Origin of the sequence: Flavobacterium procerum (assembly GCF_042431625.1) — a bacterium.
GTDB classification, from domain to species: domain Bacteria; phylum Bacteroidota; class Bacteroidia; order Flavobacteriales; family Flavobacteriaceae; genus Flavobacterium; species Flavobacterium procerum.
The window spans coordinates 1-57,671 of sequence record NZ_JBHLYW010000009.1; the positions used below are offsets into that span (position 1 = coordinate 1).

The window sequence follows — 57,671 nt, forward strand, 5'->3', positions numbered from 1 at the left end:
TGTAAAAGCTTCTTTCGAATCCCGCAAGCTTTTCGCAATCTTTTTTTCAGATTTTTTTTTCTGTCTCGATTGTCGTGCTTGCCAGTATTTCAGTGAACGCCTTTCGTTGTTGCGGGTGCAAAAGTACACAACAATTCCAGTTACGCAAGACTTTTGCACCTCTTTTTTTGCTTTTTTTTTAATTATTCCTTAACTCGCTGATAACGGATTCTTTACAACATGTCTTTTTTTTCATGTCTGTCGCTTTTTTCTGAATTATGATGCAGTTTTCATGATTTCAAGAGGTTTTCATATCCAACTTTTATCGGGTTTTCAATCTTTCCACCGCTTTTTCGAAGGGAAAACAAGATTTAAGGCTTCTTCAGAATGCCGTTTTTAATCTCGCAGAGCCGCTAAGGCGCAGAGTTTTTCCTTTTTTTGTCCTGATTTCATTATGGAATCATCTTCTCGCCCAATAGGCTTCTCCCGAAAACGCCCCTCCCTGGCCCCGATAGGAGCGGAAATCCTTTTGTGCCGGGGTTCGGCACAAAAGATTGAAGCAAATAGCGGGATTAAGCTACTCAAAAAAATAAAGATAATCATGTTCAAGCGCCAGATGCTCTTTGAAAACAGTCCCTGCCCCATTCAGCATGACAAACTTTATTCTTATAATAGTATTCATATTATTTAATACTCATATATAGTAGAATCCTACCTATAATATATAGGTGTGTAACTAAAAATAAAAAAAGAGCTTTGCAGCTCTTTTGATAATGTATTTATGTATCGTTAAAATGATTTCACATTAATAATAAACTGAAAGCATAATTTTAGAATTGGAACTGTCAATGATTTTTTCAAGTCTTTTAAAAAACACTTCATTGACCATTGGACAACCATGGCTGTTAATGATATAATAACCTTGTTCGTCATAAGGCACTTCTTTATAATGGTGCAATACAATCGCTCTCTTCATGGCGTTATTGTTACTCTCGTCTAAACCGGCAAGCCTAAAAGCTTTTCCGAATACACCTTTATATGATTTTTCGACTGAATATTTCCCTAACGAGGTGCAATTAGATTCTGGAACATTACTGAACTGCAATATATCTCCTTTTATTTTTGTTTCTGATCCAGAACCATGAGCTACTAATCCTTGATCAATAATTTGGTCGTTTTCAAGGTCATAAACAAAAAAACGGTTTCTTCCTGATTTAATCTTCATGTCAACCAAAAAAGCAATTTTGGTGTTGTACTTATGATTCGAAGCAATAAATGATTTTACTTCACTTACATGTTCATTAAGTCTGAACAATTCTACTTCATTTAGTAAATCTTTCTTATCTGTCGCTTTGTAAGTTGTAAAGGAACACAAAGAAAAAAACAGCGCCATAAAAAATACTCTCATAAAAAGGTAGTGTATTAAGTTAAAATGCAGATTTGGGGTTAGCATCAAATGTTTTGTTGCTGCAAAATTATATTTAGATTTTATAAAATTTCCATATCGGCGTGTTAAAAATAACATAAATAATTGATATTAAAAAACTTAAATAAAATATTTTATCAAAAACTCTATAAAAATCGTTAAGTATATCAACTGCTACGAAACGAATAATTATAAAAAAACTCTCCTTTTTGCATGAAAGTCTTCAAGTTGCTTTATTTTTTTAGTGGAAAATAAAACACCTAAAGCTATAATTGATAAAAAAGTTTTACCTGAAGTTGTAAATATTAAATAAAATCAAGCTCATCCCTATTGGACTCGTATGAAACAAAAAAAAAGCTGTATTTATTAAAAATACAGCTTTTTCTCAAATCTTCTAAATTAAATATAATAAACTTGACTTTATTAATCAACAGCATTGAAGAAATCTTATCATATATGCTTTAAATATCATATACGGCATTAACGATTATCAAACTCCCTGCGATTGTAAAAAGTGTCATCATTGCTATCAGAACCAAAACGCGAATCTTCATCGGGATAATACGATTTTAGTACGCTTCTTTCGTAATTTCTGTCAAAATTATGTAGTTGATTATATCGGCTTGTTTTTTGAAAAGTGTCATAACCGATACTGTTAGCCATAACGATTTTAGTATCTTTATTGATGCTGACAGATCCGATTGGTATTATAATGTGGGTGTCTCCATCTCGATACACAAACTCTTTTTCATTCTGGTTCTCAATAGCATTGTGCACCTCTTTACGACTCTCTTCTATTAATGCCTTGTCTACACTCACATCAAGATAAACAACGCGTTGCATATCCTTATTAACCCAAAGATTATCAATTTTGCCTATAGTTCGGTTGGCAGCATCTACTATTTTCCATCCTCTAACATCAGAATAGTTGGACGCAACTTTATAATCTGCAAGTTCGTCCAGTCTGTATAAATTTCTATCTTTATTTTCCATATTGTTTTTATTATTGTAATTTTCGATTGCGCTAGTTGTACGCTTAATTCACGAAATTGTAATCGTAAATCTTTCCCAATTATATGGACCGTAAAAGTATTTTAGTCCTACCTTTTACTGCTGTTAAGGTTGATTGGCTGTACTATCTACACTTATAGTTTCAATTCCTGTTTTGTCAGCACTCTGTACTTGATCATCTCTCAAAAAAACATAATAGACAAGAGCCGTGATTAACAGTACAGCAACAATCCATGGCCAAATAGGCTTCTTTTTCTCAATTTTAATTTCTGCCATAACTTTCTTTTTTAATGAATATTTTTTACTAGATATTAAAGGTACAAATGAGCATTGTCTCTTAAAGTATTTAATTTTAGGCAGAAGTTATACAATTCCCAGTAATCTAAAAATCTGATATAAAATATTTTATGGGAATTATTTATCGAAACAACAAAAAAAGGAGGTTGGCTTTTATTATAAATAAAAAAGGATCAGAAAAGCTCCGATCCTTAATTGACATTAGTTGTAAAATTAATCTTTAAACAAAACTACTTTATAATATTTTTTGTTGTCTGTTTCAACCAACCAAACTCCTTCATCTGAATAAAGTGTTTCAAAATACAATCTATCTCCTTTTTCAGGAATTTTTTTGAGATAATCCATCACTTTTGGATTTATGCTAACTGCAGCAAAACAAATTGGTGAGAAAGTTTTGTTTCTCAACTCCTTAAAATCATATGTATTGCTGATAAAATACGACATTTTACCATGACTTAGATTATTATTGTACTCAATAAAACTGCTTTTTAGTATTGAGCCTGAAGTTTTATCAATGATAGCAGCATTCGTAAATTCTGTAAAAGAATTAACAGATGAAGAAAAAATAAGATTTTTACCGTAATCCAGTAAATTTACCTGAAATGCTGAACTTACACGAATTTTCTCGAAATAGTCTTTCCCATCTATATAATTGACAGATTCCCAAAGTTTGTTTCCACCTTTATCGAATTTAAAAACATAAAATCCCTTTGGAAGCGCTTTAGCATCTATCTTTTTGGGTGCCTCATCACTAAAAATTCCATAGATATACATATCACCGTTTTGAGGGTCTTCGTAGTAATTATTGATTGATAAAACGTCTAGAGCATAAGATTCGTCTACGAAACGAGGACTCTGCATGCTTTGCGTTGATGTATTATATCTTGGTCCGCCACCATTTGTAGAAGTTATAAAATATTTATTGTCTAATTTAAGCGTAAAAGGTTGCGTTTTAATTTTTTTCCCTTCAAAATTATAGCTCGATTTATACAAAACTACAGTTTGTGAATCTGCTGAAAGTGATTTTGTAATCAGATCAAAATTCTCATTATTATTTAACTTACAGCTAAAGGTGAGATCATAATCACTCTTTGAAAACTGATTTCCTTTTAGCAAAGCAAAATCAGGTTTCTCTAATTTTACTCTTTTGTTGGTGTTATTCTTAATTTCAATGATTTCTAAAAAAACATCTTCTTTCTCAATATCTTTTATACGCCAGCTGTTTTTCGAATTTGTAAAACCCAAAACATATAGATCATTAAAAGAACCTGAGAATTTATCTGGTCTGCCTGAAGCGTCAAAAACATTGTTTTTATCATAACTTCCAAAATAACTAAAATTAGGATTTTTAAGTTTTTCTTTCGTGACCGATTGTTCCTGTCCGTTTAAGACAAACTTATAAGTTCCTTGGTCTTTTAGGTCTACAGTTTTATAAGAGTTTTCTGTTCTAGAAAAATCAGCATACATCTTATTGACGTTTTGATATAGAAAAGTTTTTTTTCCGTTAATATCTACTGTAAAAGCAGAATTACCATTCGATTTTGAACTAGTACAAAAAACGATTTTTTTAGATTTTGGCAAATATTGAAAATAAGCTGGAGAATTTTCATTATCAATTTTTTCTTCGATTATAACAGTTTGTGCTGTAAGCTTTGTAGCCAACAAGAGTAGTCCTAAAAGTATTTTTTTCATATGTTTTGGATTGTTAATTTTCTTTTCAAATATAATTATTTTAACAATAAAAAACCTCTGAAAAACTTTATCCTGTTTAACTAATATTTTTTTTCAAATTTTAAATTGGTGCCGACTATTTTTTTCATTTGAAATAACAATTAACGAAAAAACACTTTTTTAAATTACTCAATCTTCTTCTGTCATAAAATTTAATAAAGCTTATCTGAAAATTATATAATCTATTATTACTCAAATTGTAATCATTTGTAAACCAGTTTTTTGTAACTTCATATTAAATTTTTTGATTATGGAGTCTGTAGATATACCTGTTCCTCACAATGAATCCCAGCGTCTTGATGCTCTAAAACGCTATAATATACTGGACACGCTTCCTGATAATGCTTTTGATGATGCGACAGCACTTGTCTCCTACATCTGTGGAGTTCCTATTGCTTATATTTCTTTTATTGATGAAAGCAGACAGTGGTTTAAATCTGAAATCGGTATCGGAGTCTCTGAGGTGCCTCGCGAAATCACTTTTTGCCGTTACACTATTATGGATTCTAAACTCGTTGAAATTCCAGACACATTGCTCAATGACAGATTTAAAGACGATGCAAATGTTACGGGTGGCTTCAAAATAAGATTTTATGCCGGAGTTCCACTCACCACTCCCGATGGATATCATATAGGAGTTTTATGCGCAGCCGACCATATGCCACGAAATCTTAATGACAATCAGCGAAATGCACTTAAAATCGTAGCGCGACACGTTATCAATACTTTGGAACTTGAGACAAAAAACAACGAACTTGCAGGTCAGAAAAAAATAGCCGAGCGCGCTGTGGCCGCAAAAGACAGTTTTTTAGCTAATATGAGCCATGAAATAAGAACGCCTCTAAATGCTGTAATAGGTTTTACCGAACTGTTGGCGGGTACCAAACTAGACCAACAACAGCGAGGTTATGTAAAAGATGTACAAACCGCTGGAGAAAATTTGCTACTTATAGTAAACGACATACTAGATCTTTCTAAAATTGAATCTGGCGGACTTTCACTTGAGCTACAACCCTTTCATTTAAAAAAAGCACTTAGACATGTCTACGACCTTCTTAAAATAAAGGCATCAAAAGGAGTAGAATTTAACCTCTATCTAGATGCTGAACTACCAGAAATCATTTCAGGTGATCAAGTGAGGCTAAATCAGATATTAATGAATCTTGCCGGAAATGCACTTAAGTTTACCAAGGAAGGAGAAGTCACTATATCTGTAAAAAAAACAGCAGAAACAGATGAGGATTATCTGATTCGTTTCTCTGTAAAAGATACCGGAATTGGTATACCGCAAGAGCATATTGATACCGTTTTTCAGCGTTTTACTCAAGCAGAAGAAAGTACAACTAGAAAGTTTGGTGGCACTGGACTGGGACTCAGTATTGTGAAACAACTCGTAGAACTTCATGATTCAACCATTCAAGTCAAAAGCCGAGAAGGCTTAGGATCTGAGTTTTTCTTTACTCTTACTTACGAGAAAACATTCCATGAAACAAACGAACGCGAGACACTTCCTGTCAATGATTTAGGCAAACTTAGAATACTGCTTTGCGAGGATAATCGTTTAAATCAGAAATTGGCGCAGAACGTAATAGAAGGATTTGGTTTTGAAATTGATATTGCCGAAAATGGCGACCAAGGTATCGAATCGCTATCTAAAAATCAGTACGACTTGGTATTAATGGATTTACAAATGCCTGTTCGCGACGGATATCAAACTACAAACTATATTCGTAAAGAGCTAAACAGTTCGATTCCCATTATAGCCATGACGGCGCATTCATTGGCAGGAGAACAAGATCGATGTTACGATGCCGGTATGGATGGCTATGTTCCGAAACCTTTTAAACAGTATGAGCTTTTGGAAGCCATTAAAACCGTACTAAAAAAAGAACCTCGATCTATGAAACGCCCTAAAGCAGATTTATCGCGCATAGAAGAAACAGACAGAAAAAAACCAGGCTGGAAAAAAGAAGTCACTACACAATTTATAGAAAAAGCACCTCTTGAACTTAAGGAACTAGAAAAAGCTTTAAAAAAATCTGATTTCAAAACAGTCCTCCATACAGCGGAGCAACTTCAAATTTGGCTTCATTTATTTGTGCTTGAAAATCTCAGCAAACATTTATCAAATATTGAGCATGAAGCGCATAGGAAAAAATTCACAGCTGAATCTGTAGACAGTATGGAAATACTATTCTGCAGTATTGAAGAGGTTTTGAAAGATCTTAAGAAAAATGTTTAAGTTTCCTAAAAATATAATGCTATTCGTCTCAATACATTGCATCTAACTGCTCTTTAGATAATTTTATATGTTTTAAAACAAACTGTTTCTTTGTCAAATTATAATAAGCAATTGCTAATAAATAAGCATCAAGCGGATTTTCTACATATTCATAAAAGAAACACTCGGTGTAGACCGTATCATTTTTTTCGTTAAAAATTTTGTTATAAACAGGAAAGGCTCTGTAATCATATTTTTCCTGATATTTTTTGATTTCTTTTTTCTGATATTTCGAAAAAGACTGCAAATCATTGTATTTATTGAAATATTTAATAAACGAAAATGCAAAAACACCATTTAAAACGATTAAAAAAACTATTAAAGCGGTTCTGTAGTTGTGTTTTTTCATTTTTAGATTTGGCTCTTATTATTCGATATAAAAATATTAAAAATAACAATTGAAAAATAATTGTTAACAATACACTTAATTAGTAAAAAGTAGATTGTGTTTCGTATTTTTAATCAAAAATAGCTAAAAAATATTCCCATTTGTATGAAAAAGAAAAACTTAAAAATAGTATTGCTAATCGGATTTTTAATTTTAAATATTGCCATAAACGCCCAATCTACTAAAAATGAACAAGATGAAATTGTAAAGGCTAAAGAATGGATCAGCTCTCTATCATTAAATGACAGCGCTAAAGAAAACAGATTGATACAAGTAGTTGCCACACATCTTACTGCGGTAAAAGACTGGCACAATAGCCATCCTGCTTCCACAGTGCCTGCAGGAATAAATCCGTTAGACGGAAAACCTCTTTCAGAGCTTCACAGACAAATAATTGCCGATTCGGCGATGCCTTCCAAAGTTCATGAAGATTTAATGAGCGGATTAAGAAAAGATTTAAATGAACAGCAAGTGGCTTTAGTTTTAGACAAATATACAATCGGAAAAGTAGCATTTACCATGAAAGGCTACCAAGCAATTGTTCCTGAAATGACTGAGGCTGAAACAGCCGAAATTCAAAAACTACTCGAGAAAGCCCGTGAACAAGCTGTAGATTATAAAAGCATGAAAGAGATTTCGGCTATTTTTGAAATTTACAAAACACAGGCTGAACACTATTTAAACAACAACGGTCGCAACTGGCGTCAGATGTACAGCGATTACACAAAAAAAATTAAAGCTGAAAAAGAAACTAAAAAAGGAAAAACTCCTTAATTTTTTAAAGATTTTTTCCTTTTCAACTGCCAACCGATTCAAAAGTTATCAGTCAATTTTAAATTAGAAACGATATTTTTCGAGTAGATCTTCTGTATTTACGTTTTGCTCGCTGATTTTTTCTCCGCAGAAATCATAAATAATAAGTTTTCCAATTTCTTCACCAAGCAAACAGATAACTTCATGAATTTCATCTTTGTCAATTACTAATCTATGAAACTTTCTAAAGTCATATACATCACCTTTTTCAGTCGATCTCATTACAGTTTTTACTAGAATCCGGCCATTTTCATCAACTGCCTTATCTATCCGTTTGACTTTTTTATGATTAGTTTTTCTAAAGAAAAAATAGCGATTTTTGGTTTTAAACTCCGTTTTTACAGTTACACCTTGTTCATTGCAAACATTCTTTTTAATTAGTTCTGAATCAGCTGAATAAATATTCTGAATCATTAAAAGAAAAACAATTACTAGCGATTTACCGTAAAAATTTGGGTTCATAAATCAAGATTGGTTTAGTGTTTTTTTTGAATGATAATCATTTTACTAATTTCATGCCATTAATTTGCATCAGATTATTATTATCAATTAACTTTATTATATTGCTGACAGTAAATTTATGAAGCATATTCTTTATTATTAAATGAAAAAAGCATTTTTTCTTTCCCTTCTTTTCTTTGTTTCCTGTGGAGTAAAAACTTATTTATTGAATAACGGGCATACAAAAGCCCCCGTGAAACCTCTTATTGATTTGAACATTGAAAACTTTGATTCAAATCTGAATAAGGCCATTGATACAAATTGTATCTATGAACAGTTTAACCAAAACTATAAAGTCTTGTTTAGATTGGACAACCATATTGAAACAAATATTTATGCTGTATTAAAATTTTATCCTAATGGGCATTTTAATAAGTTTTATTTACATAGAGAACGAAATCAATTATTAAAAAAAGAGAATTTTGACCCTTCTTATTCAGGTTACAGAGGATATTACAATAAGAAAGATGGCGAAATCCGTTTTAATCTCTACGCCCCTGTTACTCAAGAAAGAGAAATAGGTAAATTATCCGGCATTTTAAATATTCAAGGCGACACCATTTATGTGGTTACAGATTGTTATAAAGAAGCAGAAATCTTTATAAAGAGAAAAATTCCTAATGAACTTCTTGATTTTAAAGCAAAATGGTAAAAATTTGAACTGATTTCAATCAAAGAACGATTTATAAATTTTAACAAAATTATCGCTATTATTTTGACCGAAATCTTCAAAAAGATGCGAAATATTCGAAATATCATCAAATTGATTGATAAAAGTTTTAGATTTGCTGAAAAACTCAAGCAATCTTATTCCTTAAATGGAGAATACTTCAGAAGATATTTTTTTATGGCAACAGACTAAAAAAGGTGATATTACCGCCTTTGAAAAGCTGTATGATATCTATGCTGACGTTTTATTTACTTTTGCTTTACAATACACTAACGAAACTTCTGTCGCCAAAGATGCGATTCACGATGTTTTTCTCGACATTTACAAATACCGCAGCGGTCTTGCTGAAAGTGTGAATGTAAAAGCATATCTGTTTAAAATCACACAACGAAACGTTTTAAAAAAAGAGAAAGCTTCAAAAAAAACATTCTCTATTACTTCTGATTATGATACTGTTATACTAAAAGAACTCTCTTTTGAAGACAGTTTAATCGAAGAAGAAAACAACGCCGCTCTAAACTCCAGGCTGGCATTTGCGATGCAGGAACTTACCGATAAGCAACGCCAAGCATTGTTTTACAGATTTAATGAAGACAAACCGTACGAGGAAATTGCCTCGATTTTGGACATTTCTATTGAGTCTTGCAGAACACTGATTTACAGATGTTTGAAAGAATTGCGAAAAAAACTTTAAAAAAAGGTTATTTTTTTTGTCTATGTTTTAAAAGAGTTGTTCTCTTAGTAAATATAGACCCCATAAAAACATCGCCTTGCAAATTAATTTTAATAAAATATCGAACGATGAAAAAGATTCTTTAAAGAATCAAATTCGTCTTGGACTAATCGAACTAGAACAAAAAGAATCTAGGCGCAGGAAGAAAAAAAGACTCCTAGCCTATTCTGCTACTGCTAGCGTCGCCTTATTTGTTTCATTCTCTGTATACATAAATCGTACAGCTAATGAAAATAGTCAGCCTCAAACAGCATTAGAGCAGTTTGCTGCAGATAAAGAATCGACAGAATCAAATATTGATTTAGAAAACATTTCTCTTGTTTTACAAAATCGGCAAACTATTGCGGTACAGGACAGTACCGTTATCAGTTACGGAAAAGATGGAGAAAAAGTTACGGTTGGAGAAAAAGCTATCAAAACAAATTCAAATAATGCTGTGGCTTTTAACACTGTTCGTGTTCCTTACGGCAAAAGAACGCAAATTGTTTTGACTGATGGGACAACAGTTTGGCTGAATTCTGGTTCATCTTTAATTTATCCGACTCAGTTTGACGGGTCAATTCGTGAAGTTTATTTAACCGGTGAAGCCGCTTTTGATGTAGCGCACGATAAAAGCAAACCGTTTTTTGTAAAAACAAAAGAATGTAATGTACGCGTATTGGGAACTGTTTTCAATGTGAGTTCCTATGCCGAAGACGAAACGGTGCAAACCGCATTATTACAAGGAAAAGTAAGAATTACATACAACAAAAAAGGACTCTTGAAGAATCAGGAAATTCAGGAAGATCTAACACCTGGAATGATTGCTACCATCAATAAAGATAAAAAACAGCTGAAGGTAGAACAAAAAGATGTTGCTTCAATATTATCTTGGAGAGAAGGCTATTTTACTTTTAAAAGCCAGTCTCTAAATACTATTTTAAGCAAGCTTTCAAAATATTATAAAATTGAATTTATCAAAGGGGAAAACTTAAATCTTGAGACAAATTATTCGGGATCTTTTGCTTTAAATGAAAACCTTAACTCGCTTGCTGCTGCTTTGTCGAGCATCACCAACAACAACTGTACTGTTAACGCAAACCAAAGAACTATTACTATTAAATAAAAAAATCAATTCTAAAACCACCAAAGCCTATGATATAAGACCAAAAATAAACATATCAGCCTTATTTGTAAAAACTAACCAAAAAAAAACCAAAAGATGTTGGAACCATCTTTTGGCATTGTAGAACTGTAGTCAACGCTAATTGACTATCTCTTAAATTCAAAACAAAATTATGAATAAAAAACATAATTCAGAAAAGTATTTTTCTGGACGATACCACTATTACCTATATCTGCTGCTTATGAGATCTGTTACTGCATTTATCTGGATAAGTATGTGTAGTTTATATGCGAACCCTTCTTTAGGACAAAATAAAATACATGTTCGTTTCAAGAACACGCCACTAACTGAAGTTTTTTCTACTTTGGAGAAACAGACCAATTATGTCTTTTTCTATAATGACGATGTACTAAAATCTGCCAATACTATTACATTGGACAAAGACGCGACTTTAGAAGAAATCTTAAACAATGCTTTAAAAAGCAATAATTTAACTTTTGACATTATTGACAAACAAGTTGTTGTAAAGAAAAACAAAAAGAAAGCCGAACAGCTCGAATATGAATTAACCGGGAAAGTTACCGATAAAAAAGGTGCTCCAATGATTGGCGTAAACGTAGTCTTAAAAGGCAAACAATCTTGGGATATTACGAGAAAAGAAGGAGAATATCGAATGAGAGTTTCTCCTTATGACACGATTGTTTTTAGCTCCTTAGGTTTTAAAACCGTTACAGTTGCTGTCAACAATAGAAGAATCATCGACGCTACACTTGTACCAGATGTTATGGAACTTCATTCTGTAGAAATCTCTGTTTCTAACGGTTATACAGAAATACCAAGGGAAAGAGTTACGGGAGCTATCGGAGTAATGACTGCCAAAGAACTGGCAGAAGTTCCAACAGTAGACATTCAGTCAAGATTGGAAGGAAAAATGGCTGGTGTAAACGTTGATCCAAGATCAGGTTCCATCAGTGTTAGAGGAACCAATAATTTTAGTGGAACGGGACAACCCTTAATTGTTATCGACGGTTTTCCGCAATCAAGAGAAGATTTTGCTTTCTCTAAAAGAGGCGTTCCTGGATCTTCGATTTTAAGTTTTCTTAACCCAGACGATGTAGAAAGTATTACGGTTTTAAAAGATGCCGCAGCAAGTTCTATCTGGGGATCACAGGCTGCAAATGGTGTAATCGTAATTACAACCAAAAAAGGCAAAAAAGGGGAACCGACCATAAATTTTAATACGACTACAAGCATTGGAGAAAAAATTGATTTGAGCAAACTTCGTGTTATGAATACGGCTCAATATATTGATTACGAAAAAGATCTTGTAAATGGCGGATTCGTTGCTGATAACATTTCAAACTGGCAGGCTCTTAATCCAAGTGCGGCACAGGAAATCATGTTTAGACAAAAAAGAGGTGAAATTTCTGTAGCTCAAAGAGATCAGCTGTTAAGCCAATTGGGGCAAAATGATAATTTGGGACAGATAAACAGGTATCTGTTAAGAAATTCTATTACAACGCAATATGATTTATCAATAAACGGCGGAAACGAAAAAAGCACTTATTATCTGTCTTTAGGATACAACAAGGATCAAGCTGCTATGAAAGGAAATGATTCTCATTCGTATAACATTACTTTGAACAACTCTTTTCAGCTTAAAAGCTTCTTAAAATTAAATACAGGAATCAATTACGTTCCGACAACGTATCAAACGAATACAGTTGCAAACGAGGCTTTATCAAATGTATCGGCTACAGCTTTACGCCCTTATGATATGATTGCTGATGAAAACGGAAATGGAATTAGCCGTTATTACCTTTTTAGACCAGAAGTTTCACAAGGATTTGAAGCAAAAGGATACTTGCCTTGGTCCTATAATCATTTAGATGAACTAAATTATTCTAATGTAATAACAAAGGGGGCCAACATAAGATTAAATGCAAGTTTAACGGCCACAATTACAGATTGGTTAAATTTTGAAGCATCTGGAATGTATACTTCTATTACCAACAAAACTAAATCGTTGAGTGAGTTAGACAGCTATTATACGCGAAACATGATTAACCAAGCAACATCTATTAATACAGCCGGAAAATTAGTTTATGGTATACCGCTCGGTTCTTATTTATATAATACGAACACTAACAACGATACTCAGAGTATGCGTTTTCAAATGAATATCAATAAGAATTTCAACGAAAACAATAGCTTACATTTCTTAGCAGGTGCAGAAGTTAGAGAAGAACGCAGAGAAGGTTCAAGTCAAAGATATTACGGTTATAACATTGACACTAACTCGGGGCAATCTGTAAATCCTACAGTTTATTACAATACCGTTTATGGATGGCAGAGTATTATAGGAACTTCAGACAATAGCATCAGCAAATCAAGAAGCCGCTATTTATCGTATTACGGATTAGGTTCTTATGATTTTATGAACCGCTACCATGTTTCGGGAAGTGTTCGTTTTGATGATGCTAACATATTAGGAGCCTCTAAAAAAAATAGAGCCATACCACTATGGTCTACAGGAGTTAAATGGGATATCAACAAAGAGTTTTTCTTGAGAGACGTAAACTGGTTGAGCAATCTGGCAATAAGAGTAACCTATGGTAAAGCCGGAAGTTCTCCTACTGGAGGTTTTGGCAGCCAAAGCCCTATAATTAGCATTGGATCTATAGATTATAACACGCAATTGCCAACAGGATCTATCAGCATTCCTGAAAATCCTGAAATTAAATGGGAAACAACATCAACATTGAATTACGCTTTAGACTACGGTTTCTTTAATAATCGTTTACGAGGAAATGTTGATTTCTACTATAAAAAAAGTTATGATATTTTAGCAAATCTTCCTTTTAATCCGACTTATGGATGGTCTTATGTAAATTACAATACGTCTTCTTTAAAAGGGCATGGTATTGATTTTTCTCTTTCGGGAACTATTATAAACGCCGCTTTTAAATGGAACAGCACTTTAAATTTCTCTTATAATACCAATGAGGTTACAGATTCACGTTATGTATTAAACAGCACCAACCAGTATTTCGGTTCATCGCCAATGATCGGAAACTCTATCGGAACAGTTTATGCTTACAATTGGGCTGGACTAGATGGTACAGGACAATCTCAAGTTTACAAAAAAGACGGTACTATTGTAAATTCCACTCAAGGCATTGCATCAATTGATAAAGACGACCTTAAAAAAATGGGAACTACTTTTGCTCCTTATTTTGGAGGATTTATAAATGATTTCTCTTTTAAAAATTTCAGACTAGGTGTTCAGATTACGTATTATGCAGGGCACGTATTTAGAAATACAGTACTTCAAAACTATCCTTCATATTCTGGAGTTCAGTATGGTGCTGTTGCTAAAGACGAATTGATAGCGGACAGATGGAGACAAGCTGGAGACGAAGCTTTTACAAACGTTCCTGGTCTTACCAATATTAGCTTCAACAGTTTGAACCGTTATCAATATGCTGATATTAATGTACTTCCAGCAGACAACGTGAGATTACAACAGATTTCATTAGGATACAATGTGCCTTCAGAATGGTTAGAAAAAACATTTATTAAGTCACTAAGTTTCAATTTCGCTGCAAGAAATTTAGGGTTGTTATGGGTTAAAAATGATTTAGGAATCGATCCACAATACCTGTCAAACGGTAACTATAATACGCTTGCACCACAACGTAACTATACCTTACAGTTTAATTTCAGTTTTTAATTTTAAAAAATAGACTTATGAAATTTCTTAAATCTACATTATATATATTTCTTCCTTTGCTTTTGCTAAACTCATGTCGAGATTATGTTGAAGTTGAACAGGTTGGAAATAACAGAATCTTAAAATACACTTCTGATTACAGAGCCATAGCCAACAATTATAATGATGTAACTGCTTCTGGCGGCATTTATCTTATCGCAAATGATGATGTCGAATTTCCTACAACTTATCAGAATGGCGTTACGACAATATGGGGAAATAGCTACACTTGGCAGGAAAGGATTTATGACCCATCTCAAGGCGATTCAGATTGGACAGGATTATACAAAGCTGTCTATTACAGCAATGTACTCCTAGATGGCGTAATGGGAAGTGAAAAAGGAACTGAAGCAGAAAAAAAAGAAATCTATGCCGAAGCCTTCGTACACAGAGCCTTTGCTTATTTGCAATTGGTTAATACTTATGGACCGCAGTTTGATCCAGCTTCTTCTAATTCAGAAAAAGCAGTGCCACTATTATTAAAACCAGAATTGTTTTCTTCTTTAGAAAGAAATACAGTAGGCCAAGTTTACGATCAAATTATATCTGATCTAAAAAGTGCTTTAGACAATGGCATTCAAGATGACCCACAATTTAATGTACTTCCTTCAAAAAGAGCCGTTTATGCATTGCTTGCGAGAACCTATTTATTAATGGGACAATATGATTTGAGTCTTGAAAATGCAGAAAAAGCGTTGCAAATGCAAAATGGCTTAATCGATTTTAAATCTTTAGCCACAGCATATAGCTATCCCGTTTTGATTCAGAATCCTGAGGTTATTTTTTCAAAAACGTTGCTTTTAACTTATAACGGTGCGCCATTATCTACAGAGCTTTTAAATAGTTTTGGAACCGATGATTTACGTTACAATTATTACACCGCTCCAGGAACTAATTTCTATCCTACTTACACTGGAAGAGGATTTGGGATAAACACTTACAGTTACACCAACGGAGTAAATGTCGGAGTTTCTGTTCCTGAAATGTATTTAATTGCAGCTGAATGTTATGCTAGATCTGGAAAAATTACAGAAGCCGTTAATTATCTTAATATTCTGAGAGCAAAACGTTTTAAATCGGGAACAACTTATACTGTTTCGGCAACAACAAACAAGGAAGCTCTGGATTTGGTTTTAGCCGAAAGACGAAAAGAATTCATAGGAAGAGGTTTCCGCTGGTTTGATCAAAGACGATTAAATCTAGATCCAGCTTATAAAAAAACATATACTCGAGTTTTTAAAGGCCAAACCTATACTTTGGAACCAAATAGTGGTGGATATGTATTCCCAATCAATCAAAATTATATCGATCTAAGCCCTGAATTAGGGAAATAAAAAAACGTACAATGTTTACAAAAATTAAGAATATCAAATTATTGGTATTGGCGTTCTGTGCCTTTACCTTACAAGTTACCAGTCAAGAAGTTAAATCGAGATTACAAGGAATGGTTGACATTCCGATTCCCGGAGCAAGTTTCAGCATGACGTACGATCCAAAAGGCGGACCTTTAGAAAATGTTAAGAATATCAGCGGTTATGCTTATGTTTTTAATGATTACAGATGGGAAATTGAAGACCTTAAAATGAAAAAAAATGGCGCTGTTTACAGCGCCGATTTTACAGTTCCAAAAAACTGTGCTTTTATGGCTTTCAAATTCTATGGCAATACCGAAAACGGATTAGTTACAGATACGAATCAAGACGCAGGATATATGCTGGTTGCTTTTAAAGAACCAAAAGTAAAAATGCCGGGAGCTGATTTGGCTTGGGCAACTTTCAGAAACAAAGATTTCAATGGCCAATTTGGCGATTACTTCAAAGATTTTTCTATTGATGGAGATGCTACAGAATATTGGTTAAAAAAGGAAGTTGCAGCTAACGGAAATAGATTTCCTGAGTTTTTTGACTCTTATTTCGATGTATTGAAAAAACAAAAACCTGAAAAGTTTCAGGAATTGGGAAGCAAATTTTTAGCCGATTTTACAAAGAATATGAAAGGACTTCCTGAAGAAGTGTACTCAAAAGTGCACCATATTTATTTGTTTGATCTAAAGAATAAAACAAAGGCAGATTCTCTTGAAGCAGTAATCGAAAAACAATTTCCAAAAGGAAGCCATGTAAGATTCAAAGCGTATCAAAAAATTATGCCGATTGCAGATGTCACAGAAAGAAACAAGGTAATTACACAGTTCTTAGCTGATTTTCCATACAACTCTGAAGTACCACCATCTCAGAAATATTTCTATGATAACATTGTAAAAATGCAGTTTGGATATTATTTCGATACTAAAGATTACAAAAGCATTTTAGCGATGATTCCAACAATGAATTTTGCTAATTTGAATGATGCTTACCACCAAAATATTTCGAAAGCATTATACTTAAAAGTAGTTGATCCTGCTTTAATCGAAACTATGGCAGTGCCAATGATGCGGCAGATGCAGCAAAAAGTAAACGATATGTCGTATATGCAGGGACTTTACTGGTCTCCAAACCAAGCAACTGAAAATGCAAAAACACAGCTTAACAACGAATTGGTAATTCAGATTCGTATGTACGATATCTTGAAAAAGTACAAAGAAGTTTTAGAGACTTTTGCTTTACTTCCATTCGAAAAACGTTACGAAAAAGCGAGTATAAACGATATTCATATTAAAGCTTTAGAAGCATTTAATAAACCAATTTTAGAGGTTTTAAAAAATGCAGCAAGAGCCAATATTTTATCTGAAGGAGCAACTGCAAAACTGAAAGAATTGTATTTGAAAGAAGGTAAAAAAGAAGCGGATTTCCCTGCGTATTTAGAGCAATTGAAAAAAGAAAACAAAGCAGAAGAAAAAATCGCTTTAATGGATCCAGTTCCCGCGCCAGCAATTAAAGTGCAGTCTGCAGACGGAAAAACAAAAGATTTAGCTTTAAACAGTGGTAAAATCATTGTAATTGATTTCTGGGCAACTTGGTGCGGACCTTGTAAAAAAGCGTTTCCAGCAATGCAGCAATTGGTAAACAACTTTAAAGAAGACAAACAAATTGAAATTTATTTTATCAGCACGCAGGAAACTAAAGAAGGCTATAAAAAAGAAGCTTTGGCTTATCTAAAAGAAAAAGGTTTAAAAATCAATACCTATTTTGATTTGGTTAAAAAAGGCGGCGGTACAAACAACGCTTCTTTTACCAACTATGCTCAGATCTTTAAATCAAGCGGTATTCCAAGAAAAGTAGTGATCAAAGACGGAAAAATCCGTTTTACATCTGAAGGATATTCTGGAAATCCAGGACAATTAGTGGACGAACTTACAAACGTTATCAACACTTTAAAGAACGAATAATTGCTTTTTGAAAATCAAAAAAATATGAAAAAAATAGTTTTACTATGTACACTCGCTTTGGGTGTACATAGTTTATCTGCACAGAAAAAAGCAGTTGACGAATCGGCTTACCAATCTTGGCAAAGAATTAACTCTAAAGCTTTGTCATATAATGGAAAATGGATGTCGTACAGCACCGTTTTTCAGGATGAAGAAAAAGAAAATAAAAAACAGATCATTATTCAGGAAGCTCCAAAAGGAAAACGTTTGGTCTTAAATGATATTAATGATTTGAAATTCATCGGGAAAAAAGACTGGATTCAGTATACTAAAAACGACAGTACGCTTTTGCAGAATTTAAAAACAGGAGCTAAAAAACTTTGGAAAAGCAAGCATTACACCAATGTACTTGAAGGAACCGATTTTTTGTATTACACACGACCAGAAACTCCAAAAGGAGCAATCTTTTTACAGCGTTTGGTTTGTTATAATTTAGAAAGTAACGATAGTATTTTTGTAAACAATATCAAATCGTCTCGTTTTTTAAAGAACAAATCGATTGTGTATGTTCAGATTGAAAAAGATCAGATTTTCCTAAAACACGGAACAATCGGTGGCAAACAAGAAACGGTTTACAGCGGAAAAGCTTCTGATTTTGGCGATTTTCAATTAAACGATAAAGAAAACGGCGGTACTTTTACTTTAAAAGGAAACAACAGCTCCGATTTTAATATAGTTTATTATTTTAATCTGAATAACAATTCAACTAAAGTTTTATTCAATTATGATGAAATAGCTTTAAACGATTCAAATTTTTCGATTTCAAAAACGGCTTATGGTTTAAACGAAAACACTCGTTTCATTACGTTATTAATAAACTCAAACAAACGTCCTGAAAATACTCAGATTGCAAAATCAAATGTAGAAATCTGGAGATCCAATCAAGGAACTATGGAACGTAGACAAGAGTTATTAAGAAGCTCTAAAACACTTCCAAGCGAACAGAAATTCATTTATGATATCCAAGACAAAAAAGTGATTAAAGTGGCGTCAACAGGCGAATTTGATCAGGTTTTAATTCCCGAATCCGGAAATTACAAAGGTGTTTTTGCGAGTGATAAAAAACCGTATGCAGTAGAAACCGACTGGACTTTTAACGAACGTAACGATATATATTGGATTGATGCTACAACAGGAAAATCTACCAAAGTGTTGACTGGCGTTTTTGGAAATCCAACTTGGAATCCACAGGGAAGTTTTGCTGTTTATTATGACGAAAAACAAAAAGTATGGACTGTTTTTGACCCTGCTTCTATGCAATTTAAAAACATTAGTTCTCAGATTCCTTTTCCACTTTCAGATGATAATGTAGACATGAAATCAGCCAATACGGCTTACGGAATTGCAGGCTGGTTGAACAACGGAAATACGGTAGTTTTATACGATCAGTTTGATTTGTGGGCTATTGATCTTACGAATCAGAAAAAAGCTTATTCTATAAGTCAAGGTTACGGAAGAAAAAATAAAGTGGAACTTCGTTACGGAGAACAAGGTTTCATTGGAAATTTGGACCAAAGAAAATCAATTACATTTATTGGTTTTGATATCGAACATAAATCCAACGGTGTTTACCAATTAAACAATAATAATTCAATAGCAAAAATATTTGCAAATCCAGATTACAGCTTACGAATTGAAGCAGTTTCTGGAGATAATTCAAGTGTTTTGTTTTCAAAATCAAGCTACACCATTTTTCCAGATTTATGGTGGGGAACATCAAGTTTTGGATCACAATCTAGAATAACAGATATCAATCCGCAGCAAAAAGATTATGCTTGGGGAACTGCAAAAGTATTGACGTGGAAAAGTTTTAGTGGAAAAGAAAATCAAGGAAACTTATATCTTCCAGACAATTACGACAGCAAAAAAACATATCCAGTAATTGTCCATTTTTATGAAAAACATACAACTGATTTTAATACGTATCAACAACCGGAAGTAAGTTCTTCGAATATTAATATTCCAAGTTATTTAAGCCGAGAATATATCGTTTTTCAGCCAGACGTACATTATGTTTACGGCGATGTCGGAAACAGTGTTTACAATGATGTCATTAGCGGTGTTGAATATTTAATTGCAAATGGTATTACTGAAAAAGGCAAAATCGGAATTCAGGGACATAGTTTTGGAGGTTACGAAACTTCTTTCTTAACGACTAAAACAGATCTTTTCAGCTGTGCGATTGTGGGTTCTGGAGTAAGCAACTTTACGGCTAACTATCCTGTTATGAGATCGAATGGTATTTCGACTATGTTTAAATACGAAGCCGATCAATACCGCATGGGAATTTCGATGCACGATAACTTGGACGGATACATCAAAAATTCGCCTTTATTTTCTGCGAAAAACATCAAAACACCAATTTTGATTTTCCACAATGATAACGACCGCGCAGTTCCTTATCAAGAAGGACAATCATTATTCTTTGCACTTCGTCGTTTAGGAAAACCTGCTTTATTGGTCAACTACAAAAAAGAAGGACATACTTTAGACGATGCTGCCAACAGAAAAGACTGGACACTTAAAATGCAACAGTATTTTGATTACTATTTAAAAGGTACGGCAAAACCAGACTGGATGTAATTTAATTTAAAATTATGAAACACATAGAAACATAGATTTTTTCTCTTTTTCTTTTGAGAGCAAAGAAGAAGCTAGCTTCCACACATAGCATACTATGTGAATTGATGCAAGTGAAACGCCTTTTATAAGTCTGCCAACTATATTTCTATGTGTTTAAAAAAACTGTTTTTTGAGGGTTTCTCACGAGACCTTCAAATAAACAGCAGGGACTTCTTATACCCTATTCCAACTAAAATTCAATCAAAAAAAAGAACAATAACGATCAACAATGAAAGCAAAATTAATTTTAGCGCATTTTCTTTTCTTGGGTTTAACTCAGGTTTCGGCGCAGTTTAAAACTACTTTTCCGCTGCCCAAAGAAGTGGCGCACGGAACATTGCCAAACGGAATGCAGTATTTTATCCTTCACAACGAATGGCCCAAAGACAGAGCCGATTTCTATTTCGTACAAAATGTCGGGGCGATTCTAGAAAACGATGATCAAGACGGATTAGCGCACTTTCTGGAACATATGGCTTTTAACGGAACAGAACATTTTAAAGGAAAAGGCATCATCAACATGCTGGAAAAGCAAGGTGTTTCTTTTGGAAAAGACATCAATGCTTACACCGCTTATGACGAAACCGTTTACAACATCAGTAATGTTCCTGCTGACAACAAAACGTTATTAGATTCCTGCATGTATGTTTTACATGATTGGTCTGGCTCTCTGCTTTTAGCGAATAACGAAATTGATGCTGAAAGAGGTGTAATTCGTGAAGAATGGCGTACTAGAAGAAATGCAGATTACAGAGCAGGAGAAAAAATCGACAAAGTAGTTTTTCAAGGTTCGAAATATGCCAAGCGAAATGTAATTGGAGATTTGAATGTCATCAACAACTTCAAATATCAGGTTTTAAGAGATTATTACAAAAAGTGGTATCAACCGCAAAATCAGGCTGTCGTTATTGTAGGGGACATTGACGTGGCATTTATCGAAAAAAGGGTTAAAGAGATTTTCGGTTCGATACCAGCTCCAAAGAAAATCAACAAAAGAGAATACGAGAAAATTCCGGTACAGAAAGAAAATCGTTATGTACTGGCAACCGACAAAGAATTACAGCGTTCCGGGATTTCACTTTCGTACACACTTCCAAAGCCTTTAGTGCAAGACGAAGCAGAAATGACCAAAAGCATGCAGGAAAGTCTTGCCCTGCAGTTAATGAATACTCGCTTTGGAGAATACATCATCAACAATGAAACGGCAGGTTTGTCTTTTGGTGTTAGAAATGATAACCTGTCGAGATTAGACAGTAAATTTTCATTGTACATCGCTCCTAAAAAAGGTAAATTCTTAGAAGCTTTTACAGAAGCCTACAGAGAATATGAAAGAGCTATTCAAAACGGATTTACACAGCAGGAATTAGACCGTTTGAAAACCAAAATGCGAAGCAATTATGATAATCGTCTGGCAAACAAAGACAAAATCAGCAACGGATATTGGGCAGAACAATTACAGATGTATTTCTTAGAAGCCAATCCGATTATGACTTTAGACCAGGAATACAAATGGATGAATGAGTTTCTAAATAAAGTAACTTTGGAACAGGTTAATAGTGCTTTCAGAGCTTTAGAACCAAAACAAAATCTAATCTTATCGGTTTCTGCTCCGGAAGATGCTGCGACTAAATTTCCTGAAGCAAATGATTATTGGAATGCGATGAAAACCATTTCAAACAGCAAATTGGAACCGTACAAGGAAGAAGAATTAACGGCTTCTTTAGTTAAAGAGCAATTGACAGAAAAAGCAATTGCAAAAACCAGCGACATTAAAGCTTTTGCAAATGCAAAACAGTACACTTTGGCAAACGGAGCAAAAGTGATTATTTATCCAACAACCTTAAGCAAAGACCAGATTTTGTTTTCTGCTTACAGCGTAGGAGGAAATTCCTTAGCAGACTGGCAGGATCTTCCGTCAACACAAATTGCAACAGCAGTAGCGGCTTATTCTGGTTTGGGCGATTATAAGTTTACCGATTTAAAAAAGAAACTGGCCGGTCAAACGGCTAGTGTGAGTCCGTATATTGGAGGTTTATACGAAGGTTTTAACGGAAGCAGCAACAAAGAATCTTTGACGACTTTATTACAGCTTACTTACCTTTATTTCCAGCATCCGCGATTGGATACGACTACTTTTGATAAAATCAAAGAGCAGTACCAAAACAAACTGAATAATGCTCACAACAGCAACGAAAAAGCATTAAGCGATACGATTTCGGTTTTAAACACGAATTACAGCAAGCGCAATTGGTTATTGAATCAGGATTTTATCAATGCTTTTGATTTGAATAAGGCGAAGAAATTCTACACCGAGCGTTTTTCTAATGCAGGAGATTTTACCTTCTTATTCGTTGGAAACATTTCTGAGAAAGATATTGCTTTAATCAATACTTATTTAGGCAATCTTCCATCAACTCCAAAAACAGAAAAATACGTTGATCATAAAATTTTCATGAAAGACGGAAAAACGGAGAAAACGATTTTCAGAACAATGGATACACCAAAAACAACGGTTTATCTTCATTTGGAAAACAAGGATGTTACGTATTCTAAAAAGAATAAAATCTTAAGTTACATGGTTTCGGAATGGCTGACTAAACGCTACTTAGAAACCATTCGCGAAGAAGAAGGCGGCAGCTATGGAGTTCAAGTTGGAACCGATTTATCACAGTCCCCTTCTCCATTGTTTTCATTAGAAATCAATTTTGACTGTAATCCTGACAAAGCCGATAAGTTGGTGAAAATTGTTCATGCTGAATTGGCGAGGGTACAAACTGAAAATATTCCTACGAATATCCTAGAAGACATCAAACAATCTATAATCAAGAATTATCAAGAACAGCTAAAAGAAAACAGTTACTGGCTAAGTGCTTTGACTTCGTATGTTCGCAATGAGGAAACGCCTCTTGATATTGAACTTCTTAAAACGACATTAAGTACTATCACTGCAAAAGATTTAAAAGAATTTACAGTAAATGCTTTGAAAAAATCTAACAGCGTACAAGTGCTCATGAAGGCAAAGTAAGAATCACTTATAAACCAATTCCTGATTCTGGTTTATACTATTCTTACCGATTTTTTTATTTTTATTTTAATTAGTTTGTAAGGGCTGTCTTTCGGACAGCCTTTATTATTTCTAAATATGTAAGTATAACTTTGTCCTGCCTTTCAAATCAAACAACAAATGAGAGCAATTTTAAATTTAACTACTATTTTTCTGTGTGGCTTTTTATTGAGTTTTAATACAACCAACAAGCATCCTAAAAATTTAACGAAACAAGAAATATTAGAAATAAGTTATAAAAACTGCATTAAATATAATTGGTTTAAAACTAAAAAGTACATTGCAAATGACGAATATGACAATTGGCTGGTATGCGAATATTTTTATTCCAAATCAGAGAAAATAATAGTTACCTATTCTGATGTAAAAGGAATCAATCCTCATTATATTGAAACTAAATTGAATATCTTTCAAGATGACGTAAAATTGAAGAATGGTTATTCTTTTAAAAATATAACGTTAAACAAATACACCTATTTTGAATCAGATGACAATGGAGATTTTGTTATTACAGAATTTGACACTAAAAATTAATCTAAATACATCCATCGATACAAGTTATCTTGTTCAAGTAAACTAGAAGCGAATAACCACATTGTTGTCAGCCAAAAACTCAAGGCGAAAAAAGTCAAAGAATTACCTGCAGAAATACAAAACTGCAAATTATTGTCGTGTATCATTTTTAAAAATTTTGATTATAAAGGAAGACTTCTCGAAAAACCTTTATAAAAAAATGCAATAATGTTGTTTTTCTAGAGATTCTACATCAGATCCTGCAACGAAATTTTCTCTTCGATGCTAGAAAAAGCAGCCTTTCAGCGTAAATTAATGGTAAAATTTCATAAAAAATAAAAAAAAGAAGCTACTCAATTAACATAAGAATTCACAAAAATAAGACTGCATGAAAATAGTAGGTTTACCATCTTTTATTTTATCAAAAAAGAAGATAACAATCTAATTATAAAAACATTAAAACAAACATAAAAAATACATATTCACAAAATAAAACCTTAAAACCAAAGGCTTTCCAGCTTTTGCATATGTTTTGAAGACATTAACTCTAGTTTAATTTTGCTTGAACAAATGTTAAATACGGGTAAAAAGCCCGCGGAATCTAAACATTTTGCATATATTTGTAAAATGACACTTGGTAACATTCAGGTTTCAATTTTTCGGCAGTTGATAATGCATTAGCTTCGATTAATTTCCAAAAATCAAAAGAATCCTTTTCAATGAAAAAGTTTCTTTCTAAGTTGTCAAAAGAACGTATAATACCAAAAGCCCCATGACTATGAAAAAAATTACTTTAATGTTTTGTCTACTGCTGGCAGTAGGATTAAATGCACAGCAGGAAAAAGGAATTATCGGATACACTAACTGGTTGGATAACTGGACAGAGTTCAAACCTCACAAAACTGAGTCTAAAGATGCTACTCAGATTTTAGCTGGAAACATTGCCGAGAATACAAAACTTCTGAAAAGAAACGTTTACATTCTTCAAGGAAATGTGTATGTAACTAATAATGCTGTTCTTACAATTGAACCAGGTACAGTAATTATTGGGGATTTTGAAACAAAAGGAACATTAGTAATTACAAAAGGAGCTCAAATCATGGCTGAAGGCCAAGAAACAGATCCAATTATCTTTACTTCAAACCGCAGCATGAAAAAAGCTGGAGACTGGGGAGGAGTTGTTGTTCTTGGTGATGCACCTATCAATAAATTTGGTAACTTAGGTTCGTACAACATGGATCTTGATCCTGCCCTTACTATATACGGTGGAAATAATACTGCAGCAAACTCAGGAGTTTTAAAATTCGTGAGAATTGAGTTTGCAGGTAAAAAAGTAAAAGGATTAGATTATTCTTTTAATGGATTGACTATTGCAGGTGTAGGAAACAAAACAGTTATAGAAAACATTATGGTTAGCTACTCAGGTGGTAATTCATTTGGATTCTATGGTGGAGATGTAAATGCTTCTCAATTGGTTTCATACAAATCAATTAATGATGATTTTAAATTTACTCAAGGCATCCAATGTCGTTTATACAACTCTTTAGCTGTTAGATCTTCTTATTTATCAGGAAGCAAAGATGGTTCTAGATGTTTAGATGTGAAAGCATACGAAAAGAAAAACGAAACTGACTTTACTAAAAAATCTACTTTAGTAGCAGCTGCAAACATTACAATGTTGAATGAAAGCGAAAACATTAAAGCTGATATTCAAGCTGGATTGATAAAAGAAGCTATTTATGTTGGTGAAAACACTTCATTAGAAATGAAAAGAAGTGTTGTTTCAGGATTTAACCCAGCAGTTATATTAGACAGCAAAACCGAAATCAACGGTGCTAATCTTAAGAAAATCAAATTTGAAGAAATGTTTTTCAATCAGTGTAGCGGTAACATATTTACAGAAAACAGAAGTGATAATGCAGATTTAGAAAACTGGTATGGAAACAGCATTTTCTCTAATGTTTATTCTATCACAGACAACAAAGAAACTTTTGTAGACATGTATAACGCACGTAGACCAGACTTTAGACTACAGTTAGGAAAAATCACAGCCTCTAGCGGAAAATAATTTTTCTAATAAAAGCATAAAAAAAGGAAACAGAATTAAAACTGTTTCCTTTTTTGTTTTTAAGATATTTTCAAATCTTTCGCAGCTTTAGAATACTGCATTTATTTATTAAAAAAAGTGTAAAATTTATTCTATTATTTTCTATAACTAAATACTTTTTACAATATTTTTACAACTAATTCATCATCAACTCATTACATTTCAACAAAATATCTGAAAATAAAGCGTTATAATTAATCCATAAAGTACACTATTGTGAATGATAAGCATTGGACATCTTATTTTAAATTTACAATAAATAGAAAAATATTTTTCTTTCTAATCTTCTTCGGATTAAACTTTTATGGACAATCAAATAAAAGCGGTTATAGCGAAATAGCAAAACAAAGACTGTTAGTTCATATCACTTCAGACTATCTTCATACGGTCAGTCAGGGACAAATTGATAAAGACAGTGCGGTTAGAACTTCTTGCCGACTTTACAATTTAAGCATTCTCATTCCGTATAATGAAATTTATAATGAAGGTGTTTCTACTTTTGAAACTCAACTTATAGAAAAACACCAGATAAAAGAAGCCCAAAAATTGCTTCAAAACTTAAGTGGCGAAAAACGTTTTTTGCTATTGTTGGAGCTAAGCAATTATTTCATTTTTAAATCAGGTACGCAAAACGCAGATCTTGACAAAGCCGAAAAATATCTGAATGAAGTTTTACAGCAAAAAAAAACAACCAAATGGAAAATTGGAGCCATGATGCTAAAAGCCAATCTGCTTAGTCAGAGAGGGAATACAAATGCAAGTGAAAAATTATATTTCGAAATCGAAAAAAACTGCAGACAAACTCGAAATAATTTAGATCAAGCCCGAGCATTTTTAGAAGCAGGAAAAACTTTGCAATATGGGAATTCTAAACGATTGGTTTATTTTCAGAAAGCACTTTCAATATTCCATTTTTTGAAAGAAAAGGAAAAGGAAATTGAAACCTTGTCGCAAATAAACATCGAATATTTTATTGCCAGACGATTTGACGAATCAGAGAAATTGATTCATCAGATAGTAAACCTCCAAAAAGAAATAAAATACTATCACAATCAGTACGCATTTGATGTTCTTTCGTATTTATCTTATCGAAAAGGAGATGTAGTCAAAGCACTTTATTATTCTAATAAATGCATTGAAAGCATGCGTTCTAAAGAAGATTCCATCTTTAAGGCATTGTTTTTCTTACGAAGAGGCGAATTATATCAATATTCAAAAAAGGATAAAGATGCGATGTTTTGGTACACAAAAGCATTAGAAAATAAAACCAATGAAACCAGACTTTTCTGGTATAAAGCATTTCTCTCTAAAGCTTGGCTTCTAAATAAACTGCATCAGAGTAAAGACGCTTTATCACTGCTCAAAAATACAGAAAAGGAATTCCCTCCTGTTACTGACTTTGAAAAAATGCATTTTGCCTTCATACTGGGAGAAACATATGAAAATTTAAAAAAAATGGATTTAGCCGAAAAAAACTATTCCGTTTTTCAAAATATTGCTCAAAATTACCCTCTTCAATTTGTACATGATGAATTTCCGGCCGCTTTTTTTCAGATTTCTTCTTTTTACCGAAATATAGGTAAAAACACTAAGGCACGACAACTGATTAAAAATGGCATTTCACATACTTTTGAAATAGGCGTTTCAGAAAAAAGCTTGTATTACTACAATCTATTCAAAATCGATTCTACCGAAAAAAAATACGATGATGCCATTAAAAATCTGCTTTTAAGTCAGAGATATAAAGATTCTGCTTTTAATGAAGAACAGCAAAAAAAGTTTGCCGAATTATTAATTAAATACGAGACAGACAAAAAAGATAAAAACATCAAATTACTACATGCCAAAAATCACCTGCAACTTATTAGATCTCACGAAACCGAAAGAGAAAAAAATATCCTTTTGATTGGTGCATTATTATTGATTGTGATAATTTGCTTGTTGCTGAACAGCTATATCATCAAACAAAAAAACAGTCGCAAACTTGAAGCTAGTCAACGTGAATTAGACCAAAAGAATAGTTTTTTGGAAAGCCTAAACAATGAACAGCAAAAATTATTAAAAGAAAAAGAATGGCTCATTAAAGAAGTACATCACAGAGTTAAAAATAATCTTCAAATGGTTACAAGCCTTCTTAATTCACAATCTGCTTATCTTAAAGACAGTGATGCAAAAATGGCTGTTAAAGATAGTCTCCGCAGAATGCAAGCCGTGTCGATGATTCATCAGAAATTGTATCATGACGAGAATATTTCGACTATTGCAATGCCACAGTATATTGACGAACTCGTTCATTATTTGCATGAAAGTTTTGACAATGAAAATCAAATCAGTTTCATAAAAAATGTCGAAGAAATAAATCTTCATGTTTCTCAGGCCATTCCGCTAGGATTAATAATTACAGAAAGTGTCGTAAATGCAATAAAATATGCTTTTCTAGAAAAACAAAACGGAATAATTGAAGTCAGTTTACATCATGAAGACATCGAATTTATCGTCCTTAAAATAGCCGACAACGGTACAGGCCTCCCTGATTTTACTACCAAAACAGACACTAATTCTTTGGGAATCAATCTCATAAAAGGCCTTACAAAGCAACTAAAAGGCAGTTTTATCATCGAAAACAATAACGGCGTACATATAATAATTAAATTTATGTACCTAAATTCTTGATTTATTATGAACAGCAAAATATTAATTGTAGAAGATGAATTTATAGTCGCAAATGATCTGCAGCTAATATTGAGACAAGCTGGTTATATAGTGACCGGAATTGCTGTTTCTGCTGAGGAAGCATACGAAAGTATCGCAAAAAACAAACCTGATCTCGTATTGCTAGACATATATCTAGAAGGCAAAGAATCAGGAATTGATTTGGCAAAAAAAATAAAATCAGAAAACATTGCCTTTGTTTACCTTTCTGCCAATTCTAATGAAACAATACTTGAAGAAGCCAAGAAAACCGATTCTTATGGATTTCTTGTAAAGCCATTCAGAGAAAAAGATTTGCTCGTTACTTTAGAAATTGCTTCATACAGGCATAAAAACAGTATAGAATCTCGTTTGAGACAAGAAAATCTTTTAAAAGAAAAGCTAAACTTAATAAATCAGCGAACATTTCAAGAAAAAGAATATCTTCACGAAATTTCACGTCTGTTACAAACTTTTATTTCTTTTGACTTGATTGTGTTCGAAATTAAACAACTAAATCAAAAAAAGTTTACCGCCTACATGCGTATAGGCTTTGACGAATACCAATACATAGGCGAAAAAGAATTGCAAAACATGACCAATTCAAAAACTGATGTTTCTTTTAGCGAAATCAATTATCTTGAGAATGAAACTGTTATTTATAAAAATGATAATGAACATTTTAATCCAAATTTAGCATTACTAAAAACTCATTTCCGAGCCGAATCTTATCTTGTTTTTCCCTTTTTATTGAATGACGAATTAGCCGTTCAATATATATTCTCAAATCAAAAGAAAAATATTTATTCGCAATACCACATTGACTTATTGACGAGTGCAAAAAGAGATTTTATAGATTTAATGAATCAGGTTGCCAATCAGAAAAAACGAATTGATTCTACAAAGAAAGAAAATTTAGAAGAAACTCGTTCTCATCAATTTAATGATATTATCGGCAAACATCCTTTACTATTGGAGGCTCTAGATCTTATAACCCAAGTTGCTCCTTACAATACATCGGTTATTATTCTTGGAGAAAGCGGAACCGGAAAAGAAAAGGCTGCGCAATCTATTCATAATCTCTCCATGCGCAAAAATGGTCCTTTTGTAAAAGTAAATTGCGCCGCCATATCGCCTACTTTGATTGAATCTGAGTTATTTGGTTATGAAAAAGGCTCATTTACAGGAGCTGTTGAAAGCAGAAAAGGAAAATTTGAACTCGCTGATGGAGGAACTATTTTTCTGGATGAAATTGGAGAATTATCCAACGAAATGCAGATTCGGCTATTGCGTGTTTTACAAGAAAAAGAAATTGATTCTGTCGGTGGCAATACGGCACGAAAAGTAGATATCCGAATTGTGGCCGCAACAAATCGAAATCTCGAAAAAGAAGTTGCTCAAGGCAATTTTAGAATGGATCTTTACTACCGTCTAAATGTCTTTCCTATAACTATGCCTGCATTACGAGAACGTAAAACTGATATTTCTGAATTAGCCGATTATTTTGCAAAGAAATATTCTAAGGAATTCGAAAAGAAATTTAACGGCATTACTTCAAAAATGATGATACAAATGAATGAATACGATTGGCCAGGAAATATTCGCGAACTGGAAAATTTTATCGAAAGATCGGTAATATTAAATAACGGAAAATCAGAATTAGATTTTCTGCTAAATTCATCTTCAACATCAAAATCATTAAATACAGAAAATGTACAAACTTTAGAAGATGTAAAAAATGTGCAACAGCAAATAGAACGCGATTATATAATTGCTATTTTAAAAAAAGTAAAAGGCAGAATTCGCGGAACATCTGGTGCTGCTTCTATTCTAAACATCAAACCTACAACTTTAGAATCTAAAATGACCAAGCTGGCTATTAAAAAAGATGATTACATAAATTAGAAATTTCTCCACTTTTTTCGGAACTTTTTTACAATTCTCCGAAATTTCCGTACAAACACAACTACCTGATTCACCTTTATTTAAAATAAAAAAAAGCAGCAATAGCAATAGTTGGGCTTTCATTTCTTCAGTATTTTCATTTTATAAAATTACTGGCATATTGTTAGCCTTTATCGCAAGATATTTATAAATAAATACTTACTCTAAAAATAATCGAATTATTTATGGATGAACTGCGAAATCATATTGAAGAAATCACTCCTGTAAGCGATGAAGAATTTGCTTATATAAAAACCTTCTTTACCAAAAAGAAAATAAAAAAACACCAGTATCTAGTCCAAAACGGAGACAAAGTCTTATGCGAATATTGGATTATAAAAGGTACGCTCAGAGCATTTTACATTAATAAAGACGGCAAAGAGCATATTCTACAATTTGCTATAAAAAACTGGTGGATTTCTGACTATAACGCTTATTTTAACCAAACAGAGGCTTCTATAAATATTATTTGTATGGAAGATGCCGAAATATTGTGCCTAACACTTTATGCAAGGGAAAAACTGGCTTCTGAACTTCATAAAATGGAGCATTTTTTTAGAATGAAGTTAACCCTACTCTACTCTTCGCAACAAAAAAGAATTATTTCTTTATTATCAGATAATCCAAAAGAGCGTTATGAAAAATTTGCTAGTTATTATCCAACAATCTTGCAAAAAATACCAAAAAAATACATCGCCGAATATCTCGGAGTTTGCCGCGAAACGCTTAGCAGGCTTTATCTTAACAACTAGCTCTTGGAAGAGCGCAATATTTATAAACAAAATTAAATCTCTAAATTAAAAACCTCTTGAGGAGCGACATATTTCACTCCTCCGGAGCTCCTCTTCAAATGACAAATATCTATCTACAAATATTTCGTCCCGCTGGGACTTCGCAACAATCTTAAAAACATAACCAATGGTTTCAACCATTGGAGCGCAACGGTAATCAAATCTTTGTATTTCCAAGGTTGAAACCTTGGGCTATATTTTTTAATCAAATTGTTTCTTGATAGATATTTTTTGTTGTTGGAATTTTTCTAAATCCTCCTTTTCCTAAAAACTCATCTTAATTATAAAACATCCATTCTTAACCAAAGTCAATGATTTGGAAAGAATACCAGATATACTTTTGCCTTTTTTTTTAAAAAATTAACGTGATCATAATCACACTTTTAAAGTGATTTAAATCAACTTCTAATGAATATGTAAAATGGAAATTTGATTAAGATATAAACGAAAAACCAAAGCAAAAAATATGAAAACAATAAAATATAATTCAATCACCCAAAAAATCTTGATAGTCGTACTCTGCTCATTTATGACTATTACAGCCAGTGTTAAAGTTCAAAATTCTGACAAAATGAAAAAGAAAATTTTATTCGTGGTAACCAATCACGTTAAAAAGGGAAATACGGGAGAAAAGACAGGTTTTTATCTATCTGAAGTAACACATCCTTGGGATATATTGATAGATGCTGGGTACGAAGTTGATTTTGTGAGTCCAAAAGGCGGAAAAGCACCGATAGAGGGATTTAATTTAAGCGATTCGACAAACAAAAAATTCTGGCTTAATGCAAAATACCAACAAAAAATAGAAAACACTATGCGACCAGACCACATTAATCCCGAAGACTATGCAGCAATGCATTATGCAGGCGGACACGGTGCTATGTGGGATTTGCCGAATAACAAAAAACTGATTGCAATAGCATCAACTATATATGAAAACAACGGAATCATTAGCGCAATATCGCATGGAGTTGCAGGTCTTTTGAATATTAAGCTTTCTGACGATAAATATCTTATAGGCGGCAAAAAAATCAATGCTTTTACGAATGAAGAAGAAACCGCAGTGAAACTGGAAAAAACTGCACCATTTTTATTAGAATCTAAACTAATAGAAAAAGGAGCAATCTTTGAAAAATCGGGTTTATGGCAGCCTCATGTTACCGTAGATCATCGTTTGGTTACAGGTCAGAATCCGCAATCGGCAAAAGCGGTTGGTGAGGCACTTTTGGAGCAGTTAATAATCTCAGAGACTGTTTCGAAACTTACCATGTTTGAGGTAAAAGAAAATGCAGTAGAACAATTTCGAAAAGCTTTGACAGCTTATGTAGCCGCTTCACTTTCATCCAAAGAAAACATTATGTCCGAAGCTTTTTTCGAACGAGACAAACCCAACATTTTATGGCTGATTGAAAGATGGAACGAAAAAAGACAATTGGAAAATTTCAGCCAAAAAAAACAGGCAATAGCATTACAGTCTTTAGCCGAAAAATCATTAAAAACTGCTCCAAGAACATTCTATGTAAAAGATCTCGAGCCTCTTACCAAAGAACAATGGAGAAAAACCTCAAAAAAAGAAGACAATCAGCTTGTTATTATGCTTTTTGTTGATGGGAAAAAAGGAACAGAACAGCATTTTAAAGACACTTATCACATTGCAATGCCCCAATTTCGAAGTGAACCCGGCGTAGTGACATACCAGCTTTCTGAAATCGAGGGCGATGAAACACAATTTGTAACCTATGAGAAATTTAGAAGCAATGATGCTTTTCAATTCCACCTCAATTTCCCTCCTATTAAACCTGTAATCGAATACCTCGAAACAAGCATAAAAAAACCTCCTTTTCAAAACGGACTATACAATCTTATAGAATTTGCTCCGCTGACAAGAGAATAAAAAGAAAATCAGTAGTAATAGTTAAAAATAAAAATCATGAAAAAAATAAAACAAATTATGACAGCAAGTTTATTAAGCGCATTTGCACTATCAGATGCACAAGCACAGGATATCGATCATAAATTAGATGTGATCAATCATTTAACAACACCGTCTCATGTATCTGTAATGCCTGTTTCTTCACTATTGAACGCGCCGGGAAACGAAGCCTTGAGAGCTTTCTTTTTTAATCCTATAAAAGACAAAACCATTTTAAAAGGAAAAAAAATTGCAGTTCTTGCCGCAGACGGTTTTGAAGAAATAGAATTAACCGGACCTGTCTGGTATTTTAGAGAATTGGGGGCTCAAGTTGATATTGTATCGCCAAAATACAATCCTGCTCCAGCAAGATACGGATTAAGCAGTCCAGAAATGGCAAAAACGCATGTTATGGCTATTCAGTATTTACAGCCGGTTGGCTGGATAAAATTTGACCGTACAGCCGACAAAATTAAAGTAAGTGATTATGATGCTGTATTTATTCCCGGAGGCGCTTGGAATCCTGATAATCTTCGTTATGACAAAGATGTTATCAAATTCATTCAGGATTTTAATAAATCAGGAAAACTGATTGCTGCTATTTGTCACGCACCAGTTGTATTGGCTTCTGCCGATATTCTAAAAGGAAGAAAACTTACGGGATATTGGAACATTCAAATCGATCTAAAAAATGCAGGTGGCATCGTTTCTGATCAGCCTGTAGTAGTTGATGCTAATATTATAACCAGCAGACACCCAATTGATGTGGCTGATTTTTCGAGAGCAGTTGAAAGTTGGTTAGCTAAAAAGAAGTAATCCTGCTACATTACTGCTGAATTAAAATAACGGAAGATGAATTTTGTCTTCCGTTATAATTTATCCTAACGAATCATTTGCCAATCATTCGTTTACGGAGCCTGCTTAGAGATTCGGGCTTAATGCCAATGTAAGATGAAAGCTGATTTTGTGATACCATCTGAAAAAGATAAGGCTCTTTTTTTAAGATGGTTTTATACCGCTCTTCTGGAGTTTGAAAATGCAGCATTTCTTCTCTTTCGATAATGATCAAGTAAGCATATTCAGCGATTAATCTTCCGAATTTTGACCAATTGGGAGAACTATCGTATAAGTTTTCTACCTGTTCATATTCTAAAGCAATCACATTCGAATCCTCCATCGCTCTGCAATAGTATTGCGCTTTTCTTTGTGTGATGAAACTAGCGAAATCTACCAGAAAATCATTTGATTTTGCAAACCTGCAATTGATTTCGTTTCCCTTATAATCGACATAAAACATTCTGAAAAAACCACTTTCTACAAAGTATATATGACGACAGATTTCGCCCTGCTGCAAAAGGTCGGTATCTTTTGGCACTTCTCTTCTTTCGATAATAGGAAGCATCAAATTATACTCTTCATCAGACATAGGAACAAACGAGGTTATAACGGCTTTAAGAGCATCCATAGCAATAGGTTAAGAGAAATAACTTCTCTAAAATTAGATTTTATTCTGCTAAATGCAAAATGCTTTCTTTTTGAAAACAAAACATTCGTTCTTAACCAAAGTCAATGATGTTACCCAGATACACGCTCTACCTTTGTCATGTAAATAAATTGGAAATCAAACAATTAAAAAGAAACCTATTACTAATCATTAAAAACTTAATCATGAAAACTAAATTTAACATCAGCCCTAAAGCAAACAATCCAAAACTAGGATTCAAAATTCATTTTCTTGTTTTCTTACTAGCTACTCCAATAATCTTTCTTATTTGGTATTTGACAGACACTACTTATCCTTGGCCACTTTGGTCTACCTCTGCGTGGGCGGTGGGAGTTATTTTTCATTATCTAGGAGTATTTGTATTCAGAAAAAACAAAATCTAAATCTCAATAACCATGGAAACGAATACAACATTCAGACGCATCGTAACAGGACATAATAAAGAAGGAAAAGCAATTATAATTTCTGATGAAGTTCCGGTCAGAACTTATATGGTTGGTGGACCAAATGGAGCTAAATTTCATGAAGTTTGGAACACCAAACAAACTCCTGCTGTAATAGACAGCATATCTCAAGATCCTGAAGAAAACGGACTTGTTCTTGGGCCTCCAAAACAAGGAACAAGAATACGCGTTATCGATTTTCCTCCCGAAGGTGATGAAATACGAAATCTGACCAAAGAACAGGCTTTGGAGCATTTTAAGACCATGAACGGTGAACAGGCATCAAAAGCGAGCGGAAATGCACCTCATCCCTTGATGCATAAAACAGAAACAATCGATTACGGAATTGTTCTTGAAGGTGAACTGACTTTGATTGTTGATGAAGGCGAAACCACTGCAAAAACAGGAGACATCATCGTACAGCGAGGCACCAATCATGCCTGGAGCAATCGATCTGGAAAAGTATGTCGTGTCGTGTTTGTTTTAATTGACGGACACTTTGAAGAAAATCTTCGCTAAATCTAATAATTACTGCCATGCGAATAAATCCCATACATCCCGAAACTATGAACGCAGAAGTTCGCTATGTTCATGACGAAGTTATAAAACTTATTACAACAAGCCAAGGACCAGTTTCAATGCTGAATAACGAAGGTGCCTTAACGGGGCCTTTTCCGCCCATGCTTAACTTTCCGCAATTTGGAATTCCTGCTTTAAGTTTTGTCCGTTCATTAGACAATCACGCAACACTTCCTAAAAAAGTACGTGAAGTGGCCATTCTGACTGTCGGTGCTGCGTTTGGTGCGCGTTTCGAACTTTATGCACATGAAATCATGGCAAAACATCTCGGTTTCTCTACCGAAACAGTAGCATCACTGGCCTCAGGAATTCGCCCAAATGAATTAAATCAAGAAGAAGCAATTGCTTATGAAATTGCTTCAATATTAGCCAAGGGAAGAATTGTTCCAGACTCGGCTTATAATCTTACCAAAGAAATCTTAGGGCAAGAAGGAGTGGCTGAACTTATATTTTTAGTTGGCGCTTATACATTATTGGCAACCGTTTTAAACGGCTTTGATGTTATTTCATAATCCTAAAATATACTTTAAAAAACAATACTTAATTATAACACAATGAAAAAATCAAAAATGAATTCTTTACCCTTAAAAACAATTTCAAACCTATTCTTGCTTTTGTTTACTACAATCTCAAACGCATCATGTTCAAACGATGATGCCGAAGCTAAAAAATCTCCCGTCATATTGGTGCATGGCGCATGGCAAGCATCGTACGTATGGGACACAACCGAAAGCGACTTAAAAGCTGCAGGTTATAATGTTACGGTCGTAAAACTGCCAGGACATGGAGACGACACTACTCCGACTTATCAGGTTTCGTTTCAGAGTTATGTTGATGAAGTTAAGAAAGCAATTAACGCTTACAATGAACCCGTAATTTTAATTGGCCATAGTTTGGGAGGAGCTGTAATTACTCAAACCGCTTCAGAAGTACCACAAAAAATCAAAAAATTGATTTATATAGCAGGTTTTATTCCACAAAACGGAAAAAGCGTTTTAGACTATTCTCAAATGGATACTGCATCACTTTTGCCTGCATCATTAAAATTGTCTGAAGATCAAACCTTGGCCGGAATCGTAAATCCAGAAGTCAATCTTCCAAAAATATTCGCACAAGATGCTACAGATGTTCAAAAACAATTTCTTGTGACTCGTTATAAAGCAGAACCTACAATTCCGCTTGGGACTCCTTTAAACTATAAAACAGCAGATTATAATCTGGGTGGCATAAAATACTATATCTTCACAACAGCTGATAATACTATCACTTACGGTTTTCAGCAGGAAATGGCAAAAAGCGCAGGTATTGCCAATACCTATACAATCAATTCGGGACACAGTCCTTTTATCTCTAAAACTGCTGAACTAAGCAAACTGTTAAAAGAAATTTTATCCCACTAAATTTTATCCACTTTTAATTAATGAAAAAGATTCCCAAAAAAATTATTTGCGGAATCTTTTTATTTTTTAATATCTCCAAAGTATCTCATTAAATCAAAAACGTAATTCAAGTAAGCTTATGCTTCAAAAATGCCATAATAGGCTTCAAAAATGATACACATATTGTGACTTTCAATTTATTTTTACTGTTAGCATTTCTATTTTAAGAATGAAAAAAAAGACATTAATTTTTTCATCAAATTATAGAATATCAGCCCATAAAAGCAATTGATACATATGAGTAGTACTTCTCAAAAACTTTCAGTACTGGAAAAATTAGGCTATGGTTTAGGTGACTTTGCTGCCAATTTGATTTTCCAGACACTGCTGACTTTTTTAGCTTTCTTTTATACAGATGTTTATAAAATTCCAGCTGGAACGGCCGGCATAATTATTTTTACAGGAGGATTTATTGGTGCTTTTTTCAATATTTTTATGGGAATTATTGCGGATCGTACTCAAACTAGATGGGGAAAATTCAGACCATGGATTTTATGGACTTCCGTTCCATTTGGAATTGCGACCGTGCTCTCTTTTCTGACACCCGATTTCGGAATTTCTGGTAAAATAACGTACACACTTCTCACCTACGTTTTTTTAATGCTAGTTTATGCGGCCAATAACTTGCCTTACACGGCTCTAAGCGGTGTTCTGACTGGAGATATGAAAGAAAGAAACAGCCTTTCTTCTTATCGATTTGTTGCCGTTATGATCGCACAGTTTATCATTCAGTCCCTTCTCCTTCCATTTGTCTTAATTTTGGGAAATGGCGATAAAGCTGCCGGCTTTAAAAATACCATGATAGTATTTGCCGTTATAGGTGTAGCTTGTTTGCTGTTTACTTTCTTTACTACACGAGAAAGAATTATTCCGTCCAAAAAACAAAAATCATCCATAAAAGAAGACTTTGGTGATTTATGCAAAAACGGTCCATGGTTCGTAATGCTGCTTGTTACGATTTTAGTATTCATCACCTTATCTCTAAAAGGTGGCATGTATGTTTTTTATTTTAAATATTATTTAGACACTGCAGCGCAGACCCAATTCTTAGACACAATTGGTTTTACCGTATTTATCAATGAGGTCAATTCTATATTGTTTTCTATGGGATTTGCAGATTTCCAATGGCCGAAAGATGTTACAGCCTCAGCCTTTAGTCTTTTTAATGCTGGAGGGATAATTTTTATGATAATCGGGATTATGTTTTCAAGATTTTTTGCAGATTCTTTTGGCAAAAGAAACATTTATATTCTTTTTATTCTATTGTCTGCAATTACGCTACTGGCTTTCAATTTTTACAGCAAAACAGCGGTTGTAGCGGTTTTTGTAACCCAGCTTTTACACGGTCTTTTTTACGGAATAACCATTCCTTTACTTTGGGCAATGATTGCCGATGTTGCGGATTACAGTGAATGGAAAAACAACAGACGAGCAACGGCTACTATCTTCTCAGCGATGCTTTTCGGATTAAAAACGGGAATCAGCATTGGAGGTGCGCTTGGTGCGGGATTTTTATCTAAATACGGATATGCAGCTGAAGAACAAATTCAGGTACCATCTGCACTTGAAGGAATAAAACTTTCTATCAGCATTTATCCTGGGTTTATCTTCATCATCAGTGCTGTGCTGTTATTCTTTTATTCAATAGATAAAAAAATGGAAGTACAGATTGAAACCGATTTACAACAAAGAAGAAAATCAGAAAGCTAAAAATACAGCTAAGAATAATCAAAAAAAATAAACAGCGCATTAAAAATACGCTGTTTATCAAAAAAAACTAACTAACTCAACTCAACTAATCAATTCTATTATTTAATAACCAGGATTGTTATTACTTGGTTTAATATTAGGATTTGAAGAGGTTTCTCTGTTTGGTATCGGCCAAAACTCACTTCTTCCAGCGGTAAAACCACTTCCTTGAAGCTCCGTGCTAGCTAGATTCCATCTTATAATATCATCAAAACGGCTTTGCTCTCCGGCAAATTCGACTTTACGTTCATGCACAATTGCTGTAAAAACTGCTTGCTTTGTTGGAACAATTGTAGTAGTCAAGCCTGCACGATCTCTAACTTCTTTGATGTAAGCTATAGCCGCAGTCTGAGAACCGCCATCTCTTTGATTCTCACACTCTGCTTTCATAAGAAGCACATCTGCATAACGCATCACTTTTACATTGATGCTGGATTGTACAGCTTCATCTTCTTTCTTATAGTAATTTTGGTATTTTTTCCATCCCGCTTTTCTTAATCCTGCAGATGTATTAAAATTCTGTGCTGTCATCGTAAGTTTTCCATTCAAATATGTAGAACCTGGCACATAAAAAGTTTCCGCAAAACGCTCATCTCCACTTTCGAAAGAATTTAAAAGATCATCTGTTGGATATACATTAAACCAACTTAAATTTCCATATTCCTGACCTCTTAAAGTAGACTCCGCAAAACCAGTACCTTGGCTGTTTCCTGGATCGTCCCATTTATTTCCTGTTCCGTTTTTTTCATCAAATTCGATTTCAAAAATAGATTCTTTGCCATGTTCCGTTTCTTCCATAAAATTATTGTAGAAACTTCCTCTGTCTTCAAGACTAAATCCGGTAACATTATTTAGAGCTACTAAAGCTAAGTCGTATTTTTTTTCATACAACAACACTTTGCCTAAATAGGCGAAAGCCGCTTCTTTGGTTGCTCTTCCGGTCTGTTCTACAGTTTTAGACAACAAGTTTTGAGAAGCAAATTCAAGATCTGTTCTGATTAGGTTGTAAACATCTGCTTTTGGGCTTCTCGCAACTCCCTCAATAGTAACTGTTTTATAAATTGGAATATCTCCAAAACGTTTCACCAACAGAAAATAGTAATAAGCTCTTAAAAAATGCACTTCACCTAGAAATTTATTCTTTTTCTCCTGAGACAAAACAGAATTTGGCAAAGCATTGATTTTATCTTCATTATCTAAAACAAAATTAGCTCTCGAAATCCCGATATAGCAAGATTCCCAATAATATTGAATGATATCGTTACCTGCGTTAAAAGAAAAATCCTGAAAAGGTTTCTTGTTTCCTTCCAACTGTGGATTTCCAGCGGTTTCCTGCCCCATAAGATCCATCGCAAAGAAAAAGTTTCTTGCGTAAAGCCCTCTAGTCTGAAGATTTGCGTAGGCGGCATTTACAGAAGACTCAACCTGTGATTCGGTTTTAAAGAAAGTATCAGGAGATAATGTGTTTGGATTTCTTAATTCTAAGTCCGAACTATCACATGAATTCATTGTTAAGATTCCGAACAATGCTGCAACTATATGTTTTATTTTTTTCATCATCATTTGTATTAAAATTTAACATCAAGTCCAAAAATTACTGATTTAGGCTGCGGATATCTTCCTAAGTCGATACCTGCAGAATTTGCATTACCATCTGTACGAGCAATTTCAGGATCTAAGCCAGAATATTTTGTAATAGTTATCAGGTTTTGCCCGCTTACATAAAATCGTATATTTGAAAAATAGCTCCCAAATGTTTCTCCCGGTAGTGTATAACCTAAGGTTACATTTTTTAGACGTGTGTACGAACCATCTTCAATGTATCTTTGATTTGCAGAAGACCAGTTTATATCTGCACCTTGCGCTCTTGGAAGAGTAGCTGATGGATTAGTAACAACACCATTTACCACATTAGCTCTGTCTAAAACAGCTGTGCTGGCATTAAACAAACGATTCATTGATTCCAAATCGAAAGTATTGGCATTGTAAATATCGTTTCCTTGAACTCCTGTTATAAAACAATTGAAATCGAATCTTTTGTAAGCTGCTGTTAAATTCAAACCATAAGTAAAATCAGGATATGGATTTCCGATATTTGTTTTATCTTCAGAATTAATAATTTTATTGCCGTCTCGGTCAACAATTTTAAGATCTCCAGGTTTTATATTGGTCTGACCAGGTCCAAAAACAGCATCGACTTCTGCTTGGTTTTGATAAATTCCGTTAGTTTGGTAACCGTAAAAATAAAACAACGGCTGCCCTACTTCTAGTCTTGAAAAGTTTTCTGACCCTGCTCTTGGGACAGGACCTCCTAATACGCTTGTCACACCTGGAGCTAAACTAACTACTTTGTTTTTGTTTGTTCCAAGATTCGCTACTGCAGACCAAGTAAAGTCTCCTTTCCTGTCATTGTAGCCTAATGAAATTTCATATCCTGAAACTTTCACATCGGCAATATTCTGAATTTGAGTTCCACCTCCAGCAGAACCTACAGATGCTGATAGCGGAACAGCAAAAAGGATGTCGCTACTTTTACTGTTAAAGTATTCAAATGATCCTGTAAGTGCATCGTCAAAAAATCCAAAATCCAAACCAATATTTTTATCTCTTTTAGATTCCCATTTCAAGTTTGGATTGGCGGCAACACCTATAGAAACGCCAGGCGCATTTGCTCCTCCAATTGGATAATTGTAATCTGCAAGCAATGTCGCGCTGTATTGATAATTATCAATTCTGTCATTTCCTGTAGTACCTGTACTTGCTCTCAATTTTAATGTACTGAAAACAGAATCTGCCATAAAGCTTTCTTTGGCTATGTTCCATCCAACTGCTACAGAATAGAAATTCCCCCAACGGTTATTAGCTCCAAAACGAGAAGAAGCATCTCTTCTTCCTGACACCGCTAAAAGGTATTTATCAGCATAATCATAATTGATACGGGCAATGTAACCTATGTTTTTTTCCTCATAATTTGAAGAACTCAGATTTCCTTCATTATAGCGCAACTGATCAATTTCATCAGAAATATTATAACGGCTTCCTGCAATTAGATTGCGAGATTTTCCGTCTATCTTGGTAATAACTCCCAGAACTTCTATATTGTGTTTTGCAGCAATAGTCGTTTTATAAGTTAAGCTGTTATCAAAAACGATAGTCTGTCCCTGCGCATTTGTTTCATTTGTAGTAGAGAATGCCTGTTTATGATACGAACCATCGCTATAACTAGGCACAAATGTATGATCCTTACTTGTAAAATAATCCAGCGAAACTTGTGATCGGAACTTTAAACCTTTTAAAATCTCTAATTCAGCATAAATATTTCCTATAATCGATAAATTGTTAATTTTCTGATAACCTAAATTGGCCACACGCACTGGGTTTTCTGCATCATTTCCATCTACGGCACTTGGCCCTTGATAGCCTCCTAAATTGTTTTCATTGTAAACAGGAAGATAAGGCGCCATTTTTATAGCATGTTCTAATAATGTTCTTCCTCCAGCACTTCGTTCTGGATTAATTGTACTAAATGAGATTCCGATATTGCTTCCTACTTTTAGTCTTCCAATATCTTGTGTATTGTTGGCTCTAAAAGAATAACGCTCAAAACCTGTATTAATAACCGCTCCTTCTTGTTTTAAATATTCAGCAGAATAACGACCTGATGAAGTTTCTGTTCCGTTTGAAAAACTCAAATTATAATCCTGCATGATACCGCTTTGAAAAATCTGATCCTGCCAATTTGTGTTTATATTGCCAAATTCAGCCGCTCTTGCAGTTAAATCACTTCCTAAATCTTTTGCATACTGAAGATATTGTTGCGTATTTAATACATCATATCTTTTGGTAATGGTCTGAAATCCTGCATAAGTGCTAAAACTCAATTGACCTGGTCCTTTTTTTCCTTTTTTGGTCGTTACCATAATTACACCGTTAAAAGCTTTAGAACCATACAAAGCCGTAGTCGAAGCGTCTTTTAAAACCGACATCGATTCTATATCATTTGGACTGAGACCTGACAAATTATTAGTTAAAACACCATCAATAACATATAAAGGAGCGCTGTTTCCCATTGTTGCCAAACCACGGATAGTAACCGTAGGATTAGAACCTGGTGCGCCATTGACAACAGTAACTCCCGCAGCTCTTCCCTGTAAAGCTGATTCTGCATTAGTAATCGGCACAGCAGCAATATCCTTAGAACCTACTGTTGAAATAGCTCCAGTGACTTTGGCTCTTTTTTGAGTACCATATCCTACTATAACTTCGTTTAAGTTTTGTGTTGATTGCACTAGTGTCACATCTATAGTGCTCCTGCCTCCTACGACTAAAGTCTGAGAAATTAGACCTACATAAGAATAGGTTATTTTGTCTGTGGAATTGACTCCCTTTAAAGAATATCTTCCATCAAAATCTGTAGAAGCGCTATTTTGTGTGCCTTCTACAACAATACTGGCACCCGGAAGAGGAAAACCAGAAGGATCTGTAACTGTACCTTGTATCGTTTTTGATTGTGCCGATACATTTTGGATGCTGATCATCAGCAATGCAAATAGTGCAATTTTTAATTGTAACTTCATTTTTTAGTGGTTTTTTGGTTAGTTGAAATAGTCAAGCGGTTGTAAGTTTTTTTTTATATGCTCTTCTTAACCGATTTTGCTTTTGTGCACAATTCTAGAAGACCATATAGTAATTGGAGTCTCATAATCTTGTTTTCGAGTTTATTGAAAAGAAACCTCAGAAAAAGAAAAAAGCCCAAAATTTGTTTCATGTCATAGTTTTAGGTTTTTGGAAATTATTAATACTTGTTTGTTTTTATCAAAAATATCTTACCCAAATGTATAGGGTTAAGATAAATTTGACATATAAAAATTGATGCAAAAACTATCAATTTTGTAGCATGTTAACTATAGAAACACATAAAATATAAATTTTGAAGCTTTATATTGATAAAATCATAAATTATAAATTGGTAATTTTATCTACTTATTTTGCCAATACAGCATAAATAACATCTCATAAATTACTATTTGACAATCAATAAATTAGAAGAACACAAAATGAATATTTCTTTATTAATGAATGCTTAAACCTAGTTTTTCTAAGACAAACAGGTGTAAAAAAAGACGGCATTAACCGTCTCCTTATATAATTTTCCAAACAATTATTACTTACTCTGGGTAGGCAGCTGTCCATATTTTTCTTTGTAACATTTTGTGAAATAAGACGGAGAACTAAACCCAACTTTTATACTGATTTCAGAGATATTGTCATTGCCCAGTTCTATAAGTTCTTTGGCTTTCTCTAAACGAACATTTCGGATAAATTCATTTACCGAAACTCCTGTTAAAGTCTTTAATTTCCGATACAGCTGACTTCTGCTCAAAAACATCTTTGATGCCAGAACCTCAACACTTAAATCATATTCACTAATATTTTCAACAATATAATTCAAAACATTTCTGATGAATTCATTATCCAATGTTGTTGTTTTTTCCTTTGCCTTTGGCGTTAGGCCATTGTAAAATTTGTTGAACATAATCTGGCGGCTTTTAATCAGCTGCACTAAGCTGGATCTCAAAATATCCATATCAAAAGGTTTGCTTAGATACATATCTGCACCAGAATCGATACCATCTAAACGGTCTTGAACCAATGCTTTTGCCGAAAGCATCATTAACGGAATATGACTGGTTTTTAAATTTGCTTTGATATTTTTACACAATTCAAGTCCGTTCATAACTGGCATTATTACGTCTGTCAAAATTAGATCAGGTAACTTATTCAATGCCAGTTCTAGACCCGCTTGCCCATTCTCGGCAGTCAAAACTTTGTATTCTTTTTTTAATTCGTTTTTCAAATAATTGCGCAACTCCACATTATCTTCGACAATCAGAATGGTGTAAGCTGGATTTTCTTTTTCCTGATTGATGGGCAATTCACTTTCTTCTTTCTCAACAATTGGCTTAAAACTGATTTTTTTATCTTTTTTAAATTCCTCAGTAACGACTTCATTTTCATTAAAAAAATCTTTACCGATAGGAAATGACAATCTAAAAGTCGTTCCGACTCCCAATTCACTCTCTACAACAATAAATCCTTTATGCAGTTCTACAAATCCGCGAACCACTTCAAGTCCAATTCCGGTACTTCCATAATAGGCTTTATTCAAATTGTTAACCTGATAAAAACGATCAAAAATTCTTTTAATATCTTTTTTCTCGAGTCCAGCACCAGTATCTTCAACAATAATTTCAAAAGATGGATTAAGGCTCTCCTCACCAATCAAAGGAAAATGAACCAATTCTTCTTTAATGATTATTTTGACCTTTATACTGCCGTTATCTGGAGTAACTTTAAATGCATTGGAGATTACATTAAAAATGATCTTTTCAAACATTTTAGGGTCAATCCAATCTTTTAAAGATTTTTTTTCAGCTTCAAATTCCAATGCAATTCCGCGGCTTAAGGCCTCCTCTTCAAAATAGCTTACGATTTCTTTTGTAAAACTTATCACTTCTACCTGCTTTACCTTTAGAGGCATTTTATTAAATTGAAGCTGATTAAAGTCCATTAACTCATTAATCAATCTCGAAAGCCTGTCTGAGCTTTTCTGAATCGTTTGTATTTTCTTCAGCACTTCCTGAGGCAATTCATCACTTTTATTTTTTAATATATCACGCAACGGATTTAGTATTAATGTGAGAGGTGTTCTAAACTCATGCGAAATATTGGTAAAGAACTGCAGTTTCTTATTATTTAATTTTTCGATTTGCAATGCTTTTTTCTTTTCAAATTCAATGAGCTGTTTTTGCTTAAACCGATTTTGATAATATTGATTAGCGAAATGAATTGCTGCTAAAACCATAACTGAATAAAACAGATAAGCAAAAGAAGTTTTCCACCAAGGTGGCAGAATTTCTATATTGAGTTCAACCGGTTTTTGAGCCCAAACCCCGTTTTTTTGAGCTGCTTTAACTTTAAAAACATATTTCCCGGGAGCCAAATTGGTGTAAGTTGCCGAACGTTTGCTGCCTACGTAATTCCATGAATCTTCAAATCCTTCCAAATAATAGGCAAATTCATTTCTGGCGGGAAATGAATAATTAATTCCAATAAAATCAATTGTAAAAACAGATTGATTATGGTTCAGAATTATTTTTTTTGTCTGCGACAAGACTTTTATCAATGGCGAATTTTTCTCAAGCGGACGAACCGATTTATTGAATATTTTAAGATCCGAAAGGTAAACAAAAGGCTGTTTTTTGCTTTTAACCAAATTTGAAGGATCAAAATAATTTAAGCCTTCATAGCTTCCAAAATAAAGCAATCCATTTTCATCTTTTAGTACTGCATTGTTATTGAAATCATTTGCAAGAAGACCGTCATAAACAGAGTAATTTACAGTATTATTTTGCTTTAAATCCAATCGTGAAATTCCTTTTTTACCGCTTATCCAAATATTCTGATCATTAGATTCTACGATAGACGAAATTGATTTTTCTCTGAGACCTTTAAAGTTTATATACCATTTTAAATTGTCTTTTTTTTTATCGTAGCTAAACAATCCCGCTCCATCAGTCCCTATCCAGATTTCTTTGTTTTTTGATTGATATAATGAATTAATGGTGTGAGTACTTTTATGATTTTTAAGTTTTTCAGACATTTTGTCTCGTAATGAAGTAACCGAAAACGAAATTAAATCTGACGAACTGACTTTATAAAGTCCTGTTGTAGAACCAATCCAGACATCATCATCTGAATCTACAATGACTTTTCTAATATCTAAATTGGTTATGTTTTTTTTATAAAACTCTTTGGAATCGCAATGATGAAATTTACCATCTGAAGGTGTATAATAATGCAGTCCTTTAGAAAAAGTACCTATCCAAATAGTCCCTTTTGAATCTTCGGCGATACTCATGATATTGTCTGACGAAAGGCCGGGAGTATTTTTGGTATTGTAATTAATAAAATTACGGGTTCCATTCCTTAAAAAAAATATTCCTTCATTCCAGCTCGCAAGCCAAACATTCTGTTTTTTGTCAATAAAGACTTTTGTGATATTATCATCGTTTAAACCTGAGCAAAAACTTTTATCAGATTTATTGATGTGCTTAAAGTTTTTGTCTTTCGGATTGTACACATCTACGCCGCCGCCTTCCATAGAAATCCATAAAAGTCCTTTTTGATCTTTTGCGATACCAGTCACACAATTAATTTGAAGCGACTGCGGATTTCCAGCTACACTTTGAATCCCATTTATTTTACTGTTCAGCTTATCAAAAACACCAAGTCCTTTGTTGTAATATCCAAGCCAGAGTCTGCTTTCGTTATCCAAAAACAAGGACCAAACAGAATTTGAACCCAAACTGTGCAGGTTGTATTTACTGTTTACATATTTTTTCTGAACAATCCCCTGATTATTGACAACAATAAGACCGTCATTTTCTGTGGCGCAGAATATTGTCTTGCTGTCTACCGGTAATATTGCCATAATCCTTTTTTTGGTAACAGGATATGAAACTGCTTTTTTATCTGAACTCTTTACATCTGCTTTTACAAGGCCTTTATATCCGTTGCCAATCCATAAATTTTGGTTTCCATCAAAAACCATCGAAATGATTGTGCCCGAAAGCAATTGATTTCCGGATTCCAGTCTTACGCTTTTAACTTCATTAGATAACTTGTTTACTATTTTAAGACCTAAATTAGTTCCCAAATAGATATTGCCTTTTTTATCTTTTGTCATGCAATTGATGGAATAACTGCTATGCGGAGCTTCAGATTTAACAGCCGTAACCTGTTTAGATTTAATATTCAATTTAAGCAATCCGTTATTGAATGTGCCTAAATAGAGGTCGCCATCCTCTTCTATTATGCATTTAACTGATATTACAGATTCTTTACCATGTTTTTTTCGAAGATCGATATTTTCAAAAACATCCAAATTTCTATTATAAAGACATAATCCCTCATCAGTACCAACCCAAATTTGGTTGTTGCGGTCCAGATAAACGGCATAAATAAGATTGCTGTTTATAGAATTGTTGCTGTTTGAATTTTGCTCGTAGGATTTGTAATTAACTCCGTCGTATCTAAAAAGTCCGGCTCCGTTTGTTCCCATCCACATAATTCCAAAATGATCCTGTGCAATCGTATAAATACCGCTTTTTGACGTTTCATTACTGACAATTCGAAATTGATAATTCTCAAATGAACTCTGGGAAAACAAATAATGTAAGGGAAGAAAAAATAAAATGAAAATTTTCCGGCAAACTTTATCTAATGGCATTTTATATAAATTAAATTTAAAATTTAATGTGGCATTTTATAAAAAAACAATTATTTGTCTTCCGGAATTATATCATATAATAATTCATAAATATGGCAGAAGCGACCAACCTTTGCTTTTCATTTTTAGTGCTTTTTAAATCTCAACAATAGTCTCAGAAAAAAATCAGAAAAAAATGAATCCTATTTTAAATTTGCAAATAAGCCCTGATAAATCAACCTAATCGTTCCAGTTCAAAAATTCAAAATTGCAATCGGTTGTGTAAAAATAAGACTTTTTTCGGATATTCCTTACGAAATAGTCTAATTCGCAAAAAAGGAAGTCATTAAATAGAAAATCAAATATTCTCACGTTTCATTTTGAACAATCTTAAATCTCAAAGTAATTCTGTTCATCCGAAAATTAACTTCTCAAAATAAAAATCGATGGAATATCTTTAGCGATGATTTTCTGTAGAATAGAAGAATCTTTCAGCCGTTCCTCATTATATAAAAAAGAATTTCCTCTTCCAGTTCTTTTAAAAGATTTTCAGATCTGATTCTAAGCCGATAATTCTTGGCACTGTCATCTTTGTATCGGCCACGGTCGGCTGCAATAATACAATAAGCATCACAGATCATTTTGAATTTCTCATCCAGTACATACATCCGTTTGAGTAATTTAAAATATTCTGCAAACTTTACATTGTATAATTCATCAGGTAGAGCCATTGATTGGTATTAAAGTTAATACTGGCTTTGTAAAACAGAAACTGCGATGTGGAAATAACATGCTTTTAGATCTCTAAATTAAAAAGCTTCTTCCAAAAACATACTCCCAAAACATTACAATTAAGTTGCAAATTACAATCTGAAACCTGTTTCTAAAATCTGCAACATTGCAATAATTTTACATCTCTTCGATTAGCAAAAAACTTCTTTACGACACATCGACATTTCAAATGTTAAACTTCAATTCACAGATTAATTCATTATAATTGCATCTATAAAAAACAAAAAAATGGATTTAGGAGTTTTCAACGATTTTTGGGATGGAAAACCAAATCATCTACCTCTTTTGAGCTTAATAGAATTACCTGGTGACGAAAACCAAAGCTTTAATTTAAAATGGAGTTTATTTAAATTAGAAGCCATACTAAAAGCAAACACCCAAGAAGCAATTAACGAAGGCATCAAATCATTATTGGAACAAGAAGACTGGAGACTTCACCTTGTTGCAGCGACATCGTTGCTATCACTCAAACAAAGCAAAAGAGAAAATTTAAATGTTTTGTTTTGGGAAAGGCTTACTAGGGGTTCGTGGGTTTCTCCACAAATATTAGTAGCGCTTTCAATATCTGACACGTCTTTTAAAACCAAAGGAGAAAAAATACTTCTTGAAGGATTCACAATCAATTATTCCCAAATGTCAGCGATAGAACATCATGTTTCTAGAGGCGGAGTACCAACAACTGTTTCAGAAAAAAAAGTTGAAGCTGCACTAAACTATTTATTAAATGATACTATCAATAACGATGATGATAATGATTCCGGAGGTTCGATTGCACAAAACTGGAAAGAAAGATTAGATGAATTAATAACGGAAAACAAATTTAAGCTTGGACATTTTTAGGTTTGAAAAAACAAAGAGATGAACAGAACGCTCATCTCTTTAAAATTAATTTAATAGAATATCACTTATCTGCGTGTTGACTTATTTTTTTTATTACGTCCCCACCATATTAAAAAGCCACTCACTGGAAGAAAAGCACAAAATAGTGAGATTATTGAGGCCAGAATTTTTGTTGGAACGCCATAAATGCTTCCTGTATGAATTGCATAATTGCTGTTCCTCCATTTTGCTCCCAACGTTTTATCATGATGCTTTACTTTGAAATAATTATTTCCTGTCCTGCTGTTATGAGTGTAGCTGTCAGACTCATCCCAGCCTGAGCTACCTTTGTGCCTTACAAAAGAAGTTACAGGAACGGATTCTGTACTTTTCTCAGGAAGCGTCATTCCGACTGAAGTCGAATTAGGAACTTTACTTTTAACATCTGAAAGAATATATTCTAAAGGATTTTTAATCGATCCTGTTTCATTATTCTTTATGTCTGGAGCTTTTGCCCATACCTTTTCAGGATCATTACCTAAAACCCTGTAAATTCCGTTTGTCCACCATTTAAATGTCCAAACTAAGCCGGTTATTGCAAAAATTAAAATAAATAGAAAAGTATATATTCCTCCAATGTTATGAATATCATAATTTTTACGCTTCCACTTTGTGGTATTTTTCCAACGGAACCATACACGCTGTTTCAATGCTGCCTTATTCTTTGGCCACCATAAATAAATACCTGTAACAACCAGAATGAAGATAAACAAGGTAGAAAAACCTACCAAATAATGCCCTACATCATAAGTAAGCAAGAGATTCTGATGCAGTATTCTTAAATTGTATATCCAGTCATATCGTAAATCTACTTCTCCCAATTCTTTTCCAGTATACTGATCGACAAAAATGCGGCTGTATATTTCGTAATCAGATGCTGCTGTCCAATGTGGCTTTGTATTTTCTTTAAAACTGGTAAAAACATAGCTTTTCTGCTGATTATTGCTGATTTCGACATAATCGACTGCTGCATATTTTTGCTTTACTATATGCATCAGGCTGTCTAAAGGCAGTGTCTCACTCTTTACCTCAGGAACAAAATATTTATCTTGATGATACCACAATGACAACTCTTCATCCCAGACGAAAATACTTGCTGCGAGCATGCTTATAAATACAACAAGCCCGGACGCCAGTCCGAGCCATAGATGTATTTTATTAAAAATCTTTCTCAATTGCTTTTTTGTATTTAGAATGTATATCCAACATTTACAAGGAAATTACTTGGAGCACCTGTAAAATTACGTTGATAGTTATAACCTCCTACAAGATATTTTTTATCAAAAATATTATTAAAATTAACTCCGATGGTAAAACGGTCCACTTTGTAATATGCTGCAGTATTAAACACCACATAAGATGGCAACTGAAGGGTTCTTACAAATGTTTCTCTTTTTGAAACCTGACTGTGTCCAAATGCCAGACCAAGTCCCTTAATTTTTCCTTCTGTAAAGTTATATTTTATCCAGCTTCCGCTGATATTTTTTGGTGCGTTTTCTTTGGTACGTCCTACTAAATCATCAGCATCCTCCACAGTAGATTTGGTAATGATGGCGTTGTTATAAGCATAACTCAAATTTACACTCCAATTGTTATCTATTCTTCCCGAAGCTTCGATTTCAAAACCTCTAGCGCGCTCCTGCCCTCTCTGCTCCAATAAATCTGGATTTGAAGCATCGTTTGCACTTACTAAAATATTGTTTCTTGTAATCTGGTAAATAGACGTTCCTACAAAAAGCCTTTTATTAAAAAATTCTCCTTTTGAGCCTATTTCCAACAAATTACTCGTCATTGGGTCAAAAGGGCCACCTGCATTTACATTACCGACATTTGTAGCATTCTGAGCTTCAAATCCAGTAGCATAAGTACCATAAACATTTATATTATCTGCAATGCTATAAGTAAGACCAATTTTAGGAAGCAGTGCTTTTTCTGTTTTCTTCCCATCAGTAATTCCCGCAGAAGCATTTTCAGGAAATGTGTAGAATTCTTGTCTTAAACTTAACAACAATTGAATTTTTTTGTATTTGATTAAATCCTGTACATAAAAGCCATTAGTATAATATTTAGTGATATCATTTGTTGTTGAAGTAAATACATACGTTTCAATTGGTCTGATTGCATAAGTTGGATTAGACAAATCAAAATTGCTTACGTTTCCAGATTCGTTCTCAGCATCTCTCTGATATTGATTGATTTCTCCGTTAATGTAATCATATCCTGCAATTGCTTGATGCTCTAAATCTCCTGTTTGAAATTTTGAAGAAAAGTAGGTCGATAAATTGTTTCCTTGCTGAATTGTTTTACGGTCATTAAAGTACATCGCAATTAGTGTTGGACTAAGGTATCCATTAAAACCATGCTCATTCAATTCTTCATCATATCTTACTTTTAAATAAGACGCATTAAACGTTAAATATTGATTGATTACTTGACTAAACGATAAAGTCAATGCCAATGTTTTGCTTTTTAAATAATCATTTGGTTGTGCAATATTAAAACCAATTGGAGTCGCAAAAAGATCTGTCGTTCCTTGTACAATAGTTCTTCCTCTGTCTAATTTCGTATCCAAATTAGTATATACCAAATCGGCATTAAAACGAGTTCCTTCTTTTGGAATAAAGGATACAGAAGGTGCAATTACAATCGATTTATTACTAATTTGATCTCTATAAGTATCTGCATTTTCATATCCTAAATTTAATCTGTAAAGCAATGTTTTATCTTCATTTACAGCTCCTGTGAAATCTGCTGCAGTTCTAAAAGTGTTAAAACTTCCTGTCGTAAACTGAATTGCCTGTCTGGTTTCATCCAGCGGTTTTTTGGTAATCATGTTGATGGTTCCACCTGGACTAGAATTTCCGAAAACTGCTGATGCCGGACCTTTGATATATTCTACCCTCTCAATGTTAACAAGAAGTGGACTCGTCCAAAAGGTATTAACACCACGAAGTCCGTTTATAAGCCTTCCATTGCTGTCATTATTTCTAAATCCTCTAATAGTTATATCATCATAAGTACTGAATTCGTTTACACCCGCCACATTTTTCCCTACATCTTTCAATCGAAGCGCCTGCTGGTCCTGAATTAATTCTTTTGTGACAAACGAAATACTCTGCGGTACGTCAATAACCTTCATTTCAAGTTTTGTCGCAGAAAAAGTATTGTCATTTTTGTATGAAGATTTTTTTCTTCCAGTAACTTCGACAGATTGAAGCTGATTAACAGATTCTATCATAAAAACTTCTGGCACCAGCGTTGTTTCATTATCTTTTAATTCGGCTGTTATTTCTTGTTTTTCAAAACCTGATCCCGAAAATATAAGTACAACTGATCCGGAATTTAAATTTTTTATTCGGTATTCTCCTTGAGAATCTGTCGTTGTAGAAATTGAACTTCCTTTAACTTTTATAGTGATTTGATCAAGGGAATTCATATTTGATGTTTTCACAGAACCTGAAATGCCAGAATTTTGCGAAAACATATAACTGCACATTAATGTGCATAATAGCATAAAAATCTTTGTGTTCATTATTTGGCTTGGTTAAAATTTGGCGCAAATATAAAACTGTTATTTTTATTTATTCTAAATAACTTAAATATTTTTTTATAATAAAAAAAGGTTCGGAAAATTTCCGAACCTACAATTTCTTTAACGTCTAAATTTACAGCATCTTAGAAGCCTCAACCAAACGTTTCAATTTTGCATGAGTAATTTCTATTGGCACGTGTCCGAAACCGCATTCGCTGGTCAATATTAAACGCTCAGCAGGAAAATAATCTAATGCCGGTTTTATGCGTTCACGAATCTCTTCAACAGATTCTAATTCATCACTACGCTGATCTATGACTCCTAATGCTAAATCACCTTTAAAATCCCATAAATCAAACAATTCCAACATATTGTAACTCAATGTGCAATGTTCCAGCATCAGTTCATCAACAGGAACCGCTTTAAAAGCTTCAACAAGATCCGTATATTTGGTAAAATAAACGCGTTTTCTTCTCGGATTACCTCCACAGACATGAAGTCCGATACGAACTTTTTTAGGAAGCGATTCAATCAATTCTGCTAAGATTTCGGCCGCCCAAAGACTTTCTTCCGGAGATTCTGTCCACATAGGCTCATCAAACTGCACGTGTTCACATCCAAGCGCTATGGCTTCAGCTATTTCATCTCTCAAAACATTTGCCCAAGCTCTGCATAAAGCCTGTCCGTCTGGATAAAGATCCTTGCGTTCGTTTACACTGAAACGATACAAAACATGAGGCCCAGTTACAGTAAGCTTTACATCAACACCAGCCGGAGCGGCATCGCGAGCAATTTTCCAATTTCGTGCCGTATCAAAACGCGGATTTTTAAGTTCTCCGATTATTCTCGGACATTCAATTCCGAAACCCGCAGTACCGAAAGTAACTTTTGGCATATCCTCAAAAGAAACTCCATCGATACGCTTCTGATAAAAATAATACATATTTTCCCTGTATCCTTCGCCATCTGTAATTGTATCAAGTCCTAAATCAGCCTGATCTTTTGCGGCCCATTTAATGTAATCATCAACTTCATTCTGATTCATAACGGGACGTTTCATGGTATCTTCCAGTTTTTCTGGACGCGGATAACTTCCGACTACTGTATTACGAAATCCTGACATCTTTATAATATTTTAATATAATTTGATTAATAATTGATTTGTTTTTGTCTGCTTCGGGCTTCCTCAATTTGAGCTCTTATCCCCTCTTCAAGTGAACGAGGCACAAAATCTATTTCTTCTTCCAATCGGCTACTGTCGCAACGGTCGACTAAGGATGTTCTAGGGACGCTTTCGTCAAATTCAAACTGTGCATCAGGAACAATATTTTGCACCGTCTGCATCAGCTCTTCAGCCGTAACAGAATGTCCTCCATTATTATAGGCAAAATGATTCAGTTTTGGTTTTAAAGAAAGCCTCACAAACTGTTCGGCAGCATCGTCGACATAAATCCAGCAGTCTCGTGCCTCTTTTGAAAAAGGAAGATTAACTTTTTTGCCAAGTGCAGGATTTGTTGCAAACTCGCAGGCCCAAAGAACAGATCCTCTCATTCTGCCGTCTCCGTAAACAATCGGCGGACGCATAGCCGCAATACTCACTCCTTTGTTTTTTACGTATTTTTGAGCTGTAAATTCGTTAAGCATTTTCATTACGCCATAGGTATAGAAATGATCATCAAGAGAACAATAATCTTGTTCTTTTACTGCATAATTTTCATCTCCGTAAGCACTATGATTTGCTCCATAAATCGTTTCGCTGCTTGCAAAAACAACACGAGACAAATTGTGTTGTACGCTCATATCAAATATGTTGATCATTCCCAGCATATTGACTGAAACGCCACGATGCTGGTCTGCCTCTACCTCAGCACTCATTAAATAAGCTAGATGAATGACATGTGTAATATCTGGAAACTGGTCAAAAACTTCTTTTACTTGTAGCTTGTCCGATACATCAAGATTGATAAATAATGTCTTATCAATCTGCTGCTGTATCTCAGCAATCTTAGAAGGGTCATTCTGATGTTTTAAGATTGCAATATCCTTTGTCCATTCAATATTCAAATTCAAGTCGGCTGCAATGACAGGAATTTTGCGTTCCCACAAATTGGCCACTACACGCGCACCAATAAACCCAGTGCCTCCAGTAACTAAAAATTTCATAAATTTATTTTGGTTTATGTTTAACTGTCCTGTAAATAATCTTAAGCAGAAAAGGCAAAGGCTAAACATACAGTAGAGAGTTCCAAGAACCAGATTGGTTTTGGTACAACTTTATATACTGATTTGACCTAAGCTCCTTATCGCGAAAGCATCGTCATTCAGATTAGGCAGGTATCCTGACTTGTAACAATTTTTATCGTCCTTCCCGCTTTTGGCAGTGGAGCTCGTGGATAAAAATCTTGATGTGTTACTTACAGTTGCGCGACAGTTCGTGATTTTCACACGATTCCCTTTTGATTCACAGCTAAGTAAAACCTAATCCGATCGATAAATTAGAGTAAAAACTAAAACAAAATATACAGCTTAACTCTCATGCAAAGTTATTCTTTAGAACAAAAAAATCTATTAAAAGCAATCAGATAAGACAATTCAGCTATTTTCTGCTCAAAAACAAGCATTATTTACTTTTTTAAATGTATTTTTGACACTTAAAAAGATTTTTACACTATGGAAGAACTGGATACTATCGATTTGCTTTTGTTAAAAATACTTGGAAACAATTCGAGCTACACTATAAAAGAACTGGCTTCTCAAGTTAATCTATCTCCTACTCCAGTATTGCAGCGTGTCAAAAGATTAGAAAACAACGGATACATAAAAAAATATATTGCTCTCATCGACCACGAAAAATTCAGTCATGGTTTTATTGTTTTCTGCAACATCAAACTCAAACAACATGATCGTAATATCGGCAACAGTTTTGTTGAAGATATTATGAAAATCGACGAAGTAGTTGAATGTTACAATATATCTGGAGATTATGATTTTATACTTAAAGTATTCGCTAAGGATATGAAGCATTATCAGAATTTCGTCTTTAACAAATTAGGCTCTGTAGAAAGTATTGGCAGCACACAGAGTACTTTTGTAATGTCAGAAATCAAAAACCTGCATAATATTACGATTTAAAACTCTATCTCTTAAAGTAGATTCAAAAATCAAGACTTACTAAAATTAGTTCTTTTTTCGAAAAACTATCAATACAGCACATCCATTTATCATTCTATCATTTGAAAAATTAATCAATTGATTTGAAAACAGCTGTAGACATTAACATTTTCAAGTTATATTTTACTTATTCGGGCTATGGCATAATACTTTCTTATTTTTTATATTTGCGCAAAAGGACTACCAAATATAAATATGATAAAGACAATAGAATTATTCGCGGGAGTAGGTGGTTTTCGAGTGGGCCTAGAAAGGGCAAACAAAATTATAAATAAGGATTTATATGATGTAATATGGAGCAATCAATGGGAACCTTCTACAAAAACCCAACACGCTTCACTTATTTACGAGCAAATATGGGGAAAAGAAGGCCATAGCAATATAAGCATCGAAGATGTCGAAATAAAAGACATACCCGACCACGATATGCTTGTTGGAGGATTTCCTTGCCAAGATTATTCTGTTGCAACCACATTAAAAAACTCAAAAGGCCTGCTTGGCAAAAAAGGAGTTTTGTGGTGGTCTATCCATAAAATACTAAGTGAAAAGAAAAACAAACCGAAATATCTTATTTTAGAAAATGTAGACAGGCTCCTT

Annotated in this window: 40 protein-coding genes and 1 riboswitch (1 of these 41 running past the window's edge); of the genes, 25 read left to right on the forward strand and 15 right to left on the reverse strand. The window is 33.7% G+C overall.

What is annotated here, in order from left to right; all coding sequences use genetic code 11:
- Window positions 1–784: 784 nt before the first annotated feature.
- The 4 genes from ACFFLS_RS11485 to ACFFLS_RS11500 all read right to left on the reverse strand — a co-directional run bounded on the left by ACFFLS_RS11485 (window position 785) and on the right by ACFFLS_RS11500 (window position 4,405).
- Window positions 785–1,387 carry a murein L,D-transpeptidase catalytic domain-containing protein gene (locus ACFFLS_RS11485; RefSeq protein WP_379686771.1) on the reverse strand — a complete coding sequence of 201 codons (603 nt, stop codon included), beginning with the start codon at window positions 1,385–1,387 and terminating at the stop codon, window positions 785–787.
- Window positions 1,388–1,885: 498 nt separating this feature from the next.
- Window positions 1,886–2,398, reverse strand: coding sequence for a PRC-barrel domain-containing protein (locus tag ACFFLS_RS11490; RefSeq protein ID WP_379686769.1), 513 nt, complete (start codon window positions 2,396–2,398; stop codon window positions 1,886–1,888).
- Between the two features lie 123 nt (window positions 2,399–2,521).
- Window positions 2,522–2,692 (reverse strand): hypothetical protein, encoded by a 171-nt coding sequence (locus ACFFLS_RS11495; RefSeq protein WP_379686767.1) that lies wholly within the window; start codon window positions 2,690–2,692, stop codon window positions 2,522–2,524.
- 234 nt (window positions 2,693–2,926) lie between these two features.
- A complete protein-coding gene (locus tag ACFFLS_RS11500; RefSeq protein ID WP_379686766.1) occupies window positions 2,927–4,405 on the reverse strand; it encodes a hypothetical protein in 1,479 nt (492 codons plus the stop codon).
- A 289-nt stretch (window positions 4,406–4,694) separates the two neighbouring features.
- On the opposite strand from ACFFLS_RS11500, the gene ACFFLS_RS11505 reads away from it, so the two are divergent.
- Window positions 4,695–6,686, forward strand: a complete 1,992-nt coding sequence (locus tag ACFFLS_RS11505; RefSeq protein ID WP_379686764.1) for a GAF domain-containing hybrid sensor histidine kinase/response regulator — start codon at window positions 4,695–4,697, stop codon at window positions 6,684–6,686.
- 28 nt (window positions 6,687–6,714) lie between these two features.
- Here ACFFLS_RS11505 and ACFFLS_RS11510 read toward each other — a convergent pair whose 3' ends face one another.
- Window positions 6,715–7,074 (reverse strand): hypothetical protein, encoded by a 360-nt coding sequence (locus ACFFLS_RS11510; protein WP_379686763.1) that lies wholly within the window; start codon window positions 7,072–7,074, stop codon window positions 6,715–6,717.
- Between the two features lie 144 nt (window positions 7,075–7,218).
- Between ACFFLS_RS11510 and ACFFLS_RS11515 the strand changes: the two genes are divergently transcribed.
- Window positions 7,219–7,887: a DUF3826 domain-containing protein gene (locus tag ACFFLS_RS11515; RefSeq protein ID WP_379686761.1), complete on the forward strand. Its 669-nt coding sequence runs from the start codon at window positions 7,219–7,221 to the stop codon at window positions 7,885–7,887.
- Window positions 7,888–7,950: 63 nt separating this feature from the next.
- On the opposite strand, the gene ACFFLS_RS11520 is transcribed toward ACFFLS_RS11515, so the two are convergent.
- Window positions 7,951–8,388, reverse strand: a complete 438-nt coding sequence (locus tag ACFFLS_RS11520) for a hypothetical protein (protein WP_379686760.1) — start codon at window positions 8,386–8,388, stop codon at window positions 7,951–7,953.
- A 142-nt stretch (window positions 8,389–8,530) separates the two neighbouring features.
- Here ACFFLS_RS11520 and ACFFLS_RS11525 point away from each other — a divergent pair, with 142 nt between their 5' ends.
- The 15 genes from ACFFLS_RS11525 to ACFFLS_RS11595 all read left to right on the forward strand — a co-directional run bounded on the left by ACFFLS_RS11525 (window position 8,531) and on the right by ACFFLS_RS11595 (window position 34,531).
- Window positions 8,531–9,079 carry a hypothetical protein gene (locus tag ACFFLS_RS11525; RefSeq protein WP_379686758.1) on the forward strand — a complete coding sequence of 183 codons (549 nt, stop codon included), beginning with the start codon at window positions 8,531–8,533 and terminating at the stop codon, window positions 9,077–9,079.
- Window positions 9,080–9,245: 166 nt separating this feature from the next.
- Window positions 9,246–9,791 carry an RNA polymerase sigma factor gene (locus ACFFLS_RS11530; protein ID WP_379686756.1) on the forward strand — a complete coding sequence of 182 codons (546 nt, stop codon included), beginning with the start codon at window positions 9,246–9,248 and terminating at the stop codon, window positions 9,789–9,791.
- Window positions 9,792–9,867: 76 nt separating this feature from the next.
- Window positions 9,868–10,935: a FecR family protein gene (locus tag ACFFLS_RS11535; protein WP_379686754.1), complete on the forward strand. Its 1,068-nt coding sequence runs from the start codon at window positions 9,868–9,870 to the stop codon at window positions 10,933–10,935.
- Between the two features lie 172 nt (window positions 10,936–11,107).
- A complete protein-coding gene (locus tag ACFFLS_RS11540) occupies window positions 11,108–14,668 on the forward strand; it encodes a SusC/RagA family TonB-linked outer membrane protein (RefSeq protein WP_379686753.1) in 3,561 nt (1,186 codons plus the stop codon).
- A 17-nt stretch (window positions 14,669–14,685) separates the two neighbouring features.
- Window positions 14,686–16,041 (forward strand): RagB/SusD family nutrient uptake outer membrane protein, encoded by a 1,356-nt coding sequence (locus ACFFLS_RS11545; RefSeq protein WP_379686752.1) that lies wholly within the window; start codon window positions 14,686–14,688, stop codon window positions 16,039–16,041.
- Between the two features lie 11 nt (window positions 16,042–16,052).
- Window positions 16,053–18,032 (forward strand): TlpA family protein disulfide reductase, encoded by a 1,980-nt coding sequence (locus ACFFLS_RS11550; RefSeq protein ID WP_379686750.1) that lies wholly within the window; start codon window positions 16,053–16,055, stop codon window positions 18,030–18,032.
- A gap of 24 nt (window positions 18,033–18,056) precedes the next feature.
- Entirely contained in the window at window positions 18,057–20,654 is a 2,598-nt protein-coding gene (locus ACFFLS_RS11555) for an alpha/beta hydrolase family protein (protein ID WP_379686749.1), read from the forward strand.
- A 268-nt stretch (window positions 20,655–20,922) separates the two neighbouring features.
- Complete coding sequence (locus tag ACFFLS_RS11560) at window positions 20,923–23,718, forward strand: M16 family metallopeptidase (RefSeq protein ID WP_379686748.1); 2,796 nt, start codon at window positions 20,923–20,925, stop codon at window positions 23,716–23,718.
- 159 nt (window positions 23,719–23,877) lie between these two features.
- Window positions 23,878–24,291 (forward strand): hypothetical protein, encoded by a 414-nt coding sequence (locus ACFFLS_RS11565; protein WP_379686746.1) that lies wholly within the window; start codon window positions 23,878–23,880, stop codon window positions 24,289–24,291.
- A 757-nt stretch (window positions 24,292–25,048) separates the two neighbouring features.
- Window positions 25,049–26,338 (forward strand): beta-helix domain-containing protein, encoded by a 1,290-nt coding sequence (locus ACFFLS_RS11570; protein WP_379686745.1) that lies wholly within the window; start codon window positions 25,049–25,051, stop codon window positions 26,336–26,338.
- A gap of 255 nt (window positions 26,339–26,593) precedes the next feature.
- Window positions 26,594–29,050: a tetratricopeptide repeat-containing sensor histidine kinase gene (locus tag ACFFLS_RS11575; RefSeq protein WP_379686743.1), complete on the forward strand. Its 2,457-nt coding sequence runs from the start codon at window positions 26,594–26,596 to the stop codon at window positions 29,048–29,050.
- Between the two features lie 6 nt (window positions 29,051–29,056).
- Window positions 29,057–30,973: a sigma 54-interacting transcriptional regulator gene (locus ACFFLS_RS11580; RefSeq protein WP_379686741.1), complete on the forward strand. Its 1,917-nt coding sequence runs from the start codon at window positions 29,057–29,059 to the stop codon at window positions 30,971–30,973.
- Between the two features lie 224 nt (window positions 30,974–31,197).
- A complete protein-coding gene (locus ACFFLS_RS11585; RefSeq protein ID WP_379686740.1) occupies window positions 31,198–31,764 on the forward strand; it encodes a Crp/Fnr family transcriptional regulator in 567 nt (188 codons plus the stop codon).
- 610 nt (window positions 31,765–32,374) lie between these two features.
- On the forward strand, window positions 32,375–33,697 hold the full coding sequence (locus tag ACFFLS_RS11590; protein WP_379686739.1) for an antibiotic biosynthesis monooxygenase: 1,323 nt from the start codon (window positions 32,375–32,377) through the stop codon (window positions 33,695–33,697).
- A gap of 36 nt (window positions 33,698–33,733) precedes the next feature.
- Complete coding sequence (locus ACFFLS_RS11595; protein ID WP_379686737.1) at window positions 33,734–34,531, forward strand: DJ-1/PfpI/YhbO family deglycase/protease; 798 nt, start codon at window positions 33,734–33,736, stop codon at window positions 34,529–34,531.
- Window positions 34,532–34,604: 73 nt separating this feature from the next.
- Here ACFFLS_RS11595 and ACFFLS_RS11600 read toward each other — a convergent pair whose 3' ends face one another.
- Window positions 34,605–35,180, reverse strand: a complete 576-nt coding sequence (locus ACFFLS_RS11600; RefSeq protein ID WP_379686735.1) for a Crp/Fnr family transcriptional regulator — start codon at window positions 35,178–35,180, stop codon at window positions 34,605–34,607.
- Window positions 35,181–35,383: 203 nt separating this feature from the next.
- Between ACFFLS_RS11600 and ACFFLS_RS11605 the strand changes: the two genes are divergently transcribed.
- The 5 genes from ACFFLS_RS11605 to ACFFLS_RS11625 all read left to right on the forward strand — a co-directional run bounded on the left by ACFFLS_RS11605 (window position 35,384) and on the right by ACFFLS_RS11625 (window position 39,390).
- Window positions 35,384–35,602 carry a 2TM domain-containing protein gene (locus tag ACFFLS_RS11605; RefSeq protein WP_379686733.1) on the forward strand — a complete coding sequence of 73 codons (219 nt, stop codon included), beginning with the start codon at window positions 35,384–35,386 and terminating at the stop codon, window positions 35,600–35,602.
- A 12-nt stretch (window positions 35,603–35,614) separates the two neighbouring features.
- Complete coding sequence (locus ACFFLS_RS11610) at window positions 35,615–36,181, forward strand: cupin domain-containing protein (protein WP_379686731.1); 567 nt, start codon at window positions 35,615–35,617, stop codon at window positions 36,179–36,181.
- Window positions 36,182–36,198: 17 nt separating this feature from the next.
- Complete coding sequence (locus ACFFLS_RS11615) at window positions 36,199–36,753, forward strand: carboxymuconolactone decarboxylase family protein (protein ID WP_379686730.1); 555 nt, start codon at window positions 36,199–36,201, stop codon at window positions 36,751–36,753.
- Window positions 36,754–36,795: 42 nt separating this feature from the next.
- Window positions 36,796–37,641, forward strand: coding sequence for an alpha/beta fold hydrolase (locus ACFFLS_RS11620; protein ID WP_379686729.1), 846 nt, complete (start codon window positions 36,796–36,798; stop codon window positions 37,639–37,641).
- Window positions 37,642–37,917: 276 nt separating this feature from the next.
- Window positions 37,918–39,390, forward strand: coding sequence for an MFS transporter (locus ACFFLS_RS11625; RefSeq protein WP_379686727.1), 1,473 nt, complete (start codon window positions 37,918–37,920; stop codon window positions 39,388–39,390).
- 102 nt (window positions 39,391–39,492) lie between these two features.
- Here the strand turns inward: ACFFLS_RS11625 and ACFFLS_RS11630 are convergent, their stop codons facing one another.
- The 4 genes from ACFFLS_RS11630 to ACFFLS_RS11645 all read right to left on the reverse strand — a co-directional run bounded on the left by ACFFLS_RS11630 (window position 39,493) and on the right by ACFFLS_RS11645 (window position 49,431).
- Complete coding sequence (locus ACFFLS_RS11630; RefSeq protein ID WP_379686725.1) at window positions 39,493–40,992, reverse strand: RagB/SusD family nutrient uptake outer membrane protein; 1,500 nt, start codon at window positions 40,990–40,992, stop codon at window positions 39,493–39,495.
- Window positions 40,993–40,997: 5 nt separating this feature from the next.
- On the reverse strand, window positions 40,998–44,006 hold the full coding sequence (locus ACFFLS_RS11635; RefSeq protein ID WP_379686724.1) for a SusC/RagA family TonB-linked outer membrane protein: 3,009 nt from the start codon (window positions 44,004–44,006) through the stop codon (window positions 40,998–41,000).
- Window positions 44,007–44,593: 587 nt separating this feature from the next.
- Entirely contained in the window at window positions 44,594–48,721 is a 4,128-nt protein-coding gene (locus tag ACFFLS_RS11640) for a hybrid sensor histidine kinase/response regulator transcription factor (RefSeq protein ID WP_379686723.1), read from the reverse strand.
- A 470-nt stretch (window positions 48,722–49,191) separates the two neighbouring features.
- Window positions 49,192–49,431 (reverse strand): hypothetical protein, encoded by a 240-nt coding sequence (locus ACFFLS_RS11645; protein WP_379686721.1) that lies wholly within the window; start codon window positions 49,429–49,431, stop codon window positions 49,192–49,194.
- A gap of 289 nt (window positions 49,432–49,720) precedes the next feature.
- Here ACFFLS_RS11645 and ACFFLS_RS11650 point away from each other — a divergent pair, with 289 nt between their 5' ends.
- The gene (locus tag ACFFLS_RS11650) at window positions 49,721–50,332 is read left to right on the forward strand and encodes a hypothetical protein (RefSeq protein ID WP_379686719.1); all 612 of its coding nucleotides are present in this window, start codon (window positions 49,721–49,723) and stop codon (window positions 50,330–50,332) included.
- Window positions 50,333–50,397: 65 nt separating this feature from the next.
- On the opposite strand, the gene ACFFLS_RS11655 is transcribed toward ACFFLS_RS11650, so the two are convergent.
- The 4 genes from ACFFLS_RS11655 to ACFFLS_RS11670 all read right to left on the reverse strand — a co-directional run bounded on the left by ACFFLS_RS11655 (window position 50,398) and on the right by ACFFLS_RS11670 (window position 56,066).
- Complete coding sequence (locus tag ACFFLS_RS11655) at window positions 50,398–51,546, reverse strand: PepSY-associated TM helix domain-containing protein (RefSeq protein WP_379686718.1); 1,149 nt, start codon at window positions 51,544–51,546, stop codon at window positions 50,398–50,400.
- 14 nt (window positions 51,547–51,560) lie between these two features.
- Window positions 51,561–53,903 (reverse strand): TonB-dependent siderophore receptor, encoded by a 2,343-nt coding sequence (locus ACFFLS_RS11660; RefSeq protein ID WP_379686716.1) that lies wholly within the window; start codon window positions 53,901–53,903, stop codon window positions 51,561–51,563.
- A 133-nt stretch (window positions 53,904–54,036) separates the two neighbouring features.
- Window positions 54,037–55,026, reverse strand: a complete 990-nt coding sequence (locus tag ACFFLS_RS11665) for a hypothetical protein (RefSeq protein WP_379686714.1) — start codon at window positions 55,024–55,026, stop codon at window positions 54,037–54,039.
- Window positions 55,027–55,052: 26 nt separating this feature from the next.
- Window positions 55,053–56,066 (reverse strand): NAD-dependent epimerase/dehydratase family protein, encoded by a 1,014-nt coding sequence (locus ACFFLS_RS11670; RefSeq protein ID WP_379686713.1) that lies wholly within the window; start codon window positions 56,064–56,066, stop codon window positions 55,053–55,055.
- A 149-nt stretch (window positions 56,067–56,215) separates the two neighbouring features.
- A riboswitch (cobalamin riboswitch) is annotated at window positions 56,216–56,400 on the reverse strand.
- Window positions 56,401–56,573: 173 nt separating this feature from the next.
- Between ACFFLS_RS11670 and ACFFLS_RS11675 the strand changes: the two genes are divergently transcribed.
- Together ACFFLS_RS11675 and dcm are read left to right on the forward strand one after the other, a co-directional pair.
- The gene (locus ACFFLS_RS11675; RefSeq protein ID WP_379686712.1) at window positions 56,574–57,035 is read left to right on the forward strand and encodes an Lrp/AsnC family transcriptional regulator; all 462 of its coding nucleotides are present in this window, start codon (window positions 56,574–56,576) and stop codon (window positions 57,033–57,035) included.
- A gap of 234 nt (window positions 57,036–57,269) precedes the next feature.
- Window positions 57,270–57,671, forward strand: the beginning of a protein-coding gene (gene dcm / locus ACFFLS_RS11680) for a DNA (cytosine-5-)-methyltransferase (RefSeq protein WP_379686711.1). The gene runs 837 nt beyond the window's last position; the window shows 402 of its 1,239 coding nt (coding positions 1–402); it begins with the start codon at window positions 57,270–57,272; its stop codon lies beyond the right edge, outside the window.

Coding starts and splice junctions, on each gene's coding strand:
- ACFFLS_RS11485 (WP_379686771.1), bottom strand. CDS start 1,387: ATGAGAGTATTTTTTATGGCGCTGTTTTTTTCTTTGTGTTCCTTTACA.
- ACFFLS_RS11490 (WP_379686769.1), bottom strand. CDS start 2,398: ATGGAAAATAAAGATAGAAATTTATACAGACTGGACGAACTTGCAGAT.
- ACFFLS_RS11495 (WP_379686767.1), bottom strand. CDS start 2,692: ATGGCAGAAATTAAAATTGAGAAAAAGAAGCCTATTTGGCCATGGATT.
- ACFFLS_RS11500 (WP_379686766.1), bottom strand. CDS start 4,405: ATGAAAAAAATACTTTTAGGACTACTCTTGTTGGCTACAAAGCTTACA.
- ACFFLS_RS11505 (WP_379686764.1), top strand. CDS start 4,695: ATGGAGTCTGTAGATATACCTGTTCCTCACAATGAATCCCAGCGTCTT.
- ACFFLS_RS11510 (WP_379686763.1), bottom strand. CDS start 7,074: ATGAAAAAACACAACTACAGAACCGCTTTAATAGTTTTTTTAATCGTT.
- ACFFLS_RS11515 (WP_379686761.1), top strand. CDS start 7,219: ATGAAAAAGAAAAACTTAAAAATAGTATTGCTAATCGGATTTTTAATT.
- ACFFLS_RS11520 (WP_379686760.1), bottom strand. CDS start 8,388: ATGAACCCAAATTTTTACGGTAAATCGCTAGTAATTGTTTTTCTTTTA.
- ACFFLS_RS11525 (WP_379686758.1), top strand. CDS start 8,531: ATGAAAAAAGCATTTTTTCTTTCCCTTCTTTTCTTTGTTTCCTGTGGA.
- ACFFLS_RS11530 (WP_379686756.1), top strand. CDS start 9,246: ATGGAGAATACTTCAGAAGATATTTTTTTATGGCAACAGACTAAAAAA.
- ACFFLS_RS11540 (WP_379686753.1), top strand. CDS start 11,108: ATGAATAAAAAACATAATTCAGAAAAGTATTTTTCTGGACGATACCAC.
- ACFFLS_RS11545 (WP_379686752.1), top strand. CDS start 14,686: ATGAAATTTCTTAAATCTACATTATATATATTTCTTCCTTTGCTTTTG.
- ACFFLS_RS11550 (WP_379686750.1), top strand. CDS start 16,053: ATGTTTACAAAAATTAAGAATATCAAATTATTGGTATTGGCGTTCTGT.
- ACFFLS_RS11555 (WP_379686749.1), top strand. CDS start 18,057: ATGAAAAAAATAGTTTTACTATGTACACTCGCTTTGGGTGTACATAGT.
- ACFFLS_RS11560 (WP_379686748.1), top strand. CDS start 20,923: ATGAAAGCAAAATTAATTTTAGCGCATTTTCTTTTCTTGGGTTTAACT.
- ACFFLS_RS11565 (WP_379686746.1), top strand. CDS start 23,878: ATGAGAGCAATTTTAAATTTAACTACTATTTTTCTGTGTGGCTTTTTA.
- ACFFLS_RS11570 (WP_379686745.1), top strand. CDS start 25,049: ATGAAAAAAATTACTTTAATGTTTTGTCTACTGCTGGCAGTAGGATTA.
- ACFFLS_RS11580 (WP_379686741.1), top strand. CDS start 29,057: ATGAACAGCAAAATATTAATTGTAGAAGATGAATTTATAGTCGCAAAT.
- ACFFLS_RS11585 (WP_379686740.1), top strand. CDS start 31,198: ATGGATGAACTGCGAAATCATATTGAAGAAATCACTCCTGTAAGCGAT.
- ACFFLS_RS11590 (WP_379686739.1), top strand. CDS start 32,375: ATGAAAAAGAAAATTTTATTCGTGGTAACCAATCACGTTAAAAAGGGA.
- ACFFLS_RS11595 (WP_379686737.1), top strand. CDS start 33,734: ATGAAAAAAATAAAACAAATTATGACAGCAAGTTTATTAAGCGCATTT.
- ACFFLS_RS11600 (WP_379686735.1), bottom strand. CDS start 35,180: ATGGATGCTCTTAAAGCCGTTATAACCTCGTTTGTTCCTATGTCTGAT.
- ACFFLS_RS11605 (WP_379686733.1), top strand. CDS start 35,384: ATGAAAACTAAATTTAACATCAGCCCTAAAGCAAACAATCCAAAACTA.
- ACFFLS_RS11610 (WP_379686731.1), top strand. CDS start 35,615: ATGGAAACGAATACAACATTCAGACGCATCGTAACAGGACATAATAAA.
- ACFFLS_RS11615 (WP_379686730.1), top strand. CDS start 36,199: ATGCGAATAAATCCCATACATCCCGAAACTATGAACGCAGAAGTTCGC.
- ACFFLS_RS11620 (WP_379686729.1), top strand. CDS start 36,796: ATGAAAAAATCAAAAATGAATTCTTTACCCTTAAAAACAATTTCAAAC.
- ACFFLS_RS11625 (WP_379686727.1), top strand. CDS start 37,918: ATGAGTAGTACTTCTCAAAAACTTTCAGTACTGGAAAAATTAGGCTAT.
- ACFFLS_RS11630 (WP_379686725.1), bottom strand. CDS start 40,992: ATGATGATGAAAAAAATAAAACATATAGTTGCAGCATTGTTCGGAATC.
- ACFFLS_RS11635 (WP_379686724.1), bottom strand. CDS start 44,006: ATGAAGTTACAATTAAAAATTGCACTATTTGCATTGCTGATGATCAGC.
- ACFFLS_RS11640 (WP_379686723.1), bottom strand. CDS start 48,721: ATGCCATTAGATAAAGTTTGCCGGAAAATTTTCATTTTATTTTTTCTT.
- ACFFLS_RS11645 (WP_379686721.1), bottom strand. CDS start 49,431: ATGGCTCTACCTGATGAATTATACAATGTAAAGTTTGCAGAATATTTT.
- ACFFLS_RS11650 (WP_379686719.1), top strand. CDS start 49,721: ATGGATTTAGGAGTTTTCAACGATTTTTGGGATGGAAAACCAAATCAT.
- ACFFLS_RS11660 (WP_379686716.1), bottom strand. CDS start 53,903: ATGAACACAAAGATTTTTATGCTATTATGCACATTAATGTGCAGTTAT.
- ACFFLS_RS11665 (WP_379686714.1), bottom strand. CDS start 55,026: ATGTCAGGATTTCGTAATACAGTAGTCGGAAGTTATCCGCGTCCAGAA.
- ACFFLS_RS11670 (WP_379686713.1), bottom strand. CDS start 56,066: ATGAAATTTTTAGTTACTGGAGGCACTGGGTTTATTGGTGCGCGTGTA.
- ACFFLS_RS11675 (WP_379686712.1), top strand. CDS start 56,574: ATGGAAGAACTGGATACTATCGATTTGCTTTTGTTAAAAATACTTGGA.